The following is a 57,671-nucleotide window of genomic DNA, read 5'->3' on the forward strand; positions in this document are numbered from 1 at the left end:
GTGGCACGTACGCGCCGCCGGCCTTAAAATCGCGAGCAGTTCCCACCACCATCGCCGGTGAGCGCTCACACACAAATGGCACGCGTGCATCGGGCTGGACGCCCAACTCGATCAACTGATGGGCGAGACGATTGGCTCGCGCATTCAGCTCGGCGTAACTGACTGCCTGATCTTCAGAGACCAACGCCGTCGCCTCAGGCGTGCGCTGCGCCTGCGCTTCGAACAACTGGTGCACGCATAGGTGCGCCGGATAGGCTTGTGCTGTTGCATTCCACGTCTTGAGCAACAACGTACGCTCGGCCGGTGCCAGCAACTCAACGCGTGTCACAGGGTGCGCTGCGTCGGCCGCCATCGCCTGCAACATCGTCTGCACATACCCAACGTGCCGCTCGATCGTCGTGCGGTCAAACAACGCGCTCGCATAGCCCAATACGCCAATAATTTCGTTGCCCGACTCGTGTAGCTCCAACTCAGGTCGAACTTGACCGTATTGCCCTCAAGCTCGGTCGGAGTGAGCGTGAGATCCGGCAGGCACCAGTGCGCTGTCTGCGCCCCCTGCCACGCAAACATCACTTGAAACAGCGGTGTGTGATCGAGCCGGCGCGGCGGCTGCACGATCTCCACCACTTGCTCAAACGGCAACTCCTGATGCATTTGCGCTTCGAGCGTCGTGCGCCGCACGCGCTCCAGCAGCTGCGCCGTCGTCGGCTCACCGGACAGGTCCACACGCAGCGCCAGCGTATTGACAAAGAAGCCAATTAGCGGCTCGATCGCTGGGTGGCCGCGGTTCGCGCTGGGTGTACCAATGACCAGATCGTCTTGACCCGACAGGCGCGCCAGCACCGCGCTCCACGCCGCCAGCACCGTCATGAACAAGGTCGTGCCGTGCTCCCGGCTCAAGCGTTTGAGCGCGCTTGTCGTGTCGGCATCGATGCACACCGGCACCTGCGCGCCCGCCAATGATGGCTGCGCCGGACGCGGCCGGTCAGTGGGTAGCTCCAGCAGCACCGGTGCGTCGGCCAGCGTCGTGCGCCAATACTCGCTTTGCGCTTGCAGCCGCTCGCCCGATAACCATTGCCGCTGCCACGCTGCATAGTCCGGGTACTGAACCGCCAAGAGCGGCAACGGATCCGGCTGGCCCCGACAGGCGGCCGTGTACAGCGCGCTGAGTTCGCGCACCAGCACCTCGATCGACCAACCGTCCGACACGATATGGTGCTGCGTCAGTAGCAACACGTGCTCGTCGTCCGACAACTGAATCCCGCACGCGCGCAGCAGCGGCCCACGGGCCAGGTCGAACGGCGCTTGGGCGGCCGCTTCGCTGAGCTGCGCTAACTGGGCTTGCCTATCGGGCACGCCGCGCAGGTCATGCCAAGTCATCGGCACGCCCGTCTCGGCGGGTAGCAACTGCACCTGCGGTTGACTATCAACGCTGACGAACACCGAGCGCAGCGCCTCATGGCGGGCAAACAGCGCATCCAGTGCGTGCTGCCACGCGGCCCGATTCAGCGGCCCGTGCACACGCCATGCGAGCGGCATGTGATAGGTGCGGCTCACGCCATCAAATTGTGCGAGAAACCACAGCCGCTGCTGTGCAAACGACAGCGGCAAATGGCCTTCGCGCGACACCGGCGCGATCTCAGGCAGCGTACCGGTGGCGTGATGACGTCGCGCCTCGATCGCCGCTGCGAACGCGGCCAGCGTCGGTGAGGCAAATAGCGTGGCCAGGGGCACATCGGCGCCCAGCCCAGCGATACGATTCAACAGCCGCACCGCGAGCAGCGAATGCCCGCCGAGCGCGAAGAAGCTATCATGCCGGCTGATGCGCTCGACACCAAGCAGCTCGGCCCAAATCGCCGCGAGGTCAGTTTCAAGCTCGCCTTGCGGCGCCTCATACGCTTGATGCGCGAATGCCTCGGCGCCGGGTGCCGGCAGTGCACGCCGGTCCAGCTTGCCGTTCGGCGTCAGGGGAAACGCATCGAGCCGCACGAACGCACTGGGTACCATATAGTCAGGCAATGCGGCCGCCACATGCGCGCGCAAGGTACCCGCTAACGCGTCATCGGGCTTGGCCACCACATACGCGACCAGGCGCTTAGTTTGCCCTTCGCCCATGACCAACACCACCGCGTCGTGCACCTGCGGGTGTTGCGTCAGGCACGCCTCGATCTCGCCCGGCTCAATGCGAAAGCCCCGGATCTTGACTTGATGGTCGTTGCGGCCTAGGAATTCTAAATTGCCATCGGGCAAATAGCGCGCCAAATCCCCCGTCTTATACATGCGGGCATCGGGCTCGTCTGTGAACGGATCGCGCACAAAGCGCTCGGCCGTGAGATCAGGCCGGTTCAGGTAGCCACGCGCGACACCCGCTCCGCCAATATAGAGCTCCCCCACCGCACCCAGCGGCACCGGCTGCTTGTGTGCATCGAGCAGGTAAAGTCGCGTATTGGCAATCGGGCGACCAATCGTGCGCCAGTCACCCTCAACGTGAGTGATCTCATGGAACGTGGCACTCACTGTCGTTTCAGTCGGACCGTAACTATTTAACAAGCGTGGCCGATAACCACGGCCTGTAAACCAAGCATTCCACGCTGACACGCTCACTGCATCGCCACTGATCATGACGGCGCGCACACTGTCTGCAATGGGAACACTTTCCTGGGCCAATTGCGCCCAAAATTGTGCAGGTAACCCCACTACGCTTATGCGATGGGCTTGGCACAACGCCCAAAATTTCCTGGCTTCCACTAGCCAAGCATTCGTGCGTAGGACCAGTGCCGCGCCCACGGTCAACGTAGAAAAAATTTCTTCTACTGACGTATCAAAGGCTGGCGAAGCAAATTGCAACCGTCGGTCCTGTACACCCAACTCCAGTTGTTGAGGGAGCGCCGTAATCTGGTTGATCACACCACTGTGCCGAATTAAGACCCCTTTGGGCATACCGGTGGAACCGGACGTATAAATCACATACGCTAGGTGATGGGATGTCAGAGCCGGCACGAATGGATTCGTCTCCGCCCGATCCGGCAAGGTGTTCGGGTCCAGCACCGTGCGATCGGCCAACGCCGCCTCACCCAGTGCGGCCCGGCCTGCCGCATCCGCGAGCACAATCTGCGGCGTCGCATCCGCAAGAATATGCGCGAGCCGCTCACCCGGATACGCTGGATCGAGCGGCACATACGCGCCACCTGCCTTCAGGATCGCCAGCAGCCCCACCACCATCGCGGGCGAGCGCTCCACACAAATGGCCACCCGTGCATCGGGCTGGACGCCCAACTCGATTAACTGATGCGCTAAGCGATTCGCTTGCGCATTCAACTGAGCATAGCTCAGCGTCTGGTCCTCATAGACTAGCGCCGTGGTCTTGGGCGTGCGCTCGACTTGCGCTTCAAACAACTGGTGAATGCACAACTGCGACGGATAATCGCATTCTGTTGCGTTCCACGTCTTGAGCAACAACGTACGCTCGGCCGGTGCGAGCAACTCAACGCGTGTCACAGGGTGCGCTGCGTCAGCCGCCATCGCCTGCAACATCATCTGCAAATATCCAACGTGCCGCTCGATCGTCGCGCGGTCAAACAACGCACTCGCATAGCCCAATGCACCAACAATCGCGTCGCCCGACTCCTGTAGCTCCAGCTCCAGGTCGAACTTGACTGTGTTGCCCTCAAGCTCGGTCGGGGTGACCGCTAAATCCGGCAAGTGCCACCGCTCCGGCTGCGTGTTCTGCCACGCAAACATCACTTGAAACAGCGGCGTGTGATTGAGCCGGCGCGGCGGCTGCACGATCTCCACCACTTGCTCAAACGGCAGATCCTGATGTGCCTGCGCTTCGAGCGTCGTGCGCCGCACGCGCTCCAGCAACTGCGTCGTCGTCGGCTCACCGGACAGATCTACACGCAGCGCCAGCGTATTGACAAAGAAACCAATTAGCGACTCGATCGCTGGGTGCCCGCGGTTCGCGCTGGGCACGCCGATGACCAGATCGTCCTGGCCAGACAGGCGCGCGAGCACCGCGCTCCACGCCGCCAGCACCGTCATAAACAAGGTCGTGCCGCGCTCTTGGCTTAAGCGCTTCAGTGCCTGCGTGGTCGAGGCATCAATACGCACCGGCACCTGCGCACCCGCCAATGATGGCTGCGCCGGGCGCGGCCGATCGGTCGGCAGCGCCAGCAGCACCGGTGCGTCGGCCAGCGTCGTGCGCCAATACTCGCTTTGCGCTTGCAGCCGCTCGCCCGACAGCCACTGCCGCTGCCACGCCGCATAGTCCGGGTACTGAACCGCCAAGGGCGGCAACGGATCCGGCTGCCCCTGACAGGCAGCCGTGTACAGCGCGTTCAATTCACGCACCGACACTTCCATGGACCAGCCATCCGATACGATATGGTGCTGGGTCAGTACCAACACATGCTCGTCATCGGCCAACTGAATGCCGCACGCGCGCAGCAGCGGCCCATGCGCCAGATCAAATGGTGCGTGCACTGCCTCGTCGCTTAAGCGTGCCCATTGCACGTCGGCGTCAGGCACGCCGCGCACGTCATGCCAGGTCATCGGCACACCTGTGCCCGCCGGTAGCAATTGCACTTGCGGTTGACCCTCGACGGCGACAAACGTCGAGCGCAGCGCGTCATGACGCGCAAACAGCGCATCGAGCGCCTGTTGCCACGCGGCCCGATTCAGCGGCCCGCGCACGCGCAGTGCACGCGACATATGATAGGTGCGACTTACGCCATCCAGTTGCGCGAGAAACCATAGCCGCTGCTGTGCAAACGACAGCGGCAAAGCGCCTTCGCGCGGCACCGGCGCGATCTCAGGCAGCGTCTCGGTGTCGTGATGCCCTTGCGCCTCCACTGCAGCAGCGAATGCCGCCAGCGTGGGCGACGCAAATAGCGTAGCCAGGGGCACGTCGGCACCCAGCCCAGCGAGACGATTCAACAGCCGCACCGCGAGCAGCGAATGCCCGCCGAGCGCAAAGAAGCTATCGTGCCGACCGACGCGCTCAACACCGAGCAATTCGGCCCAAATCTCGGCCAGCGTGGTCTCGATCTCACCTTGCGGCGCTTCATACGCTTGACGGACCAATGCTTCGTCATCCGGCTCCGGCAGCGCCCGCCGATCGAGTTTGCCGTTGGGCGTCAGCGGGAAGGCATTGAGCCGCACAAACGCGGCCGGCACCATATAATCGGGCAAGCGCGCGGCCACATGCGCATGCAGCGTGCTCGCGAGTGGCATCCCGGATTCAGGCGTGCTGGCCAGCGGCGCATCGGCTTCAGCAATGACATACGCGATGAGCCGCATGTTCTCGCCGTCGCCGCGCGCCAGCACCACCGCGTCGCGCACCTGCGGGTGCTGGGCCAAGCATGCCTCAATCTCGCCCGGCTCGATTCGTTGACCGCGCAGCTTAATCTGATCGTCGATGCGGCCCACGTAGTCGAGCCGACCGTCCACTCGCCATTTGCCCAAGTCGCCCGTTCGGTACAGCCGCTCGCCGTGCCCGAACGGGTTGGCGACAAAGCGCTCAGCGCTTAACGCCGGCTGATTGAAGTAACCGCGTGCCAAGCCCGCACCCGCGATGTATAACTCGCCCGTCACGCCCGGTGGCAACGGCTTGAACTGTTGATCCAATACATACACGCGCACGTTGGACAACGGCTCGCCGATTGGCACCGTCCCCTGTACGTCAGGCACGGCCGCAAACCAGGTCGAGGTCATCGTGCATTCGGTCGGGCCGTACTGATTGAACACCTGCACCTGCGCGCCGAGCGTTTGCTGCACGCGCGCCACAAGCTGCGCGTCCAGCGCTTCGCCACTCACCAAGATCAAGCGCAGGGCGTCACACACGCCTCGGTGTTCAGCCGCCTGACACACGCTACGCAGCAAGCTCGGCGTTATACTGAGCAATGCCGTGACACGCTGCTCATGGAGCACACCCACATAGCGGTGCGGCTCCTTGGCGTGCGCGGTCGGAATGAGCACCACGCGGGCGCCTGCAATCAGCGGGCCGATTAGATCACGCACCGACGCATCAAAGGCCAGGCTCGCGACATTGAGCACCACCTCCTTGTCGCTGACACGATAATGGCGAACTAAGAAGTTCAGGTAATGGGCTGCGCCACCATGCCGGGTCATCACCCCTTTAGGCTGGCCGGTTGAGCCCGACGTATAGGTCACGTACGCGAGATGCGCAGGCAACACACCGCTGGGCGGGCGCGTGTCGGGCTCCGCCGCGATCTGCACCCAGTCGGTATCCAGGCACACGCATGATGCAGCCGTGCGCGGCAACGCCTGCTGCAGGGACGACTGCGTAACCAGCACCGGCACGCGCGCCTGTTGCATCATGTACGTGAGGCGCTCGTGCGGGTAGCTCGGATCCAGCGGTAAATACGCACCCCCGGCCTTCAAGATGCCCAGTACGCCGACCACCATCTCGATTGAGCGCGTCACGCCTAGCCCCACCACGACGTCAGGTCCAACGCCCAGCGTGCGCAAATGCCACGCCAGTTGGTTGGCCCGGCGCTCTAAGTCAGCGTACGTGATGGACTGCTCGCCCAGCACGACCGCCACCGCCTGCGGCGTGCGCTCGACCTGCGCCTCGAACAGCTGATGCACGCACAGGTGCGACAGACAGTCCTGCTGCGTCGCATTGCAGTCGGTTTGGGACGTATTAAGCGGAACTGGCATACTGTAAACAGACATTTATAACCTTCGATCAGATAAAGTCAAACCGTTTTAGCAGCACTAACCCACTGAACGATTGCCATTACCTTAACAATCGGCCAGGCAGCAAAAAAATAAAGCTTTACGTTGGCGAGCACCGATTACATGGCGCTTCGTATGCATCTCGCCTGCCACTGGTACAGCCTTTTTAGGCCATTGCTTTGAAAAACAGCGGGGAGCTTTCGATACCTCCACGTCACAACGAGGCGGCCATATGGCTAGCGCGGCATAACGTCGCGTGTGATATGAGCGTGGTCCGCTTCGACCTTAGTCGAACCGCATCAAGACAAACGCTGTGTTAATGACGCCGCCGGGCCATCATGCTCGCGTGCCACGAGCATGGTGAGCACGCGTCAACGCGACAACAACGTGGCGAATAGAGATACCGAGCGAAGGCGGGAGGATTGTGCGGCGGAAAAGTTGGATGCACCACGCCTATACAGCGTCACCGGGTGCAAGCTGGGGTACTTCTGCATTGTATTCCCTCCAGACATCACTTTTAGCCAGCAAAACGGCGACTGCCATGCGCCCGTTCGCTGACAAATCACCTCATTGTACGACTGCCCGCTCACGCGACGCGCCTAAGCAGGAGGCCAAGTTGTCGTGCGCCGCTTCACAGATAAGGCAACTGCGACTATAAGGCGTCTGTTGTGACAAACACAAGCTTGTTACCCTCACTTAAACCGACAAATACTATATAGGAAAAGCGATGAAGCACTCACGGCGACAAACGGCAGCAGTCGACTTGCTGCCACGCAGGGTATGGCGCTCATGAAAACGCTCGATTGCATATTCAAACGCCGCTCCCCAACCCGTCTAGCTTCTTAGTAGCATGAATCATGCCGCGTGACTATTGGCAAGGAAGCGTGCAACTACATCATGCAGGCCAGATCTGGAAATGCTCGGATCACCACAGGCCGAATAGATAAACGCGAGTCGCTAGCCGCCACCAGTCTGCGCTTGCGGTTTGCGGGTGGACCATAGAGCAATCCATGCTCCAGATTCCGTTGATCGCAATCACGAGCTGCTTGGGCTGCCTCAGCTGCGCCGCCTTGTTGCGCCGCAGCCTCTTATGCCGCAATGACAGCCTCTGCTCGCGATAGAGCCGATAACTCTTTCATGGTTGTCTCGCCAGCCTTGCCGACACAGCATCACATGCACCCGGCGATAGCCATAGTGCACGCGTGTTGGCGTGATCTGCTTGATGCGCAAGGCGATCGCGTTCGAATCTCATGCGATTGACTGATAGCTGTACACCGAACGCGACAGCTTCAGTACCCTGCAGGCCTGGCGCTGGCTTGCGCCGAAGCGTTGCATCAGATCTTGAGTGAGTTCACGCAGCCGGGAAGGCTTCAGCGCTTTTTTGATAGCCCATCCTGTAACATGGCTTTGTCCAGCGATAGCTCCGCCACCAGCCGTCTAAGCTTCGCGCTCTCCCCTTCGAGTTGCTTCAGCCGGCGTAGCTCCGACGGGCCCAGGCCCCATACTTCTGCCGCCAGTTGTAAAACGTCGCATCGCTGATGCCCATCTTGCGCATACCTCAGCCACCGGCATGCCCAGCCCTGCTTGCTTCAACGCGAACGCAATCTGTTCTTCAGTGTACTGGCTCTTCTTCATGACATGGCCTTCTGCTTGTCAAGGTTGCATCACGCCGAATTTTTCTTCTTCTGCACGGCCCATTTTTTTGGGTCAGCCTCACAGGTTTTCTCCGGTAAAGCGACCGGCAGCCGGAGCACTGGGATGGGGGATAATCGTGGCGCACTCGCCGATTTAGCTCAGAAGTGTCCAGTGCCGAATAACAGGTTATCCATGCGCCAACGAGCAATACCAGGATTTTTATAAGGGTTTGTAAACGGCTGGGGCAAACAGCGACAATCCGAGCTTGGGCATCTTCTTAAAGGTGATTACGGCACTCGCCTTCAGTCGCGCAAATTGGCAACACTAGCAGGTAATTTTTTCCTTTCTGCGCCGCGCCGCCGGCGAAAACCGTAAGTCACTTATTTTTAAACTAGTGGTTGGCTCAGCTGTCGGCGCGTTAAGGTATAATAGATGTTCTAGTGGGGCCGTTGGCCGTCGTAAAGAACTAGCTGGCATTGTTTATGCGCACACGCAGGGTAGGAAGGCAAAAAGCTAAGTAATATTTGATCATCGAAAGTGAGGACGATCCCGGCCCCCAGTGGTTAGTCTGCAATCAAGCTTGCGCGTTGGGGCTATACGGGGAAGTGCTAGCGTAGATGATGTCGCAACGAGCGAAAGGATATTTTCGGCAAGCGCATGAGCATGGTCAGGCATGGCGGCCTTAAGATACCGGGTAATAGAAGAAGGGTATTTTTAAATAGAGGCCATGCCACCAAGCACTTCGTCAATCTGAGGCGTCAGCATAGGCGTGCAAGCGAGTTGGCCCAGTCCGCCTCCGTCCAGGGTATTTTTAACTTAACATAGGGAATGAACATGGCGACATATCAAGAGTTGCGCGCACAAATTGAACAGCTTGAAGCGGAGGCAGAAGCCTTACGGGCGCAGGAATTGGAAACGGTGATCGCACAGATGCGTGAGAAGATCACCGAATTGGGGATCACGGCCGAAGATTTATTTGGACGTAAACGCCAAGTTCGCGGCGCTGCACGTACGAAGCAGCCAGAGCCGAAATACCAGAATCCCAAAACGGGTGAGACCTGGAGCGGTAGAGGTCGGGCGCCGTCATGGATTGGAAAGAATCGCGAGCGCTTTCTAATCTCAAAATAAGGTGAAGCGGCATGCTGGTGAAGGAGCCGAATGTGTCACGTTAATTTTTTCCGCACCCGCAAAGCTAGTGGAAAAAAAGCGCGTTGTAGCATCGGCTTAACCCGGTGCACTGCTGTTGACGACGGCAATGAGTACAAGACCTGACTGCTGCTGTGATAACGAACGGCTTGCGGGTTTGACCTGCTAGCAAACGCAAGCAGTAGGTGACGACCTCGCCAAAAGTGCGGGAAGTTGCGCCTATATTTGCTTGCCGCACGCCGTTTCGAATCACATCACTGGCTCAGGCTCTTGTGCTCGATACGCATTGGTGGATGGCTCGAGCTATGTCACGCCGCCGGCATCGCCCAACTCCTGTCTGGACCACTCGGTGCCATACCATTGCCGTAATTCAGTACGGGCAAGCGGCCTCGATGCGCTCGCGCAGTTAGTCTTTGTACGGATCGAGCTTCGCCGTTTGCGCTTCGTGAGCGCTGTATCGCCGTGCCTCGGCCTCACGCAGATACCATCGCACGAGGCGGCGCGAGCAGCCCAACTGCTTGATTATCTCCCGAGTCCCTACGCCCCGACGCACCAATACCTGGATTTCCACTGCTTGCTCCTGGGCCAACATCGTCGGTAAGCAAAAGTCACCCTCCTCGCCCGGCGTGCATTTTTACTCCGCCGCCGTGCGTCAGCATGACTCCGGCGCTCACGGATAGGCACTCATGTTAGATATTAAGCTTATGCTGACCTTTCCCCTCTGAAGTATCCCACTGTAAAGTTAGTGGCAAGGCCGCAGGAGAAACCTTGACATGAAGAAATTGCGGTTCAATGAAGAGCAGATCATCGGGGTGTTAAAAGAAGCCGAGGCAGGCTTGAAGCCGGCAGAGCTATGCCGCAAGCACGGCATCTCGGAAGCGCCCTACTACAACTGGAAGCCGGAGTTTGGCGGGATGACGGTCTGTGAAGCGCAGCGCCTGAAGGAGCTGCTATCCCGAAAGTAGCAAGCCCGCAGGCCAAGCGCGAAGCGGTATCAGCAGCACGTTGAAAATGGCTCTTCCCCACTTTGTGTGAAGTTTCACGTCACAAATCAGCACCGATTCAGCACGCGAATACGAAGCAGTTGGAAGCCGGCGCGGCCATACATTTGGCGCTTGAGAGACTTGAGCCGATTGACATGGCCTTCGACGATGCCGTTACTGTAGGGTATGAGTCATGCAGCGTGTACGGCATCGTAGTCGTGGCCAATGCCTGCTGCAAACCGCTGCATTTCTGGTACACCGCTGGCCTGCGCTTGACGCAGCCAGCCTGCCAACGCTTCATGTGCGCGGCGCTTGACCATGTCAATGAACGCGAGCGACAACCGCCGAATTGTTGCTATCTGGGGATTCTGCTTGGCGAGTCGTTGAACAAAGCGCTGGACGTGCCGCTTATCGTCGTTGGTGAGCACGGCCGTGCCCCGACACATTAACCAGCAGTCTACGCGGCGAGTGGAAGGCACTGCTCGTGGCACATAAGTGCGTCGCTGCTGCATGGGCGCACAGGTTTGCCGCCAAGGCTGAAGGGGTTGGCGTACGATACTGCAACCGCCGTTGAATCCCTGAGCCGCGATCTCCGAATATAACCTGGCCGCGTTTGGCAGCCTTCACGCCAGCGCTGGGCAAGATACGCTCGATAGGGATTCAACTTGCTGGCGGCTGGCAGCCGTTGCGCCCGCTCAGGGAACCCACCGGCGTTGATCCAGTGCCGCACCGTACGCCGCTCCAATGCCGTGATCCGCACAATCGCCCGGATTGCCATCCCGCTTTGATGATGGTGCATGACCGATTCATAGCATGCGAGCCACGCTTCACGCCGCTGCGCTTGTTGCGCTTTCACGCGCGATGTGGTTGCCACGCCGGGCGCATTCGATTTAATCGCTGGCAATGCGAGACAAGCGTCCTCGTGATCGAGCGAGTGTGCAACTTCGCGGATAGGCCGCTGGCAGCGGCTCAGCGCGCGTTCAGTGGCGTCGCCAAGCTTGTTCAATAGATGCCATCGGTCGGCCACTTGTATGGATTGTGGCGCACCACGTGTGATGCCTTCGGCGTCAACACCAGCGCGATCGCGCGACCGATTCGGATTGCGCGGTTTTCTGTGAACCAGTTCGCCACCGATGTCGCGTCACGATTGGGCAACCGATCCAATGGGCGCCGTTGCTTGAACTCGACCAGTAGGGTGCCATAGCGATAAGCGCGTTTGAATGCCCAATCATCAACGCCAATAATGGTCGGGGCGATGTCATCGCGACGTACTTCTTGCCATTGCGTTTAAGCAAACGAAGAATCGCTTCGCCGCTGATCGGATTGCCCAGCCGCTGCGCCAAGCGCGCACCCGCGGCGCCACTGAGCGCCAAGCCCACATGACGTCATCGCCGGTGCAACTGTATCCACTGCCTGACAAACACTGATTTTATTCTGACAGTAAAAACCCGAAATGAATAACAGCGTCCCGTGTTTCCCTCTGGATGAAGGTCACGAGATCGATAGTGCGGGTCGGCACCGGTTGCAGCGTCGTCTGGTCCATAAGTCAAAACTCCAACATGTTTTCGTGGAACGTATAGACCCGGTACCGCCCGCTGGAGAGGGGCAGGATTGCTTCGTTGCGCCATTGATCATCGAATCAGGCCATCCGTTTTTCTTCGAGCATGAAATCGACCATGTGCCGGGCCTGATGCTTGTCGAAGCAACACGGCAAGTTGGCACCGCAATATCTCACCTGTTCTACGGGGTCCCTTTTGGGGTGGCCTTCGTGCTCGACGAATTTAACGTGAGCTATGCGCGTTTTGCTGAACTGTCCGCGCCGCTTGCCGTGCACTTCACGGTGGTTGAAAAATACTATCGCAAGCGGTCTCTGTCGGGCTTACAGGCACACACCGAATGGCACCAGGCCGGGCTGCGAGTTGGCACGATGGATGTGCGCTGGAGCTTCGTGCCATCGGCCATATTGGCACGCCTGCGGCGCACCGGCGCAACAAGCATCGGCATCACGGTGTAATGGCGGCAGCTACTGAACAAATCGTCGTGCAGGTGACGACAATTCCAAAGCGTGCGATTGCGTAGATCACCAAGCGGCTCGGATTGAATGTGGGTGAACTTGTGCAGCAAGCTGCGCGGGACTTTACGCCGTCTGAGAACGAAGAGGAAATTATCGCGTTGCTCGGGCGCGTGAATGCGTCCATAAAGGAGGCAAACGATACGCTCGATGATGCACTGTCTTTCGTTGTAGAGCCGCACAAAAACATCACGGCGATAACAAAAGGTAAGCGGTAATGGGATAACCGACCAGGCATGGGACGCACTCCCGTACCATTAGCATGGGAACAGATCCGAGCGCGGTATTCGTTGCGCGATGTGTTTCGATTTTAGTGGCCAAGCGTGGTGCGAACTTAGCAGGAGCCAACTTCTTGCACATCCACAGCAACATCCCGTGCAGTGGATAAGGCAAGCGCTTCAGTCCCCTTGGCAATGCCAGTGGCAGCCTGTCTTCAGTTTCGGCATAGTTGCCGCTGAGCTTCGGTAACTTGCAAGACTTGCCCGATCGCCAACCGCGCTTTCAATCACGAGACAGGAGGGGTCAATGGCGTGACACTTGAAAGGTTGAAAGTCAATATCGATCACTCGATGACGGGCCACTTCCCGTATCAAGACAGTAGCTTACTCAACGCTCGCTTCAACTCGTCGCTTCCTTGGGCCTTTGGAATCTCCCTTTTCACACGAATTTTATAACCAGGTTTTATTTCCTTGTCGTTTAAAAATTTTTTCAATAATTTATCAGAGTGACCCCGATAATCAGGATTTGCAATGATTTGCGCCAAACCCGCCGGCTCCGGTTGGCCTCTTTCCCAAATGGAAAATTGCTTAAAATCCCTAACAACTAAATCACTAAATGAATGTTGTTTAATAACATTGATTGCTAGTTTATCGTCCGCATGTAACTGCGCATCCAAGCTTCGGCGTGTTTTAATTTTTAATCCTGCCCGAAGATTTTTTATTGCGCCATTGATGATTTTTTTATACGATTTATTGGCGCTTAGCTTGTAACATTCAGTGATTAAGTCTATCATATCTGACTTTGCATATTTTTCCATGCAATCAAGTTTATCCTTTTGATTGTAGGTGGTGGAAAACCACCGTGCCAATGATCTTAAGGCAGATTTTTCTTTAGCTGTCAAATGCGGAGCCTGTTGAAGTACCTTTGCGTCGTTTCGCGTCGAAGATTGCCTCGCCAACCAGAACGCAATCATTTCGCGTTTGATCTGAGTATCTATCGCTGCGGGAACAGGGACTGTGGCAACCCCCGGCAAAACGATGCCGTCCAACGCACGCTCGCACTCCCATGCCTGCAACTTTTGTAGCCACCGGACTGAGGTGCCGATGGCCGAAGCGTCATGTTGGACGCCGCACCCGCCTACCGGCTTGGCTTGATAGCGCGTGAGTAATTGCTGTCGGTCGAGTTCTGACAGCTGACCGTCTTCAAGCCGTGCCAGCACGTTGGTCAGACTTTGCTCAGGCTGTTCCATCAGCCATTCCGATAGCCCTTTCAGGTTACGCACGTACTGATATATAGTAATTTTTTTCAATGATTTATCCCCATCCTGTGAGTCGCAATAGGCAGCCAAGCGCGCGGACAGATCTTGGAGAAGCGCGGCGTCTTGAGGATTGGGACGAAACAGGTAACCTCTAGCGCGGGTAGCTTTGACCAAGCCGGCTGGCGTGGTGCGGGCCACGTCTGGCGGCGAGCCCTCGGAAGGCCATTCGGCTCGCCGCGCCGGCGTTGACGCCATAGGCGATGTGGGACGCCGGGCCGATCCGACCTGGACCGTCTGGTGCCACGTCATGCCATACGCGTGGTGGCTCTCCGGCAGCGTATGCAGTCCGCGCCGATCGCTGGAGGACCAACTCAGGATCGGTAGCGCGTGCCCGCTCATCGAACGCGGAGTCGGTCGCTGGACGGGTTGCGGTGCCGGCGCTTCGGCCCTATTATCCATCTCGGTTCGAGGCAAGCTCGGATCCGATGCGTGAGGAGCAAATAAGTAACGAGTATCCATGATCGGCTTGTCAGCCGCACGGCGGCTGCCTGCTGTGAAAAAAAGGTGAGCCTATTGTTGCGGCACGCGCCGCGCGACGCTGACAGGCAGCCGAAGCCAGGGCATGCCATGCGAGCATTCTGGCGGCAAACGATAAGGTAGGGCAGGCTCCAAAGTGGTCAACCCGTGCTTTCCTTCCGCCGGTCTCATTCCGGTTCTGCGCTGCCTCTCCTCATAGTCTTTCACAGTCAGCACCGATTCAACGCCAGCGCGCAGAAATAAGCGTCTAGCACAGAGCAATCTGAGCGTGCAGGCGATGCCCACTGAATTTTCAGCAGATACCTTAATGACAGAGCAACGCTCAAAAGCGTTGTGTTAAAGGTCGTCACCGTAGGCATAGGCAGCAAGCGCTGTTTGATCGGCGGACCAAACAGCGGCTAATCGAGGCTTGCCTTGAACCGAGCGCATCGGTAGCGGGGCTCACACTCAGACACGGCGTCAATGCGAACCTTTTATGCAAATGGAGCAAGTTGCACTAGCAACGGCTAGCTAATGCTTCAACACAGCAGCCGACCGCAGAGTCGGCATTCGTGCCGGTCGCGGTTAGCGGCGAACAGGCGCTTGCCGAGCACAATCCGTCATGTCGTCTTCGATGGCAGCGACGGGGGAGTTCGTCCACTGGGAGACTTGGATAACGGAAGCCGTATAACGCGAAGGTGTCACGTACGGTTTTGCGAGAACCTCGGGGTGAGATTCCCCCGGGCTAGTCACCCGCGGATGAGCGACACGGGTCCTGCCATTCGGTTGTTCAGTTACAGCTCGACGCGCAGCGCAGCATACGCCGCGGCGCGCTAGGCTAGCATCAAACCCGGCGTAACAGGGATGACTGACGGCGATAAGCTGTACAATGATGTCGCCGACACCAATCAACTGGTGCAGGTGGACTGCTGAACGCACACGCGTCGCTACAGGATCGAGGCGAAAGAGAGCCTGCCGAATGCGCAGCGTGGTCGCAATCATCTCGTTAGCGGATTCATTCGACTGATCGAGCAGCTGTTTGGGATCGAATCGCGCTGCGAAGGCATGTCGCCGGAGAATCGGTTGCTCACAAGACAACGCGAGAGTCGTGTGGCCCTCGGGCAAATCGAAGCACTGCTTCTGCGTCAGTCGCACGCCGTATTGCCGCAACGTGCCTACTACCGACGATTACCAGGCCCTGTTGCCATGGCGGGGCGTCGCCTCAACACACTGACGCATGGCAGACCGTCCCGCGCAAACCACATCGTCTACTAAACGCTTACATTTGTCGGGTTTCACCGGTACACCTACGGGCGTATGCATGAACACCAGCCGTTGATTAACCGCCAGCGGGACGGGTGCGAGTTGCATTCTATGTTATTTATGGGTGGAACAAAGAACTGTCAGGTAGCGATAGTGACGACATAGCTTCCCAAAGCGCCATTTATGCGTGTGATCGCTGTCCGGTCAGGCTGAGTCTGCTATCCTCGCGGAAGCAAGGATCCGATAGACTGTCGCTTTGCCCAGCCCACGCTGACGAGCAATGCTGCTCGCAACCCGACGCCAGGAGCTTTTGAGATACGGCGGCACGCCTCATTGCCGTGCCGTCACTACGCTTGGCAAGCGTGGCAACGGCAATTGCCAAGCTTTGAGATGATTGAGGCGAACTCATTCAGCCATATGACGTTGTTGACCAAACCCGAGGTGTTTGACATGATCGCAGAATTTTGCGTGTCGCTGTATGGGCAAGATTGGATCAAGGGTAAGCGCGTTGTCAGGACTGTCTTGACATAGGAGGTTACTTTTGAATGGAAACCAGGACCGCCGGCGATATCAAGTACAACTCGGTCGTCGGCAGTATCGTTATCGTAATAGGGTCGCGAAAAAATAAAGCTGCCTGTTTTTTGTAGTCAATAATTGTCCGCTTGTTAGCATAACCGACCGGCTTTTTTCATGTTTTAAGGCATGTGGTGCATCCCTAGCCGGTCATGATCGACGGAGACAACATGACATCTAGTCTAAGTGCAGGCGCCGCCGAGCAAGTCGCGGCTGTGCCGTTCCTCTCCAAGGAGCGCATTGTAGCGAGGCCAGGCTTCAACCGCTGGCTGGTCCCTCCGGCCGCCTTGGCGATTCACTTGTGCATAGGCATGGCTTACGGCTTCTCGGTCTTTTGGCTACCCTTGTCGCAGGCCATCGGCATCACCCATCCTATGGCCTGCGGTCCCGAAGTCGGCTTTTTGCAAGAGTTGTTCGTGACTCACTGCGACTGGAAGATTTCCACGCTGGGATGGATGTATACATTGTTTTTTGTGCTACTTGGCAGTTCTGCCGCTATTTGGGGAGGCTGGCTGGAGCGAGCCGGGCCGCGCAAGGCTGGCGTGGTCAGCGCACTATGCTGGTGCAGTGGTATGCTGCTTTCCGCACTCGGCATCCACCTACATCAGTTCTGGCTGATGCTGCTGGGCTCCGGCGTGATTGGCGGTATTGGTCTGGGTCTCGGGTATATCTCGCCAGTCAGTACACTGATCAAATGGTTTCCAGATCGGCGGGGCATGGCCACCGGCATGGCCATCATGGGGTTTGGTGGCGGCGCGATGATTGGCTCGCCGCTAGCCACGGAACTCATGGCGTCCTTTGCTGCGTACGAAGGCGGGGGCGTGACGCAGACTTTTGTCGCGATGGCCGCAATGTACTTTGTGTTTATGATGAGTGGCGCACTGGCCTATCGCGTACCGCCGCCCGGATGGGCACCCGCTGGCTGGAAGCCCGCTAACGATCGGGTAAATGGCGCCATGGTGACGCAGCACCATGTTCATGTGAAGAAAGTGTGGGGCATCCCGCAGTTCTGGCTGGTGTGGATGGTGCTTTGCATGAATGTCTCGGCCGGAATCGGTGTGATCGGCATGGCCAGTCCGATGCTGCAAGAAGTCTTCGGTGGACACTTGATTGGCCAAGCCGTGCAATTCTCTGCACTCGATAAAACGCAATTGACGTCAATAGCCTCTGTGGCAGCCGGTTTTACCGCGCTGCTGAGTTTATTCAACATCGGTGGCCGGTTTGTCTGGGCCAGTCTTTCCGATAAGCTCGGACGCAAGCAAACTTACACCATTTTCTTCGTGCTAGGTGTGCTTCTATACGCCAGCATTCCGTCGAGTATCACCGCCGGGTACTTAATACTCTTTGTTGCTGCTGTCTGCGTCATCGTCAGTCTGTATGGTGGAGGGTTTTCCACGGTGCCGGCTTACTTGGCCGACCTGTTTGGCACCCAGTTTGTCGGTGCCATCCATGGCCGGCTGCTCACAGCTTGGGCCACCGCCGGCATTCTTGGGCCGGTCGTAGTGAACTACATGCGTGACTACCAGCTAGGTCTGGGTCTGCCGCGTGAGCAAGTGTACAACCAGTCGATGTATATCTTAGTTGGCATGCTGTTAGTAGGCCTAGTTTGCAACCTTCTGATAAAGCCAGTGCACCCGAAACATTTCATGAGCGAGCAAGAGCTGGCGGAGGAAAAACGCGTGGCGCACCCTGCGCCACCCGTGTGCGAGCTGCCTGCCGAAGCACCCGCCATGCGGGCGTTCGGCAGCGGTGTGCTGGTTGTGCTTGCTTGGACCGCGGTTGGATTGCCACTCGTGTGGGGCATCTATCGCACGATGCTCAGTGTTGTGGCGCTCTTACACGGCTAGTGCCTGTCAGATTCAACCCGCCATGAAGCGCCACCGCTACAATCGATAGCTGTGATGGCACCGCAACCGCCCTTGAACCCCTGCGCTGCAATTTGCGAGTGCAGCATCACAGCGTCCTGGCAGCGCTCGCGCTGCCAGATAAATCAGGAAGGGATCCAACTTGCTGGCTACTGGTGGCCAGTGTGCCCGCTCAGGGGACCCACCGGCGCTGATCCAATGCTGCACCGTACGCCGGTCCAATGCCATGATGCGTACAATCGCCCAAATTGCCCTCCCGATTCGATGGTGATGCATGGCCGATTCATAGCGCGCGAGCCGCACTTCACGCCGCTGTGCAAGCCGTGCAGTAAGCAACAAGGACTTTATGTTTCAGTGCAACGATGAGCCGATTACCGATTATCTCCCGCTCTACAATACACATACTGAGCGCGGGGGCAACCAAGCGGCACATCGAGCGCTTTGCTCAACGACTCGGCGAGCGAAATCCACAGATTGTGGCAATCCGGCGGCTATCTCTCGAGTTCGCCGACAGAGCTAAGCGCCACGCCCATGAAGCGTTGGCAAGCTAGCTGCGCCAGACGCAGGCTAGCGGTATATGGCCAATGCGGCAATTCGCGGCAAGTATCGGCCACGACTACGGCGCAGTACACACAGCACTGTTGAGCTTATTGGCGTGTCTGGGCAAAATGCTGATTCTTATGTCAAAGAAGCTGCCTTATTGTCAGTTGACCGACATTCCTGCAGCGCATTTAATTTCCGGCGTAGGATGCGGCCGATGTGCGCAGTCGGTTCCGGTAACTCCATATCCTCATGCTTGCAAGCAATGTCATGCACCTCAATATCCCCTAGCACGTAAGGCTGCCATGCACCCGGTGAGAGGGGCGCAATAGTGCCATCCAGTGCCACCGTCGCTCGGAAAAACAGCATGTCACCGCTATAAATGCGTGGAGAAAAGCTTGGTGCAATGCGTTCATTATTCTGGATAACCGCACGGGTTTTCTCCCACAAATATTGGCCGGCCTCCGACAGATTTTCCGCTTCGTGACGCGCATACAGGTTGATATAAAGCTTTGCTTTTTCGCTGGCTTCCAGCTTGTCATCCCCTTGCGCGGTCTTTGGCGTGGCATCGAGCACCACCAGCAGCGCGACTGTCTCGCCCTGTTGCTCGAGTTGCGTCGCTATGCTGTGCACGACTTTTCCGCCAAACGACCAACCCAGCAGATAGTAAGGCCCATGCGGCTGAATACGGCGGATTTGCTGGATATAGTCCGCAGCCATGGCTTCAATCGTAGGCGCAAGCGACGAGATACCGTCGAGTCCATGCGCTTGTAAGCCATAGACGGGTTGATCCTCCTCCAAATGGCTCGCCAAGCTTCGATAGTGCCAACTGATGCCGCTGATAGGATGAACGCAGAAAAGCGCAGGTCGAGCACCGTGCGGTTGAATTGGCAGCACAACAGCAAAGGACTCATCCTGCACATTGTCTTGTGACGATACACGCTGCGCTAGCGCAGCAAGGGTCGGCGCTTCGAACAGGGTGCGCATTGGAATAGACAAACCCAAGGCGGTGCGGCTACGACTGATCATTTGTACCGCGAGCAGCGAATGGCCACCGAGTGCAAAGAAGCTGTCGTGTCGGCCTACCCGCTCCACACCGAGCAACTCGCTCCAGATCGCGGCTAGCGTGGTCTCAAACTCGCCTTGCGGCGCCTCGTACACTTGGTGCGCGAACGCCTGCGCGTCTGGTGCCGGCAGCGCTCGGCGATCGAGCTTGCCGTTCGGCGTCAATGGCAATGCATCGAGCCGCACGAACGCATTAGGCACCATGTACTCGGGCAGCGCGGCTGCCACGTACGTACGCAAGGTACCCGCTAACGCGTTATCGGGCTCGGCCACCACATACGCGACCAGGCGTTTATCTTGGCCCTCGCCCACTGCCAGCACCACTGCCTCACGCACCTGCGCATGCTGGACCAAGCATGCCTCAATCTCGCCCAACTCAATGCGAAAGCCACGAATCTTGACTTGCTGGTCATTGCGGCCCAGAAACGCCAAGTTCCCATCCGGTAAATACCGCGCTAAATCCCCCGTCCGATACATTCGCGCATCGGGCTCAGCCGAGAACGGATCGCACACAAAACGCTCAGCGGTCAGCTCCCGACGGTTCAGGTAACCCCGCGCCACGCCCGCGCCACCGATATACAGCTCACCGACCGCGCCTAATGGCACCGGCTGGCCGTAGCTATCGAGCAAATAAATCCGCGTGTTCGCAATCGGTCGTCCAATATGCGGTACATCGCCCTCTGCGCCCAATCGGCCAGACGTCGCCACGACCGTCGTTTCAGTGGGCCCATACTGATTCATCAAAGCCAGCCCAGCGGGCAGGGAGCGGACTAAGGGCGGAAAGCGATCCCCGCCGGTGAGCAAATAACGCAATCCAGCAGGCGTTTGCTGACCAGACAAGGCCATCGCAGCCAACGGCGTCACCAAGAAAGCCGTATCCAATGGCTGTTGTTGCCACCAACTTAGCAGCGCAGGGACATCATCGTGGAGAGCGCCAGGAGGAATAAACAATGTGCCGCCGCCAACCAAATTGGCCCAAACCTCCCACGCGCAGGCGTCAAATGCCACGCCCGCGGTCAAGGCGCTACGGCAACCATGCTGTCCATCAAACGTCTCGTTATGCCAGGTACACAGGTTGACCACGCTGTGGTGCTCGACCATCACGCCCTTGGGCATCCCAGTGGAGCCCGACGTATAGATCACATACGCAAGATGGCGGGACGTCAACGCCGGCACCGACGGGTTCGCCTCCGACTGCTCCGGCAGCCTGCTCGGATCGAGCACCGTGCGATCGGCCAAGACTGCGTCACCCAGTGCCGCCCGGCCCGCCGCATCGGCCAGTACCATGTCCGGTGCCGCATCCTTTAAAATATGCATAAGCCGCTCGCCCGGATACGCCGGATCGAGCGGCACATACGCACCACCCGCCTTTAGGATCGCCAGCAACCCCACCACCATCGCGGGCGAGCGCTCCACACAAATGGCCACGCGCGCATCGGGCTTCACGCCCCATTCAATCAACTGATACGCCAAGCGATTCGCCCGCGCATTCAACTCAGCGTAGCTTAGCGTCTGCTCTTCAAACACCAATGCCGTGGCCTCGGGCGTGCGCTGCGCCTGCGCTTCGAACAACTGGTGGATGCACCGATGCGCCGGATAGTCTTGTGCTGTCGCGTTCCACGTCTGCAGCAGCAGTTCCCGCTCTTCATTGGGCAATATCTCTAATTGCCCAACCGGCCACTCAGGCGCTGTCTCGAGCGCCTCAGTCAGGCTCTCCAACGCCTGCTGCATATACCCGCACACCCGATCCGGCTCCAACGACGCCACCGCCTGCGCGGTCAGTCCCAGCGCTTGACCACAGTCCTCGACCGACAGCGTCAACGGGTAATTGGTACGCTCCTGCGCACTGAGCAGCTCAACGCCGGGCAGCATGCTGCGCTCAGTTGGGTGGGTCGTATTGTGCCGATAGTTCAGCAGCGCACTGAATAGGGGCGTGCCGGCCGCCACGCCACTGCAACGCTGCGCTAGCGCCAGCGGCGCATGCTCGTGCTCGAGCAGTGCCGCCAGCCGCGCATGCATGGCGCGCACAGCGGACTGCACACTACCGGCCAGGTCCACGCGCAGCGGCAGCGTATTGATAAACAGCCCCATCGCACTGTCGGCGCCATCACCCGCTTGCATCCGCCCAAACAGCACCGTGCCAAACACCACGCGTTGTTGGCCACTGGCGCGGGCCAGCACCTGTGCCCACGCTAGATGGCATAGGCTCGCCAGACTCACATTCAGCCGCCTAGCGTGTGCACGCAGCCGATCGTTCAACGCTTGCGGCAACATCCGATGCGCTTGCCTGATCTGCGCACCATCGCAATGCACCTGCGCCAGACCAAACGGCAGTGTTGGCTCCTCAATGTCCGCAAGCTGCTCGGTAAAGAAACGTTCATGCTCAGCCTGACTCACGCCCAGACGCGCCTGCGCAATCAAATTGCGGAACGGCTGTGGCGCTGGCAGCGATCGGGCTTCACGCCCCATTCAATCAACTGATGCGCCAAGCGGTTCGCCCGCGCATTCAACTCAGCGTAGTTCAGCGTCTGCTCTTCAAACACCAGTGCTGTGGCCTCGGGCGTGCGCTCCACCTGCGCTTCGAACAACTGGTGAATGCAGTGATGTGCCGGATAGTCACGCTGCGTCGCGTTCCATTCGACCAACAGCCGATGCCGCTCAGAAGCATCGAGCAGATCAATGCCACCAATCGGTTGCGTAGCATCCGCAGCCAACGCTGCTAGAAACCGGGTAAACCGGCGCTGATGCGCCTCGAGCGCCTCCACCGTATAGCATGTAGGATTCGCGTTAAAGTCAATCCGTAGTGGATCGCTAGCTGACGTCCAATAGACGCCAAGCATTAGATCGTCAACTGGACCATTGAGCAAATTATGGTTTGTTGACGAATGCCCATCGAACGATAGTTCGTAGTCGAACGGCATCACGTTGACTGTGGCACCGAATAGCGCTTGCCCTGGAGGCAGTCCCAATCGGCGCCGCAACGCTTCGCTCGAGTAGCGTTGGTACCGCAAACCGCGCTGGATCTGCTGTGCAGCCTGATGCAACAATGACGACAGGTTCATCCCCGCCTCGAACGTGAACCGCAGCGGAATATCGTGCGCCAGTGTACCGGGGATATGCCGGTCCCCACCCAAGCGAGCCGTCACGGGAAAGCCCAGCACCACGTCCTGCGCGCCAGTTATCCGATGCAGATACGCGGCCAGCGCGGCTGTGAGAAGCTGAGCCAGCCGGCCCGCATCCGACGCGTAAGCTCCCAGCGCTTGGGGCGCCAGGCACGCTGTCTGACGCAGCCGGTGCTGTAAGGCCGGTGCGGCACCGCTCGCTAATGTCGTGGGCTCAGGCCAATCAGCACAGAACTTCAGCCAATACGCCTCATCCCGCTCTCGCTGGACGGAGGTCTGGTACTGTGCATCACTGTCCAACAGCTGTAAGATTGAGCCCAACACACACGGCTCGGGCTCCCTTCCTACACGCATTGCGCTGTACACCTGCGCGACGCGTTGCGCAATCAGAAAAAAGGCATACCCATCCATGAGGATATGGTGAGTACGCTGATACCAAATCCATTGTTCGGGCGCGACTTTCAGTAACGCATAGCAAAAGAGCGGCCCTTGCAACAGATTTACTGGCTGCTCGTAATCGGCGCACATCCACGCTTGCGCGCTTGTGTAAGGATCAGCCTCTGCACTGACATCCAGCACCGGCATCGACCACGCAGGTGAGCCTATCGCCTGTCGCAACCCCTCGCGACTGTCGACAAATTGCAAGCGCAGACTGTCCGCCTCGCCGATGACTTGGCGCAATGCCACTTCAAACACGGCCGGATCAATCGCGCCTTCAATCACCGTGTATTGCGCGATGTTATAGACCGGGCTGTCTGGATGAAGCTGCTGCGCGAGCCAGATTTCTGTTTGCGCCGAAGAAAGCGGATACATCGCAAGGGGTGTCGCGCTAGCAGCCATCAATCCCTCCCATTCAGATCAATGATTTATTCGATTTTGGATACGTGGTTTCCACGCATTGAACATAACCGCCCTCCTTCAACCCGGAGACGACACATGCGTATTCGTGCGGGTAGCGTGATAGGATTAATCACGCAATTCGACTGCTTGGGCAACATCAGCTGACATATTTCTTCATTTTCGTAATCCCAAGCGTTTGCAGCATTGCTATGCGATAACAGGTCCACAGCCATTCAGACCGCTGCGTCTCAATTTATCAGTGTTACTATCTATCTGTGGGTCAGTCATTGGCTACCGAAAACCGCCATTGACGCGCCCATTTCTCGTGTCCCTAAGATCTAAGCAGGCCGATCCTGCTAGCGGGCGAATCCTTAAAACACCGCGCATGCGGGTTGACTAACTTGTGCTGGCAAACCAGCCGCGCTGCGAACAGACGCTGCGCTAACGACAACAACGAAAACCAGCTTGCTCGCGTACCGTGAGCGTACTGGACACGCTTCACCGCGGCAACAACGTGGCGGATAGGCTATACCGGGCGAAGACGGTTTAAGAATTGTACGGCGGGAAAATTGGACGCGCCACGCTTGTGCAACGTCACTGGGTGCAAGCTGGGGTACGTCCGCATTGTATTCCCTCCAGACATCACTTTTAACCAGCAAAACAGCGACTGCCATGCACCCGTTCGCTGACACCTCACCTCATTGTGTGACTGCCCGCTCACGCGACGCGCCCAAGCATGATGCCAAGTTGCGGTGCGCCGCTTCGTCAAATAGATCACTGTGACTATAGAGCCCGCGTTGTGACAAACACAAGCTTGTTATCGTCGCTTAAACCGACAAATGCTGTATAGGAAAAGCGAAGCACTCACGGCGACAAACGGCAGCAGTTGATTCGCTGCCGTTCACGACCGCATCAATATCGCTGAGGCTTTGCACTAGCATGAGTTGAGCCATTTTGCAGGGAGATAGCACCTTGATCGTATAGGATCATTAAAATCTGCTCGAGTCGACGTAGTGAATGCTGCACTGTGTCGCCACATCATGCGATACCCCAGGTGTGCGATTCACAGACATCTCATTCAAAAAGTGAAACAATGTCCGTGAATCGCACACCTGCTGCGTCGCATGCCACGTCTGGAACAACAACGTGCGCTCAGCCAACGGCAGCAACTCGACGCGGATGACCGAATACTGGCCGTCAGCCGCCATCGCCTGCAACATCATCTGCAAATACTCAACGTGTATTAGCCGGGACTTCAACGTGTCGCTCAATCGTCGCGCGATCGAACAATGCCATCGTATAGCCCAGCCCACCAACAATTTCTTCACCCGACTCGTACAAGTGCAGCCCCAGATCGAACGTGGCCACCTCGTCAGGCAAATTCGCTGGCGTGACTTCCAGATCCGGCGGCTGCCACGCTCCGGTCTCGTTGCTTTGACACTCGAACGTCACCTGAAATAGTGGCACATGCTTGAGCCAGCGCGGTAGTGGCACGATCCACGCTGCTCTCCCACACTCGGTCGCCCTCATGCAGCTGCGCTTCACTTCATTCGTTGTAACCAGCTTATGGTGGAACTGGCGCCCACAGGAGTGTGCCCATGCTGGGCGCACCCCAAAAAAAGCACGGCGCGCAGCCGTGCGTCTATTCGCGACCCGGAATCGTCTTGCGCGCTCCGTAGCCCGCGTCTCTCAGGTTCCAACTCCACCCTCTTATCGGGATAGCTGTTTGCCGCGAAAATCCAATGTATCAGTGGTTTGGCGCACTGTAAAGAACTGATTTCTGTGTCTCAACTTCGCGGCCTCTTGCTCGATGCAGTTTCGTCGTCACGGATTCCGCACGACACTAGCACGGCGGGAACCGATCCGTCGTCGAGGGAGTCGCCGCGCAGCGGAGGCCATCGTCAGCACACCATGATCGATTCAGTTCCAGCGAATACAATTGACCCGTCTTCCTTCGCGCTCGACGGGTACATCGCCTTGCAGCGTCAGTGCAAGCAGATCGGACGGTCACGCCGGCTCAGCGCTGGAAACCGTAGACGGACCCGAGATTAAGCCACTGTGTCAGCTCATCGCGCGCGGTGCGGCATTGCACGAGCAGTTGCGGGTCGCCGAGGCCGTCAGCGGCCAGACGGTCGCGATAGGGCTCCTTGACCCACATGTTCAGTTGCGCATACAACTTGTTGTCCATCCACAGCAATGGACTCACTTCATCAATCTCCCGCTCGTTTAACGCTACCCGCAGTCGCAGGCATGCCGGTCCCCCCCATGCTTCATGCTCTTGCGCGGATCGAAGGCGAGCACGTTGGCGATTGGACCGCCACGCTCGGTCCACGCGGAGCACGTAAGGCGGTGGCTCACGAAACATCTTTCGCCTACGCGATCCGTTTTATCGGGTTTCCGTGGACGGTCCGGCACGCCACTTCGCCGGCAGCCCGCCGGGTTCGCGGTAAGTGCGTCATGCTCATGGCGTCGGCGTCAGAATCCCGGGTATCGACATTGCACACCAGCGAGGATCCGGAATGCCTGACAGATTTTCAGTCCGCCATTGCGGAGCAAAACCGCCGATCGTGGCCGACTCCGCCGACGCGAAACCGCGAACGGATCAACGCAAGGCAACTGGCATTGCCAAGCGTGCGCCCAGCAATGGCCGATTGTCCGGGCTAGGCACGAAACCTGCCTACCGACCCGATGCAGCCCGCCCCCCCGAGGCAACCAGCCGCAACCGCGCCGCCCCCCGGGCAACGGCGAGACGCATGCCTGTCAACGGCACGCGAACGCCGGGCGAGCCACGCTTCAGTTTCGACATTCAAGACAATCCTTTCTGGCAAGCCAGCGAGAAGAACCCGAAATGATGGCGTACGGTCCACCCGCTACGTCACACCGTTTTCCGTCGATACCCGGGCCGTCGCATTGACAAATACGCGCCGCTTCTCACGCGGCGTCACGTCGAGCCTCCCGCGATACGCGTTGGAGAAAATGAGCAGCCGAAGAGCATCCGCACGCCAGGTTAATCTGCGGGCCAGGCTGATCTGCGGGCCTGATTAGCTGGCGCGCTGCAACGGATCTTTGCCTTCGCCAGTCCCTTGAGCCCGTCATCTTAGAGAAAGCCCGCAGCGGCAGCGAGCGGGGCGCAAGCAAGCGAGATACTGCCATTCAGCGGCACAAAACGCCGCGACCAAGGCAAACGATACGATGCAATAGATCAGAGCGGCCGTCCCGAAGGCGTTAAACGATCGATACGTCGCCGAATTCACCTCACGGGTGACCTTAGGCACCGGTACAGATCAATAACAGTTTTACGTATAGCGACGTGCCGCGAGTCACGTACGTGAACACGCCCACCAAGACCGAGAGCCAGCGATGCCAACACGTGCGTCACCGGCAGCGGCCCGGGCAACGTGAAACCCATAGCCAGCAACGCAACGAGCCACTGCACGGTCACCGTCAGGCCGAACAGCTGATGCCCGTCGCGATGCAGGTCGGCGGCGTGTCCTGTGCGCGCCTGTGCAAGCGGACGAAACCGCGCATTGTCCTCCACGCGCGACACCCGTGCAGCGATAATAGTTAGTTTTTAAGAACGCAAGCAACAGGATGACCCTATCACTGCGGACCCGCCTGCGCGCATTGGCCATGCGCGTCACGATCGGGCAGAAGGACGTGTCACGGCATAGCCGCATTGACTGCCAAGCACTCGCCGTGGCGCTCGCGGCAGCGCTGGCGTTGCACGCCTCGGCATCGTGCGCCGGGGCACTCGCGTGCGCGCCGCCCGACTGTGCGCACGGCCGCGCGGCGATCGGCCTGGTGCTCTCTGGCGGTGGTGCGCGTGGCTATGCGCACCTGGGCGTGCTTAAGGTGCTGGAGGAAAACCACATCCCCGTGGATTACATCGCCGGCACCAGCATGGGCGCCGTGGTGGGCGGCTTGTACGCGAGCGGCATGAGTGCGACAGACATGCAGGGCCGGCTGGCGGGCGTGAACCTGGCGGACATCGCATTCGACGTGCATCAACGCGCCGAGCTGCCGCAGTCGCAACGCGAAGACGAACAATCATATGTCAGCAGCCTGACGATGGGCGTCAGCAGCGACGGGCTGAAGTTGCCACGCGGCCTAGTGCAAGGCAACCGGCTGCAAGCACTGTTGTCGGATTGGACCTCGACGCTGCCCGGTGACCTGTCGTTCGATAAGCTACCGATCCCGTATCGGGCGGTCGCGACCGATTTGCGCAGTGGCCAGATGATCGTGCTGGATCATGGCTCGCTGCCGCAGGCGATCCGCGCCAGCATGGCGATGCCCGGGTTGTTTGCGCCGGCCGACGTCGACGGGCGCACGCTGGTCGACGGGGGCTTGGTCAGCAACCTACCGGTGGACACGGTACGCGCGATGGGCGCAGACATCGTGATCGCCGTGGACATCGGCTCACCGCTGCGCCCGCTCGACGCACTGGCAACGCCTGCGGACGTGATGCAGCAGATGATCGGCATCCTGATCCGGCAAAATGTCGCGCAACAACGGTCGCGGCTGGCCGCCGGTGACGTGCTGATCCAACCCGACCTCGGCTCCCTAACCTTTACCGATTTTGCGAACGCGGCACAGGCGATCGAGGCCGGCGAGGCGGCGGCCCGCGCGGCCCTGCCGCAACTGCGGCGTCTGGCGCTGGCGCCCGCCAACTACGCTGCTTACCGCCGCGCACACGCTGCCCCACCACCGTGCCCGATACGCCTGACCCAGATCGATATCGAGTCGGTCGGCGTGGTGCCGGCCGCACGGATCCGCAACTATCTGCATGTGCGGCCGGGCAACCTTTACGATCCACACCAGTTGAACAAGGATCTGCTGACCTTGTCGAATTCCGGTGACTTCGAGGACGTCACGCAGAAGCTGGTCAAACATGGCGACGAACACCGGCTCGTGATCACGGCGCGGCAGAAGTCATGGGGGCCAAACTTCCTGCTATTTGGCCTGGGCTTGTCGAGTAGTTCGACCGATGAGGGCGGATTTCGGCTGCATTTGGGCTATCGCCGACCGTGGCTGAGCCCGTCGGGACTCGAGGGACGCGTGGACACCACGCTCGGCAGCGACCTGATCAGTGTGCACGGCGAGCTGCGCCAGCCGTTATCCAGTGCATTCGGCTACTACGTGGCGCCGTATGTCGAGTACGTGAGCCGCTACGCGAACCTCTATAGCGACAACATCCGCATTACCCGGTTTCAGCTGCAGACCAAACGCGCCGGCATCGATTTCGGGCTGCCGCTCGCGCGACTCGGCGACTTGCGCATCGGGCTCGCGTATGCGCACGGCTTCGCATCACCGCTGTACAACCTGCCGCTGGACGAAAGTGGCACACAGTTGGCATTCCCGGACGCCTATGGCCGGCAGTTGAGCATGCGCGCACGGCTGGTCATCGACCAACTCGACGACTCGCAGTTCCCCCGCCGCGGCTACTATACGGAGATCGTGGCCGAGCGTTCACTCGCCAGCAGCGAGGACCGCATTACCGAACTGTACGGCAAGGCACTGGCCGCGGCCTCGTTCGGACGACACAGCATCAACTTCGGCATCGAGGGCGGCAAGGACATCGGTGGCACTAACGCGATCAACCCGCTCGGGTTCACGCTGGGCGGCTTCCGGCACTTGTCCGCATATGCAGCCGACCAATTGTCCGGCACGTCGATGGCCTATGCTCAACTCACGTACATGAACCAGTTGACTTCATTCAATGCCGGTCCGTTCCGCGGCTTGTTCGCAGGCGTCACGGCGGAAATGGGTAACGTCTGGAGCGGCTTCAACGACGCGCTGGACAGCGGGCCGATGAAGCGCAGCGTGTCACTGTTCACCGGGCTAACCAGTTCATTTGGGCCGATCTATTTTGGTGTCGCGCTCGCGCCAGAGGGACGTCGCAATGTATATTTTCAGTTCGGACACGTCTATTGAGCCGGCCAATTGGGCTCAAAGCGCGTGCCGCCGCGCGATTGGAAGATCGCCACGACGATACGGACACGGTGCCTTGCCTTTGATTGCCTTTGATTGCCTTTGGTTGACTTGGTTGACTTGGTTGACTTGGTTGACTTGGTTGACTTGGTTGACTTGGTTGACTTGGTTGACTTGGTTGACTTGGTTGACTTGGTTGACTTGGTTGACTTGGTTGACTTGGTTGACTTGGTTGACTTGGTTGTCTTGGTTGTCTTGGTTGTCTTGGTTGTCTTGGTTGTCTTGGTTGTCTTGGTTGTCTTGGTTGTCTTGGTTGTCTTGGTTGTCTTGGTTGTCTTGGTTGTCTTGGTTGTCTTGGTTGTCTTGCATGCAAAATTGTCGAATTTTGTCGAATTAATCCCATGCCAGCTTGCTGAATTGATATCCCCTGCCACGCACGGTCTTGATCCGCTGCGGGTTGGCTGCGTCGTCGTGCAGCTTGCGCCGCAGCTTGGAAATACAGCCGTCAACCGTGCGATCCACGCCGTCAAAGCCGATGCCGCGCAACTGACGCATCAAGTCGTCGCGACTCACGACCTCGCCTGCGCAACGCACCAGCGCCCATAGCAAGTCGAATTCGGCTGAGGTGAGATCGGGCACGCTACCATCTGGCAAGCGAATGCTGCGCGTGGCGCGGCTGATCTCGAATTTGCCTAAGACGAAGCGCTCCGGCTCAACGTTCGTCTCGCCGCCGCGCTGCAGTCCGCGGCGCAGTAGCGCCTTGATCCGCGCAAGCAGCACGCGTGGCTCCACCGGCTTATGCACGTAGTCATCGGCACCCAGCTCCAGTCCCAGCACCTCGTCGAAATGCTCATCCCGAGCCGTCACCATGATGATTAGCCCATCGAACTGCTTGCGCGCCTCGCGGCATATCTGGAAGCCATCCTTGCCGGGCAGGTTTACATCGAGGATCACCAAGTCGGGCCGACGCGCGAGAATCGCGTCTAATGCGTCGTTGCCGTGCAGCACGATATGCACGTCATAGTCGTGCTTGCACAAGTAGCTGGCCACCAGTGTAGCCAGCCGACTGTCGTCTTCGATCAGCAGGATGCGTGAAACCATGATGGAGCCGCTCAATGGCATGGATGTTTCGCGCGCATTCTACGACACAACTCGATATTTCTCTGCGCATTTCGAAAGGAATGCCAGCCACTCGCGGCTACAATCGATGCATCTTCACCGTTTCGCCTCCACCGTTTCATTACCGCACCATGTCCGATCGAGCTTTCGCGTCAGCGCTGCTCGGTGGGCGCGGCCTCGTGCTAAACGAGGCCCGTGCATAACGTCCGCCTTGTCAGAATGGCTGGCGGCGCCATCGCGCTGCCTAGATGACATAGCCTGTTCCATCGCGCTGATCCGGCGCGCCGCGCACACTGCCTATTCCGGGCAGTGCGCCGTACATCGGTGGCGCTACCTCGGGTTCTACATGCGCTCTTGTATGGTGGAAGGAGATGACGCAGTGGCTCGTGCAATGCTTCGCTTGTCTAACCATTATGCTGGTGCGTCACTGTCCAGCGATGCTGGAACACATGCCCCAGCCTTCCCTGCACTACCGCTTTGGCGTACGAGATGACTCGCGGTCGGCCCCACGCACCACGCGATCGAACAACGCCGCGCACCCTGGCTGGTGCGCCATATCGCCATGCATGGCCACGCACCGATTGCCCGCTAGTCGGCCGCCAGCGCCCAGCAGTGGCAGGTGTCACTCGAATCGCTCGGTCAATGCCAAAAGGCGACTAGAAGCTATGTCTGCGCGATGACGCACATCGCCGCATCGTGGCATCGTGTTGTGTACGTTCAGCGCTGGCTATGCGTGCATCGGCGGGCCTGGCCCGCGGCTGTACATCGACGCGATTTAGGAACTTGACCCGTCGCTGAACGCCCGCGCGCTGTTTCGTACACCGACGCTGACGATACCCAACCGCGTGCATATATACGCATACGCGCCGCGCACTCAATGGTCCTATGCGAGCACTTTCAACCTGGCCTCACCGACCTCCTGAACAGCGCTTTGCGTGACAAACGCCTCGTTTGACACCAGCGAGGGCCACACTTTGCGCGCTGCGCAGTCCACCAGCGCAATGACCCAAACGTGACCGGCCAGCCGCTGCGCAGTCTGCACAGACGTTTGCCAAGCGTGAGTGCGATGCGCTTTTATTACCGTCTCTACCCAGTAGATCCTATCGCACTGGGCCACCAACGCAGACCGCACGCTTAATGGCACGCTGAACCCAGCGTACGCTGAGCTTACAACGCCCGCATGCGTGCCAGCGCAGGCATGGCCCGCGACCGTGCCTAACGTACAATTCGCCAGATCGGCCTTGAACGCCCTCAGTGGCCGCCCATTGCTGCGCGGATCGCTTAAGCCGATCCAATTGGGCCAGCTCCATGCACCACGCGGGGTGCCATTGTTGCACGGCATGTTACCTGCCCATCGGTCCGCCCGTCGTTGTTGTGTCCGCTACGGCCATCATCGGGTAGCCGCTGAAGCGGCACGCATGGACACAGCCATGCGCCCGTTGTAGGAGCCGGACGAGCTGCTATTCAGCCGTGGAACGGTGAACGTCTATATCGTTCCGGAAAACAATTGATTAAAACGATCTGCGTAGTCCGTATCGACCGCACCTTGCTGTACCGCCGTGGGCACCACTTCGGCAGCCAGTCGCTCAAGTGCCTCAACCACGCGAAAGGTGGTCTTCGCCACTTCATGCAACTGTGCACTCGTAGGTTCTAGAATACTACGCATCCTCGGGACGATCTCGTAGACGGCCAGTGCGTGCAGCGCCCGCTCTAGCTGTTCGAGCCGGTCTTGCCGATCGATGTCACGGGCCGCCGCCGCCCGGACAAATGCATCAAGTTCGCCCGGCCGGGCGCCGCGCTCGCCCAAAGCGACCAGGTCCAGGCGCAGGTCGAACATGCGGAGCATCCATTGCACAACCATGCGATGCTGGCGTTCGCGAAGCACTTCGCACGGAAACAGGATGGCCGCCACTGACCAAGCGAGTCGATCGTCGTCGTTCGCACCCTCGGCGTCGATGACGCGCAGCGCGACCCACAGTTTATCGCGTTGATTGAGCTGATCGAATGCATCGGGCGTCACAGGCACCGCCTGCTTTGCACTCACCCGGCGTTCAAGCGCCTCGCGCACGTCTGCCTGCTCCTTGTACTGTCTCATCCGTGCATCGACATCGAACAGCGTGGTCCACGGCTGCGGCGATCCTCGATGAGGACAAGGCATGGTACGGCAGTCGGCAAAATCGGCATGGGCCTCCCGCATCCACGTCCTGAGCCGGGCACTCAACGGTGCCGCCGGCCGCTCCTCCAAAGTGGCCACTGTGTCGCCCTGCGTGGAGCAGAACGCCTCAAGCGGATTGAAATTTGTATCGTGAAAGAAATGGGGCAATACATTCAATACGCCAGCATCTTGCTCGCTAGACGATCGTTTGGTCGGACTAATAGGCAAGCTGGCCCGGGCGCGGCGGTGCGCGTGTCCCGGGACGTCTATTGACGGCACAGCGTGGAAGATGGTACTTATGTCAGGATAAGAATTCCCCCTCGTGTTGTCGGGGCGGGGCCCATGGAAGACTGATAGCGACGACGCCCTGCTCAGCGACCTGCGCTTGTATTCTTCAGATGGGCGCTTCACCGGCGTGGCGGGCAGACCTGTTTTTAAATGAGCAGCGTCTGTCCAGTCATGCAACACCTCGGTATCATCTCGTCCCTGCAATTTTGTGGTGTCCGTGTGCGACAGCTTGCGCAAATTGGCATCGCCAGACACAGCCGGCATAGCACGCACCAGCATGGCGTCGCCATTAAGCTCTGGTCCGTCTGACCTGTCGCGCTCGTCAATCCCATCGTGTTCTTCGCGCTCATACCGCGGGGAAGCGACGACGCGCGGTGCGGTGATCGGCGCCTCTCCTGTACGATACTCGGCCGACGCGCTTGTGGTGTCCGTGTGCGACAGCTTGTGCAAATTGCCATCGCCAGACACAGCCGGCATAGCACGCACCAGCATGGCGTCGCCATTAAGCTCTGGTCCGTCTGACCTGTCGCGCTCGTCAATCCCATCGTGTTCTTCGCGCTCATACCGCGGGGAAGCGACGACGCGCGGTGCGGTGATCGGCGCCTCCCCTGTACGATGCTCGGCCGACGCGCTCATGTCGCTGCTCGTCGTGCCGCCGCACCCCGCGGTTACTGCCAAAACCATGCCGGCGCCCAACTTCAAAAGCAATCGACTTGTCTGTCGTGTCATTGTGTCCTCGCCATAAAAAATGCAGCTTATGCACCGGGCTGCGAGCCTGGCACAATCGGAGAAGAACAGACCGTATAGCGTCTGATAAGCGATCTAAAAAGACCGATGCTCCAGTGCGACGAGTGAGCGCGGCAGCGCCACCACACACAAGCGCGCAATGATCGCCAGGTAGTGTTCCAGATCAGGTATAGGCAGGCAGGCCACTTTGGCCCGGTCTTTCCAGCGCCGCAATTGCAATGCATTGGCGGCGAGCGGGTTCAGTTGCGCAAAGCGCTCGCCAAGGCCGAAGCAGGGCAACATCAGCAGCTTGTAACAAATAGGGACACGCGGCAGCGGCATCATATGGCCCGCGTCGGACAACTGGACGAGCTTGAGCGCATCGGCCACGCACCGCGCGATTTTGGCGTTCAATACGCCGCGCCCTCAAGCCGAACGCGACATTCTCAAACACCGTTAGGCATGCAGAAAGCGCATAGCTCTGGAACAACATTCCCAGGCCACCCTAGTGCGGTGGCACGCCGGTCAGGTCGCGGCCCAGTGCTATCAACAACTCGCCACGCTGGATCGTCAGCGACAAATCGTCGAGCACGGTACGCTCGCCAAGCGCACGGCCAGCGCGTCGGCCTACACCCTTGCGCCGGCGCCGACGCGTCGGTGCGCGTATCGGCACACACCGACGCGCCAATGTGCCCGTTGTTCCGTCGCACGCAACGCCGACAGCCGTACCCAAACCCCGTAGAATCGGTCAGGAGGCGTATCGGCCCGTCGCCGATGCCACGCACGGTTGCCGTTATACCACACTGCTTTGTCAGCGAGATGAAAACGTTCATATCCGAAGGTCCGGCCAAACGCCGCAACGGTGTCGATACGACCGGGCCAACGCACACGCCGACCGAGCTAGGTGACGCGCAGACGAGCCTGCGCGCACTGGCCGGCTTTGTGCTGGCACATCCTCGCCTATTCGTGCTAACGGGCGCCGGCATCAGTACCGCGTCGGGCATTCCCGACTATCGCGATGCGAATGGCGAGCGCAAGGGCCGTGCGCCTATTCTGCTGCAAGAGTTCCTTCGCTCGCCGACGGCACGCCGCCGCTACTGGGCCCGCAGCGCGCTCGGCTGGAAAGTGCTAGCTCAGGCTGAGCCAAACGCCGCGCACCATGCGCTAGCGCGGCTTGAGGCGCTGGGTCGCGTCGAGCGGCTCGTCACGCAGAACGTCGATGGCCTGCATCGTCGCACCGGGCAAGCTGGCACGATCGAGCTTCACGGCAACATTGGCCGCGCCGTCTGCGTGAGCTGCAGCCGTGTGCATGCGCGTGCGGCCCTCCAGCAGCGGCTTGAAGCGGACAATCCGATACTGCAAACGCTGTCGGCCAACGCAGCGCCCGATGGCGACGCCGATCTCGAGTCGATCGACTTCGATACGATCCGGGTGCCGGTGTGTGATCATTGCCAAGGCATGCTGAAGCCGGATGTGGTGTTTTTTGGCGAAGGCGTGCCGCGCGAGCGTGTCGACGCGGCTCAGGCCGCGCTCGCGCGCGCCGATGCAGTGCTCGTCGTGGGCTCGTCGCTGATGGTCTACTCGGGCTATCGCTTCTGCGTGCAAGCGGTGCGGGCCGGCAAGCCGATTGCCGCGCTCAACCTCGGGCGCACGCGCGCCGATCCGCTGCTCGCGCTGAAGGTCACGCTGCCATGCGACCAGGCGCTGCTGTCATTGCTGGACGCCCTGCCGTCTGCCAACCTGCGCGAACCCACGTAATCCGCCAATCTTTTGCCGCGTACGCGACATCTCGTCCATCCGATGACCCCGCACGCGTGCGCTCGATAGGCATAGCGGTGCGACGCGGATAAACTGTATTTTCATGGACCGGGGCGAGCGCCGCACGCGCCTGGGTAACGGTCACGGGTGCCTCAATCCGCGCAACGATCAATCGCCCAGCGGCTTGGCCATCGCGACGCGCAGATGCATTGGAAATCCCAGCGCCTGCTCATGCGCGAGCACCGCGCGCATCTGCTCGCCTTGCAGCGCGATCGGCAATTCGGCGAAACCCTCACTGCGGTAGAAGGGCGCATTCCAGCGCACGTCCCGCAATGTCGTCAGCAGGGCTTGCCGGTAACCCCCGGCGCGCCCGGCGGTGCATGCATGCCGCAGCAATGCTCGGCCATGGCCCCGACGGCCGTAGGCAGGGTCGACGTCCATTTGCCGGATATGGAACCCACCATCGAGTTCCCCGCCGAGCAAGTAGCCGATCACGGCCTGCTGCTCGTCGTGCTCCACTACCCATAGCCTGCGTTGCCGCACCCCGTCGGCAAGCTCATCCTGAGTTAATCCATGCGCGGCAAATACCGGGAACGCGGCATGCCCACGCAGCCGCTCGCCGGCGCGACGCTCTATCGACAACAGCACGGGAAAATCCGCTGGAACGGCAAGACGAATCATCAACGAGCGCCTGAATAAACTTCCACAACAGCTTCATATAGCGGCCCATCGGCCCGCCTCCGCTCCGCGGCCGACGACCGACGACCGACGGACAAGCGTGTTCAAGCACGCGAACGACACATGTCGATCCGAGGCTAGCTCACGTTTGCGCAGACGGCACCTTATCGCGTGGCATTGAGCTTGCGCCACAGTGTCGTCTTGCTGATACCCAACGCCTGGCATGCTGCATTGCGATCACCACCATGGGCCTTTAACGCGGCACGAATCTCGTCCGCCTCGATGTGGCGGCTACGTTCGCGCAGCGTCGAGGCGGGCACGACGGAGCCAGCCGGCGTGTCGAACAACTCGGGCGCGATCGTGCGGAGCATAGCCACGTTCAGCGAGACCTCATCACCGACCTCGGTATCAGCCAATTCGACCGCGATCCGCTCGATGACGTTCTGCAACTCGCGCACGTTGCCGGGCCACCAGTACGCGCACAGCGGCGCGGCCACCGGCGCCAGTATCCGGGTTGCCACGCTGGTATCTGGCACGCGCGCGGCCAGGCGGGGCTCGCGCCGCGCCGCCTGCAGCAGCCATTCCACCGCGAGCAGCATCACATCACCAGGACGCTCACGCAACGATGGTAGCGCAATGCTCAAGATATTCAGTCGATAATACAGATCGGCGCGGAATGTGCCCGACTTGATGCCGTTGGTCAACGCGCGGTGCGTGGCGGCGATCACGCGGATATCGACGCGCACCGGCTCGGTCGAGCCCAGACGCACCACTTCGCGCTCCTGGAGCACCCGCAGCAAACGGCTTTGCAGCGGCAACGGCATCTCGCCGATCTCGTCTAAGAATAAAGTGCCACGATGCGCGGCTTCGATCAGGCCCACCTTGCCCTTCTTGCGCGCGCCGGTGAAGGCGCCCTCTTCGTAGCCGAACAACTCGCTTTCGAGCAGCGCCTCCGGAAAGGCACCGCAGTTGATAGCCACGAACGCGAAATCGCGCCGTGCACTCAGGCGGTGGATGCTTTGGGCGACCATTTCCTTGCCGGTGCCACTTTCGCCGAGCACGAGCACGGTCGCGTCCGAGCGTGCATAACGACGCACCAGCGTACGCACGCGCTCGATGGGCGCGCATTCGCCGACCAGGTCATCCAGATCGTAACGGGCGGTAAATTGCCGCGCACGCGGCCGTGACCGCAACGTGCGATCCAGCCGTTCTACCGCGCGCGACTCTTGGAACGTCAACACGGTGCCGCCCTGCTCGCCGCCGGGGCCGGCGAGCGGGCCGCGATGCACGATATAGCTCACCCCGCGAATCACGCTGAGCGTATCGCCGTCGGCGTCGGGCAACGAGTCGGCCAAGTACGGCGCCAGATCCAGCAGCGGGCGCCCCGCCGCCTGCGAGGCGCCGATACCGAGGGCGTCAGACAGCCGTTGGTTCATCGCCTCGACGCGCCCTTCGGCATCGAGCGCCACCACCCCATCGCGCAGGTGCTGCAGCAGGTTGTCCAGCCGAGCGCGGCGCAGTGCCTCGGCACGCGTGGCCTGTGCGACTTCCAGCGCGGTATCGAAAGCGGCACGCACGCAGGCGCGAGAGTACAGAAATACCGCATGCATGCCGGCGCGAGTGGCAAGATCCGCGACCAGACCGGGTCCGACCACCGCGCCGATGCCACGCTCACGCAAATCCTGCACGCAGGCCTGCGCATCCTGCACCGACCGATACGAGCCGAGGACCACATCGGCGCCGTAGGCGTGCGTGAACTGCCGAACCTCGTCAGGAATATCGCCGTGCATGACCAGCGCGACCCATGCCGCGTCGCGTCGTGCCTGCGCCAGCGCATGCATCACGTCGAAACCGGTGGGATGGATCAGCACGACCGGCACGTTCACGCGCCCTTTCAGATACGCACCGTTCGATCCGCCGGCCACCACCACGTCCGGACGCATCGCCGTGCCGGCCACATTGATCTCATGCACCGCGTCTTCGAAACCGCGCGAGACTACGCGCAGTTGCGCACGCCCGTCATATTCGCGGGCAATGTCCAGGAACAAGTCACGCAATCGGCTTATTCCGATGGCCCACATTCGTGGGCGGGCAACCGCGTCTGGTTGTACGATGCTCAACGCCTATTACCCCTATTGTTGATACCACAAATGGGTGATATTGCATGATGTGAGTCTAATTTCAAAGATGAAATATTTAATTTCAATATTGAAACCAGAGTCACGACCGTCGAGCCCACGCAGTCCAAGAAATCAAGGCATCGATGCTTTCAACAGCCACTGGCTCGGAACTTGCTTAAACCCCGCTGTTTACTTGGAGCGACAATGACCCCCTCCCAATCCCCGCCCGCCAGCGCGGGTGCCAAGTTCCGCGCCGCCGTTGCTCAAGCCCAGCCACTGCAAGTCGTCGGCGCAATCACCGCCTATGCGGCGAAGATGGCCGAGGCTGTCGGCTTCAAGGCCGTCTATCTGTCCGGCGGCGGCGTCGCGGCGAACTCACTCGGCTTGCCAGACCTGGGCATCAGCACGATGGAAGACGTGCTGATCGATGCGCGTCGCATCACCGATGCCACCTCGCTGCCGCTGCTGGTCGACATCGATACCGGCTGGGGCGGCGCGTTCAACATTGCGCGCACCATCCGCTCATTCATCAAGGCGGGAGTGGCGGCCGTGCACCTCGAGGACCAGGTCGGTCAGAAACGCTGCGGTCACCGGCCAGGCAAGGAATGTGTGCCGACCAGCGAAATGGTCGACCGCGTGAAAGCGGCGGTCGACGCGCGCACCGACGAGCAGTTCGTCATCATGGCGCGTACCGATGCCGCCGCTGTCGAGGGCCTGGACGCCGCGATCGAACGAGCACTCGCCTATGTCGAAGCCGGCGCCGATATGATCTTTCCCGAGGCCATGCGCACGCTAGACGACTACCGTCGCTTCAAGGCCGCGGTCAAGGTGCCGATTCTGGCTAACCTGACCGAGTTTGGCTCGACCCCGCTGTTCACCGTTGACGAACTGCACGAAGCCAACGTGGATATCGCGCTGTACTGCTGCGGCGCCTATCGAGCAATGAACGCAGCGGCGTTGAACTTCTATCAGACCGTGCTGCGCGATGGCACGCAGAAGGCCGCTGTGCAAACCATGCAGACGCGCGCCGATCTGTATCACTACCTGAGCTATCACGCATACGAGCAGAAGCTCGACGCGCTGTTCGCTGCCAATAAGTAACGCTTGAGTGCGGAGACGAAGCCATGAGCGAAACAGACCACCATACGCCGGCAACGGGTGCTTTCAAGCCGAAGAAATCGGTCGCGCTGTCCGGTGTGGCCGCCGGCCATACCGCGCTGTGCACGGTCGGGCGCACCGGTAATGACTTGCACTATCGGGGCTACGATATCCTGGAGTTGGCCGGCGCATGCGAGTTCGAGGAAGTCGCCTACCTGCTGGTGCACGGCAAGCTGCCGACCGTGTCCGAGCTGACCGCCTACAAGGCCAAGCTCAACACAATGCGAGGGCTGCCGGCAAACGTCAAGGCAGTGCTCGAATCCATCCCGGCGTCGGCTCATCCAATGGACGTGATGCGCTCGGGTGTCTCCATGCTCGGTACCGTGCTGCCCGAAAAAGACGATCACAATTTGCCCGGCGCGCGACACATCGCGGACCGGCTAATGGCCTCGCTAGGTTCGATCCTGTTGTACTGGTACCACTACTCGCACAACGGCAAGCGCATCGACGTCGAAACGGATGACGACTCGATCGGCGGTCATTTCCTGCACCTACTGCACGGCAAGGTGCCAACGCGCTCCTGGGTCGACGCGATGCACGTGTCGCTGAACCTATACGCCGAGCACGAGTTCAACGCTTCAACGTTTACCAGCCGCGTGATCGCCGGCACGGGCTCGGACATTTACTCGGCGATCACCGGGGCAATCGGCGCGCTGCGTGGCCCGAAACACGGCGGCGCAAACGAAGTCGCGTTCGAGATCCAATCGCGCTACGCCACCCCCGACGAGGCTGAAGCGGACATCCGCCACCGCGTCGAGAACAAGGAAGTGGTGATCGGCTTTGGCCACCCCGTCTACACGATCTCCGATCCGCGCAATAAGGTGATCAAAGAAGTCGCCAGGAAGCTATCGAAGGAGGCGTCCAACACCAAGCTGTTCGACATTGCCGAGCGCTTGGAGACCGTGATGTGGGACATCAAGAAGATGTTTCCGAACCTGGACTGGTTCAGCGCGGTGTCGTATCACCTCATGGGCGTGCCCACCGCGATGTTCACGCCGCTGTTCGTGATCGCCCGCACCTCTGGCTGGGCCGCGCACATCATCGAGCAGCGGGTGGACAATAAGATCATCCGCCCGAGCGCCAACTATACCGGCCCGGAAAACCTGCCGTTCGTGCCGCTCGAGAAGCGGGTCTGATGCCGATGCATACCGCTTACAGAACACCCCTGCCAGGCACCGGCCTAGACTTCTTCGACGCGCGCGCCGCCGTCGATGCGCTAGCGCCGGGCGCCTACGACAGCCTGCCGTACACATCGCGGGTAATGGCCGAGAACCTGGTGCGCCGGTGCGATCCGGCCACGCTTGACGCGTCCCTATTGCAGCTCATCGAGCGTAAGCGCGAACTGGATTTCCCTTGGTATCCGGCGCGTGTCATCTGCCATGACATCCTGGGCCAGACCGCGTTCGTCGATCTGGCCGGGCTGCGCGACGCGATCGCGGCGCGTGGCGGCGATCCGTCACGGGTCAATCCGGTCGTGCCGACCCAGCTAGTGGTCGACCATTCCCTGGCAGTCGAATGCGGCGGCGATGACAAAGACGCGTTCGAGAAGAATCGCGCGATCGAGAATCGCCGCAACGAAGACCGCTTCGACTTTATCAACTGGACCAAGAAGGCATTTCGCAATGTCGCCGTGATCCCGCCCGGCAACGGGATCCTGCACCAAATCAACCTGGAGCGCATGAGCCCGGTCGTGCAGGTCAACAATGGCGTCGCCTTCCCGGACACGCTCGTCGGGACCGATTCGCATACGCCGATGGTTAATGCGCTGGGCGTCATCGCCGTTGGGGTCGGCGGGCTGGAGGCGGAAAGCGTGATGCTGGGACGCGCGTCGTGGATGCGTTTGCCGGATATCGTCGGCGTGAAGCTGCGCGGCAAGCCCCGAGCCGGCATCACCGCCACCGACATCGTGCTGGCTCTCACCGCGTTCCTGCGTCAAAAAAAGGTCGTGTCGGCCTACCTCGAGTTCTATGGCGAGGGCGCGGTCAGCCTAACACTCGGTGACCGCGCAACGATCTCGAACATGGCGCCCGAGTTCGGCGCCACCGCGGCCATGTTCTATATCGACGAGCAAACGATTAAGTACCTACGGTTGACCGGTCGCAGCGACGAACTGATTGCGCTGGTTGAGCAATATGCGAAGCGCGCCGGTCTTTGGGCTGACACGCTGACACACGTGCAATATGAACGTGTGCTCGAGTTCGACCTATCGACCGTGGTACGCAATCTCGCCGGTCCGTCTAATCCGCACAAGTGCGTGCCCACCTCAGAACTAGCCGCACGCGGCATCAGCGGCATCAGCGGCAAGGTCGAGCATACGCCCGACCGCATGCCTGACGGCGCGGTGATTATCGCGGCCATCACCAGTTGCACCAATACCAGCAACCCGCGCAACATGATTGCCGCGGGTCTGCTGGCACGCAACGCGAATCGGCGAGGGCTGACCCGCAAGCCGTGGGTGAAAGGCTCACTGGCTCCCGGCTCAAAGGCCGTCACGCTATACCTGCAGGACGCGCAGCTGCTGCCGGAACTGGAGCAATTGGGTTTTGGTATCGTCGCCTATGCCTGTACATCGTGCAACGGCATGTCCGGCGCGCTCGACCCGATTATCCAAAAGGAAATCGTCGAGCGCAACTTGTATGCAACTGCAGTGTTGTCCGGCAATCGGAACTTCGACGGGCGGATCCACCCGCATGCGAAGCAAGCGTTCCTTGCCTCGCCGCCGCTGGTGGTGGCGTACGCGATCGCCGGCACGATCCGTTTCGATATTGAGCGCGACGTACTCGGCCTCGACGGCGATGGTCACCCGGTCACACTGCATGACATCTGGCCCAGCGATGACGAGATCGACGCGCTGGTTGCAGCTAGTGTCAAACCGGAGCACTTTCTCAAGGTGTACAAACCGATGTTCGCGCTCAGCGTTGACGCGGGTCCGCAGGCCAGCCCGCTGTACGACTGGCGTGAGCGCAGCACCTACATTCGCCGTCCGCCGTACTGGGAGGGTGCGCTCGCCGGGGAGCGCACGTTGCGCGGCATGCGCCCGCTCGCGGTGCTCGGCGACAACATCACCACCGATCACCTCTCGCCCTCCAACGCGATCCTGGCTGATAGCGCCGCCGGCGAGTATCTCGCCAAGATGGGCCTACCGGAAGAAGACTTCAACTCGTACGCAACCCACCGCGGCGACCACCTGACCGCCCAACGCGCGACGTTCGCGAACCCAATGCTGAAAAACGAGATGGCCTTGGAAAACGGCGCGGTCAAGACGGGTTCGCTCGCGCGCGTCGAGCCAGAGGGTAAAGTCATGCGCATGTGGGAGGCCATTGAAATCTACATGGCGCGCAAGCAACCGCTGATCGTCATTGCTGGCGCGGACTACGGGCAAGGCTCGTCGCGCGACTGGGCCGCCAAGGGCGTGCGGCTGGCCGGCGTCGAGGCCATCGTCGCGGAAGGCTTCGAGCGCATCCACCGCACCAACCTGATCGGCATGGGCGTGCTGCCGCTGGAGTTCAAGTCCGGCGTCAACCGCATCACGCTGGGCATCGACGGTACTGAGACCTTCGATGTGATCGGCGCGCGCAAGCCGGGTGCCGATCTCACGCTGGTAATCCATCGCCGTGACAGCGGGCGCGTCGATGTCCCGGTCACCTGCCGGCTCGACACGGCCGAGGAGGTCTCGATCTACGAAGCAGGTGGCATGCTGCAGCGTTTTGCGCAGGACTTTCTCGAATCGGCGAAAACGGCCGCGTGACGGAGCAACACGCTGATGATTCACTCATCCCAAATCAAGGTCCCCGCCACCTACATGCGCGGTGGGACCAGCAAGGGCGTGTTCTTCCGGCTGCAGGACCTGCCCGGCGCCGCGCAGCAACCCGGTGCGGTGCGCGACGCGCTGCTGCTGCGCGTGATCGGCAGTCCCGACCCGTACGGCAAGCAGATCGACGGCATGGGCGGGGCCACGTCGAGCACCAGCAAGACCGTGATTTTGTCCCGCAGTGAGCGCCCCGACCATGACGTGGACTATTTGTTCGGGCAGGTCGCGATCGACCGCCCGTTCATCGACTGGAGCGGCAACTGCGGCAACTTGTCGGCGGCCGTGGGACCGTTTGCGATCAGCCACGGCCTGGTCGAAGCGTCGCGCATCCCGCGCGACGGTATCGCCACCGTACGGATCTGGCAGGCGAATATCGGTAAGACCATCATCGCGCATGTGCCCATCACGGACGGCGCGGTGCAGGAGACCGGTGACTTTGAACTCGATGGCGTAACCTTCCCGGCCGCGGAAGTGCCACTCGAGTTCATGGACCCATCCGCCGGCGACGAAGGCGGCGGCTCGATGTTCCCGACCGGCAACCTCGTGGACGAACTGGACATTCCGGGTATCGGCGTGCTGCAAGCGACGATGATTCATGCCGGTATCCCGACGATCTTTGTCGAGGCCGAGGCGCTCGGCTACAACGGCACGGAGTTGCAAGACGCGATCAACGACGACGCAGGCGCGTTGGCTAGGCTTGAGACCGTCCGCGCCCATGGCGCATTGCGCATGGGACTCATCTCGTCCATTGATGAAATCGCGATGCGGCAGCACACGCCGAAGCTGGCGTTCGTGGCGCGGCCAGCCGACTACGTCGCCTCCAATGGCAAGCGGGTCGCCGCGTCCGACATCGACCTGCTGGTGCGTGCGATGTCGATGGGCAAGCTACATCACGCGATGATGGGCACGGCCGCCGTCGCGATCGGTGCGGCGGCGGCTGTGTCCGGCACGCTGGTCAACTACGCGGCAGGCGGCGGCGAGCGCCACGCAGTGCGTTTTGGGCACCCGTCCGGCACGCTGCGCGTCGGCGCCGAGGCGAGCCGCGTCAACGGCGAATGGATCGTGACCAAGGCGTTGATGAGCCGCAGCGCACGCGTGCTCATGGAAGGCTCGGTGCGCGTGCCGGCCGATACGCTGCTGCTGCGCTAGTGCGGCGCAGGCCTGTCCGGATTATGCGCCAGCGGGCTGCCGGGCGGCACGGGTTCCGGATCGCTCTGCGGCAGTAGCGAAGGCTGCGAATCGGCGTCCGGGAACGGAACGTCGGGGCCTACCTCAGGTACCGAATCTGTCAGTACGTGGCACGCAGCACGTGACACGTGCCACGCGAATTGCGGACTGCGACACGCTGCCTGAAACATGGGCCGTGCTGTCTACCACAGCAACGTGCAGCACGGCGCCCGTGCGCCGGCCGCACCCAAATAATCGGATTGACGACACTAGCCATGCCGCTCGCGTTGGCAGCGACGGTATCGCGCCGCGCCGGCGTGCGCTGAACGCCAGCCCGGACGCCGGACTGCCAGCAACTCGCGATGCGTCAGCGCTGCGCGTCGCAGAAGATCGCCGTCACGAGTGGGCCGACATGATGGACAATCGCCGGACTGCCAGCATGTTCGGCGCGGGCCTTGACCCGCTGGGTAGTGCCCATTACCACGACGCCATAGGCCGAGTCGCCGATGGGCTTGCCCCGACCTTGCCGGAACAAGGGATCGTCCTTCTGGTAGCCGACGACCGCAATCACCGAAAATCCGAAGGCGCGCAAGTCCGCGCCGCGTACCGGAAAGAACGCATTGACCGAGTTGTCTTCGACGCGTGATGCCTTCGGGCCGATCAAGCCCTCGTCCACCAGCGGCGCAATGAAATCATGGGCACGCAACTGGCACGCCAGCGCAGCATCGAGCGAGCGGCTGGCCATGCGTGTGCCGTCGGCCATGTCCGCGCAAGCCTGACCGCATAGCGTGGCGAAGGCCACGCCGGCGAATAGGATGCGGTAGGCAAGTAAGCGCATGGTTTTGATCAGTAAATAGTGCGCATGCCACGCATTTATAAAGGTGTGCAGTTTACTCGAACCGATACCTTACCGCATCCCGCCCGCCGGTATTACGGCTGACGGTCAAGTTATCGCGCCGGCTCTGCGCAAGCGCAGCGTGGGCGCACGCTACATCGGTGGGCACCGCGCCCCACGCGAACGAATGAGGCGCCGCCGCGCATGCCGAGCCTGCGGGGCCAGCAGCGCCACTGCGTAAGCAGCAGGACGGGGACCATGCGGCGCGAGCCCATGCGAACGGGGCACACCCCTCGCGCAAATGCCGCGTCGTCAGTGCGCCAGCCCACGAAACCGCCCACCACGCGGGGCAGTCCAATCGGTCGGCATGACGGAGGAATTCATGAAAAAAGCAATCATCGTCGCACTATCGGTCGCGGCCGCAGGCTGTTCATCCCAGAATCAGGTCAGCTCGCAGACGATGGCGCAAGCCGTCGCGCCGCTCAGCTGCACGCGCAAGGTGCAGTGCGATGCGTGGTGGCAGCGTGCCCAGGTCTGGATATCCGAGCATAGCGCATATCGAATCGCGACCATCACCGACTCGGTCATCCAGACAGAGGGTCCGTCGGTCACGCGTCGCGATCTCGCCTATGTGATCACGAAAACGCCGAACAACGATGGCTCGGCGACTATCGGTTTTTCCGCGCAGTGCAGCAATATGCTGGGATGCCTGCCGAATCCGTGGGAGGCTGGCGCAAATTTTAAGCAGTTCATACGGTACGGACGCGCGATGCAGCCAGCGACGCACAGTGACACACCTGGCGCCAGCGCGGCGGCGCCGATCCGCACCGCCCCTGCCACGCCGGTGTTGCCACCTCCGCCCATGCCCGCTGCGCCACCAGCCGCATGGGGCGCACCCGATGCCGGGTTGCCGACGCGCACCATCCAGTAACGGCAGCCTGTCCCGGCGCCACCCAGCGCCCGTAGCGCCGCACACGCGTGCCCGCCGATACCGTGTTCTATACTTGTGGGTAACAGACATTTCTTGTGGTTAACACGCATCTTGTTGGCGCCCCACGATCCACGCGGGCGGCGCATTCAATCCCGCCGCGGGCCCGCACCGCGCCGGCGCAAGGAGGGCACCTGATGGCTACCGTTGCACAAATCCTGAAGAGCAAGCCGGACACGACCGTGCACACGATCGACGCGTCCGCACTGGTCTACGATGCAATGAAGCGCATGGCCGAGAAGCAGATCGGCGCGCTGGTCGTGACCGAGAACGGCAAGATTGTCGGCATCGTCACCGAGCGCGACTACGCACGCAAGATCGTGTTGATGGACCGCTCGTCAAAAGCCACGCCGGTGCGTGACATCATGACTCGCGACGTCCGTTACGTGCGGCCGGAGGACAATGCGCAAAGCTGCATGGCGCTGGTTACCGAGCGGCGCATGCGGCACCTGCCTGTCATTGACGAGGGGCGGCTCGTCGGCATGATCTCGATCGGCGATCTGGTCAAGCACATCATCTCAGACCAGGCGTTCACGATCCAGCAGTTGGAGTTCTACATCCGCGGCGAGCACGCGTAGACTCACGCGCGCCGTCCGGCTTGCGACAGTGCCCATCGCGCGACCGCGTATCGGTGCGCCCGTGCGCCGCAGCAGTGTGCGCGTCCGCACATAAAACACTGACGCTCCTCTCTAAGATCGGCTAATTCACGCACTGTCACAACCGAGACCATGAGCGCCAGATCAAAAACGCCCCATGGCGTGGCGCTGGGCTTCACCAGACGGGGAGCGGCGCGCAGCGGCAAGCATGTGCGCAATACACGCAGGATCGAGCCCCGGCTGGGGCCGGCCAAGACCCGCGCCGCCAATCCCCGCTCGCTTGCCGACTCGCCGGCAAGCGACGAGGATGCCTGCCACGCACGACAGCACGCGGCCGAACCCGTGTACGCCACGGCACGCTCGTTCGATACCGCGCCGCCATCGTTCGTTACACCACCGTGGACTGGCTTGCAGCGTGCTCCGCTCGCGCGACGTCACACGGCCGCACTCGCCGCCTTGCTGGCGCTAGGCGCCGGCGCTTTGGGGGTGACGCTCAGCCAGCTCTACCAGGACAGGGCGCCGTCCGAGCCGCGCCGGTATGCCGAGGCCATGAGTCGCGAGGCGCCGACGCAATCCGACGCGAGCGCTAGCACCGTGCCATTGTTTGATGTCACTGCGCTCGCCAGCCATACCGAGCACTTGAGCGCGCAAGCGCCGCAGCACGCCATCATGCCACCGCTGAGCCTACCGCCGTCGCCGCAAGCGCGCGCGCCAGCATCCAATACCGCGTCGCTCGCGAGCATACAGCCAGCGCGTGGCGACAACCCGGCGAGCATGGGTGCGGGCACCGTGCAGCGCGGCCTGCCGAGCACCTTCCATGCGAGGACACGCAAGGCCATTGCTTCAACCGCGCAAGACACCGACGGGCACACCGCATTGGTCACTGCGCACGCCGGCCTCCAGGCAACCGAGCCGCTTTCCATCCCACACGAGGTGGCACATCCCGCGCAACATGCGGTGGCCACCGCTGCGCCGGCCGAACCGAGGCAGCCGGGAGCCGACACGCCGGGCGTATCTCGTGCCGACGCACGCGCGGCAACCGACGCTTTGACGCAGGACGCGGTCACGCCACTGCCGCCGGAAGCCGCTCGCGTCGACCCGACTCAGCCGCCGGTCGTCTATGGTGGGCACACCGCCCCCTCGGCCGCCGCGGCCGTGCCCCGCCCGACGACGACCACCGTGCCGTATGCCGCCGAGGCAACCAGTCCGCATGTCCCGCCCTCCGCCGCCGAGGCCACCGCGGCATTGACGGCCAAGGCCATCGCGCTGCCGCAAGCGGTCCGGCTCGCCGCCACGGCAACTCGTCCGGCGCTCGCGCAGCCACCTGCCGACACTGGCGCTCCGGCTTCAATTGATGATGAACCAGCGGCGCCAATCGACGATCAATAGCTACGGCCTGCTACACGGGCAGCCGCTCGCGCTGCACCCCAAAGCCGCGCGGCATCGGTGTATCGGCACATCACCGCGCGCCGCCCCCAGGATACCGGCAGCGTTCGGCAATCCACGATAAAGTAGCGTCAAACGCATCGGTGCACATGCGCCTGCCGGTACATCCGCAATGTGCGCTGATACGCCGCTCACGAAATCGCACGGCTGCTCGAACACGTCAGGACAACAGCCGGTGCGCTCGGCCGATTGCGTCGGCGACCATGACATCTATTACCGTACCGCTCATGCCGAGTGCCGTACTGGCGCCAACACACCTTCACCATTCGCGGCGCTGACGATTGCCACGCGCAGCGCATCCGCCTGCGGCAGCACGTGATGGGCAAAGCAATGCGCAGTCGCGATCTTCGCGTCGCAGAAAGCCGGATCCTGTGCCCGTGTAGCATGCGCCGCAAGCATCGCGCGCGCGAGCTGCCACCCGCACAGCACGATGCCGCATAGCTTCAGGTACGGCACACTGCCGGCATAGACCGCATTCGGATCCGTCTTCGCGTGACGCAGCACAAATTCGATCGACTCGGCCAGCGCGGCGCGCGCCGCCGCCAGGCGCTCGCGCATCGCGGCGAATACCGGCGCCTCGTGATGGACCAGCTCACGCTCGGTGAGCACAATCTGCTCGCACAGCCCACGAGCAACCGCGCCGCCATCGTACACGGTCTTGCGGCCCACCAGATCGTTCGCCTGAATAGCGGTCGTGCCTTCGTAAATCGGCAGAATGCGCGCATCACGGTAATGCTGCGCGGCGCCGGTTTCTTCGATGAAGCCCATGCCGCCGTGGACCTGCACGCCCATGCTGGCAACCTCAACCGACAACTCCGTGCTCCAGCCTTTGACGATCGGCACCAGGAACTCATAGCGCCGAGCGTATTGCTGTCGCACCGAAGCGTCCGGATGCCGATGCGCGATATCGCAGGCGGACGCGGCAAAGTAGTTCAGCGAGCGGGCGCCCTCGGTCAATGCGCGCATCGTCATCAGCATCCGCTTGACATCCGGATGCTGGTCGATCGGCACCGCCTGCTTGGCCGAGCCATCGACCGGGCGGCTCTGCACACGCTCGGCCGCATACGCAGCGGCCTGTTGATAGGCGCGCTCAGCAATCGCCACGCCCTGCATGCCGGCCGAGAACCGTGCCGAGTTCATCATGATGAACATGTATTCCAGGCCACGGTTTTCCTCGCCGACCAACTCGCCAATCGCCCCGCCGTGGTCGCCGAACTGCAGCACCGCGGTCGGGCTCGCCTTGATACCGAGCTTGTGCTCGATCGACACGCAATCCACGTCGTTGCGCGTGCCTGACGCGCCGTCACTGTCAAGCAGGAACTTCGGCACGATGAACAGCGAAATGCCCTTGACGCCCGGCGGCGCCTCAGGTGTGCGGGCCAGCACGAGATGGACGATGTTGTCCGCCATGTCATGCTCGCCGTAGGTGATGAAGATCTTCGTGCCAAACAGCTTATAGGTGCCGTCCGCCTGGCGTTCCGCGCGCGTGCGCACCAGCGACAGGTCCGAGCCGGCCTGCGGCTCGGTCAAGTTCATCGTGCCGGTCCATTCGCCGGCGATCAACTTGGGCAGGTAACGCGCCTTCTGCCCGTCGCTGCCGGCGGTCAGCAACGCCTCGATCGCGCCATCGGTCAACAACGGGCAAAGCGCCCACGACAAGTTCGCCGCATTGATCATCTCGTTGCATGCGGTCGCAATGAGCTTGGGCAAGCCCTGTCCGCCAAACTCAGGCGGATGCACGACGGCCTGCCAGCCACCTTGCGTAAATTGGCGATAGGCCTGTTTGAACCCCGGCGGCGTCGTGACCGTCCTGTCGGCCCATGTGGACGGCTGGGTATCCCCGGTACGGTTCAGCGGCGCAAGCACCTGCTCGGCGAATTTCGCGGCTTCCTCGAGCACGGCTTGTGCGGTTTCGAGCGTCGCATCCTCATAGCCGGGTAGGCGGCTAACCGCATCAATGTCCGCCAACGCGTTCATCGTGAACAACATATCTTTGACCGGTGCACGATAGCTCATCGCTTAGCTCCTCAAACGTCGCAGCGTTATTCACCGAAAACGCACGGCCTGCCGCTACTTTGCCACTGTACGCGCCGATACGCGCGCGGCACCCGGCTTCGCGAGCAGCGCACGCGGGATACCCGAGCACTCGGCAAGCCGGGCGACAGCGTGCGGATCCGCGCCGGCAAGAAAGCCGTTTACCAGCGAGATCGGCACGGTGGCAACCAGCGGATTCGCGGCATCGAACATGTGACGGGCCGGAATCAGCACGGCGACAACGGCATGCCGGATCGATATTGTGTCACAAGCATCATGACGGAGTGCCCCCTCGCCTAACCCCTGCGATAATGCCAGTTTCCCCCCGATATTGTTTCCAGGAGAAACGAAGTGACCGACCAGTCATCTCTTTCATCGAGCGGGACGCCACGGCGCGTTGCGTTTCTTGGGCTCGGCGTGATGGGCTACCCGATGGCCGGCCATCTCGCCAAGGCCGGGCTGGACGTGACGGTGTACAACCGCACGGCGGTCAAAGCGCAGCAATGGGTGGCTAAATACGGTGGCCGGTCGGCGACCACGCCCCGCGAGGCCGCACACGGCGCTGACATTGTGCTCGCCTGCGTGGGCAACGACGGTGACTTACGCAGCGTGACGCTGGGCAGACAAGGTGCGTTCGCCGGCATGCTGCGCGACGCGGTATTCGTTGACCATACCACCGCTTCGGCCAATGTCGCCAGGGCGCTGTTCTCAATCGCCCGCGAGCAAGGCCTGCATTTCATCGACGCGCCGGTATCGGGCGGACAAGCTGGCGCTCAGAACGGCAAGCTGACGATCATGTGCGGCGGCGACGCCACAGTGTTCGAGCGCGTCGCGCCCACGTTGCGGCACTATGGCGTCGCGGTTACGCTGCTCGGTGAATCGGGCGCAGGCCAGTTGACCAAAATGGTCAACCAGATCGCAATTGCCGGCATCGTACAGGGGCTGTCAGAGGCCATTCACTTCGGGCAACGCGCCGGGCTGGACATGCCGCGCGTGCTCGAAGTCATCGGCAAAGGCGCGGCCGCGAGTTGGCAAATGGACAACCGCGGCAGCACGATGATCGAAGGCCGCTTCGATTTTGGCTTCGCGGTCGACTGGATGCGCAAGGATCTGGCGATCTGCCTGGATGAGGCCAAACGCAATGGCACATCGCTGCCCGTTACCGCGCTGGTTGATCAGTTCTACGGCGATGTTCAGGCGCTCGGCGGGCGACGCTACGACACGTCGAGCCTGATCGTGCGATTGCGCAAGCTCAGCGCGTAACGCTTGATACGCGCGAGCGCCGCGACCAGGTCGGCATTGCCGACCATGGCGCCAATGCGCTAGCTCGCCATGTTGTAGCTTTTGGACAACGTGAACAACTCGACCGCGATGTCCTTCGCACCGGGCACCTACATGATTGATGGCGCCTTCCAACCGTCGAACACACGATCTACGTAGGCCCGGTCACCACGCTGTTATTTATCGATTATGTCCCGATGGTTCCCGGCGGAACGCGTCAACGGCCGCCCCCTCCCGCGCCCGTTTGAATACCGCCTCTACGTCGAGCGAGAATTTCGGCGTCGCAACCGGCGGCAATTGAAGCGTCACCGGGCCGAGCGCCTGCTGCAGCATCGTCCCCCATGCGCCAAGTTTTTCTTGTCGTTTCCGGGCCTCAATCATCTGACTGACCTGCCACTTCACCCATACTGAGACGCCCGCAAGCCGACTCTAGCCTGGCCTGTCCTTCCTTCTGCACTTCTGCGTCTGCAATCTTGAGCTTGGAAAGCGACGGAATCCATTTATCATCGAACACATCGAGAAACGACTCGAACACGCCACAGGCGTCGTGACGAGCATGGCCGTCCTGGTTGCCGAGCGCATGCGCTGAGCCTGCGTTGGAATCCAGCAGATCTATCATTTGTTGCAGCCGGTCGAGCATCTGCTGCAGCCGCCCCCAAGCGGGTTCACCACGCTGAGCCAGGACATTCTGCATTGCGGCCGTCCGGATCATGAACTGCCGCAGTGCGGGCGTCACCTCGCGATTGATACCCTGTCGTCTCACATAACGCTCAATGTCATCGCATAAATCATACAGCGTGGTCAGCTCTTTGGGCGGCGACGATGCGGAATCGACACGACCACCATTGGCCGGTGCGGCGGACTGCTGTACGGGGCACATAAACATCAACGTAAGCAATATGGCATCCTGATTTCCTGTCATTTCCTTCGCATACGCCGACGGGCCGTGGCGACGACGCCCCGGTGTGATCCGGGATATGTTAGATAACGTTCCTAGCGCTGGGTGTGCGCTGTGCACCCGTGGTGCGGCTTTGTCAACAGCCTGCGGCTCCTTGCGCGCCGCCGACGCACCAGATGGCTTTTTCCCGGTGCGCAACGGCCAGCAACAGATGGATGAAAACACATTTAGCATCAGGCGCTTCCTCACGGCAATTCTTTAGTACACAGCGTACCGCACCTTCATGCCGGGGGACTGGCAATCACGAGCGCCCGGCCTGCAGAAGCGAAGTGTGGGCTAGTCCTTCACGGCAAGCGACAGCAGTTCGCGCTTGTTTTCGCGCCGTATCCAGGAATGTGATGCCGGCATCGACGGCGGCATTCAGTATGCGTGCGAGATGTTTTCATCGGTCTGCAGGCCGAACGTCCTTGTTCTCGTCCACAGGCGCAAGGCCGTCAGTCCGGTGTGACCAAGCTTTATGTATTGCGCCGAACGCTGCTGTGCATGCCGGCGTTGGAACCCAACATGATGATGACAACATTCGTTTGCCGCTGGCGTACTCTGGTCGCCAGCTGGCGTACCGCTGTGCGGCAAGCCACAGACAGCGCGATGACACAACGCCGACAATCGGCCGTTCCATTGGTTGCCGGGACAACGACACGGATAACACCGTGATCCAATAGGCGTGGCCAGCGACAACAAGGCCGACATGCAATAGGGCCGACGTGCGACGGGACCAGCGCGTCATAAATCATGCTATCGCAGCGTGGCCAACGCGTCGTCCAGTTCCTCAGCACAGGTCGGGCGCACAACACGCGCCCTTTCCTGTCCATCACGCAGAAAAATCAACGTCGGCCACAGTTTTACACGAAACGACCGGCCCAGCGGCCGTCCCGGCCCATCCTCGATCTTTAGGTGGCGCATCGCCGGATAACGCCCAAGCGCCTCGGCGATCACCGGCTGCGCGCGTTGGCAGTAACCGCACCAGTTCGTGCCGAATTCGATAACCGTCACGCCGGCGAGCACGTCCAACTGCTCGCGGGCCGGCGCATCGGGTGTGTAGGGACATTGCTCCACCATTCCACGCTCCCCCCATACATTGCATGCGCTACAGCATAGCCGCATTTAGTAAAACCTACAGTGGGAGGTCAGCCGGCTGAGTGGCGGGCCGGCGCGAGGACAGTCAACTGGATAGCCGGCCGGGCAGCGGGCCAGCGCAAGGGCAGTCAACTAGGCGGCCCGCTGGGCAGCAGGCCAGCACGCAGACTGCCGACCAGGCGGCGGGCCGGTAGGAGGACATTCCCTATGCCGCAAGCCACACGCGCCGACAAGGGCACAGTGCTTGCTCGGCCGCATTCGGGTTGCGGAGTCCGTGCACGATGCACGCGGCGCGACTACAATCCGCGGCTTGAACGGTTCAGTGACGTTTACACGACAGGAGGGATGCACGATGCATGGAGTCGATCTCGATACCAGGGTTGAAACGTACACTGTCAAGATTCGCGGGACAGTGCAAGGAGTCGGATTCCGGCATGCCGCGGTGCGCCGCGCGCATGCGCTGCAGGTACGGGGCTGGATCGCGAATCACGACGACGGATCGGTCGAGGCGATCGTCCAGGGACCGGCGAACCAGGTAGACCTAATGCTGGAATTCCTGCGGCGCGGGCCGCCACGGGCCAAGGTGTCCGAGTTCATCGCAAACGAGGACTACTCGGAGCGCCGGTACGATCGCTTCGAGCAGCACTGAGCGCGGTGCCGGATCAAACGCTTGCCTCTTGACCGAACATCACTGTGCGGTCTTAGCCTGGCCGCTTTGCGGCATGCAATGCGGCATCGGCCTCGTTGAGTGACACTTTGTGGCTGCGCATGCCGAGACGGGCTGCAGCCACGTCTACGCGAGCGCTAACGCGGATCGCGACGTCCTGTGCGTGCTGCGCATGAGCCCATTACGCGGTCGGTCCGGAAACGATTCGAACAGCACCTTGCCTAGCACCTTAGCCCTCGTCTTGCCGCTGTGGTCATGCATCAATCGGTTCCACATCTGCGCATTTGTCTGCCGATCGACGACGAATAGGCCGAAGCCGAGGTGCTCAACTACCAGTTCACCCTGCGATGGCGATGCGGCTTCCATCCAACCACCGGAACATTCATAGGATCGACAACAATTCGTCCAGTGCGTCGCCCATTCACCCGTCCGCGCATTCGATTCTTCGCGCCAAATTCCTATCGGCTATTGCCACACCTGTTCAAAGACGATTAAAACACTATGGATATGCAGCGTGATCGGACGGACAATTGCAGGTTTCCGACACGTTGCCAATTATGAGCCGGACCGCCCGCCTGACGCCTTTGCTGTTGCTGTGCTTGCTGATCACCTATATCGTCTGGGGCACCACATACTTCGCGATCTCAGTCGCCTTACGGGCGATGCCGCCATTCATGCTGATGGCATCGCGCTTCGCCGTCGCGGGCTTGTGCCTTGGCATCTTCGTGCTCATGCGAGGCCGCGCCCGGGCGAGCTGGCGGCAAGTGCGCAACGGCTCGATGCTTGGCGCGCTGATGCTGCTAGGTGGCATGGGTGGCATTGCGGTAGCCGAGCAGACCATTTCATCGGGCGCGACCACCGTGATGATCGCCGCCATGCCGATCGCCGCGATCGTCTGGCAACGACTGTTCGGCATTCGCCCGCGCGGCCACGAATTGGCCGCAATCGCCATCGGCGTGGTGGGCGTGCTGGTGCTGACGTCGGGCGCCGAGTTCCGCGCCAGCGCTATGGGTGCCGGCGCACTGCTGTTGGCGATCAGTTGCTGGTCGCTGGGCACCCAGTTGTCGCGCTCGTTGGACTTGCCGCCGCCGGCGCTGGCCGTGACAATCGAAATGCTCGCCGGCAGTGTGATGCTGGCGATGGCGTCGGCGCTCAGCGGCGAGTCACTTGCGGCCGTGCCAAGCGGCGCGCCGCTCGCGGCGTGGCTGTACCTGGTAACGATGGGCTCGCTGCTGGCATTCTCCGCCTATATGTACTTGGCCAGTCGCGCCGCGCCGGTGCTGGCGACCAGCTACGTCTATGCCAATCCGCCGATTGCGCTACTGGTCGGCGCGGCGCTGGGCGGCGAGCAGATTGCCCCGCAGACGCTGATGGCTATCGCGCTGATTCTGGGCGCGCTGGCTGTGCTTGGCTGGGGAACGTGGCGTCAGCCAGCCGACACCGCAAAAGACACATGAGTTTTTGGCATGAAACAGTGCCATTTTTTCAAATTGAAAGGCGAAGCGAAAGGGAGCAACGGGTAAAATTCCTCTTCGTCGCCGTGCTGGCGATGCTCGCGCTAATCGGCGCGTTCGGCGAAATGGGTTGAGCCGTCGGACAAGGCCCGTTAAGGACACGACAAGGCTGATTGATACAATCAGTTGAGCATTTGAGCAGGCGGGTTGACCCGTTCGACAAGATTAGTGAACGCACGGCAGGCGGCTACGCCGCGCGGCCAGACTGTGTCAACTGCTAGGACTGACTCGGCCAGTCTGTTATCGGCGAAGCCGGACTAGGCTTTCGAGCAAGTCGGCTTAGCCGCTACCGAGTTCAATCGAAGTTCAGTGCTAGCGCGCGCGAGGCCATCGCCATATGGGCGACTTCGATGATGGCGCGGGCACGTTCGACATTGTCACGAATGATCTCGACAAGCCGTGCACCGATCGGGGCAAGCCGGTCGCGCAGTGCTTCCTCACTCAAATCGGCCGGCAAATTGAAAATGATGAATTGCATCTCGGTCTCCGCTGAAACATGACGTGAAAGCCATGATGCAACGCAATGCACATGCCCGGTGTAGCGATGAGGTGCGGTTGCGTAAGCGGATGTGACGGGCGGAACGCGGCGGCGCGTCACTCCGACCGTCAATAGGCCGCCGCCGGACGCTTGCACGCGATCAGCATCGACAGCGTGCCGTCCGAGCGATTGCGCTGCAGCGTGTCATAGCCGGCGTCGCCGCATTGGGCCTGCGCACGGGCATCGCAGGACGACCACCCTTCGGCAGACGCGCATTGAATGAATTGCGTCGGTCGGCCATCGCTGGTAAACAGCGGCGGTGACGATCCGCAGCCGGATAACAGCAGTAGCACCCCGATCCATCGTGCTGCCTTCATCTCACCTCACTCAGTGTCGTGCGTCTTGTTCCGGCCACGCGCGTCGATTCAGTAAAGGCTGAAATCGGCACGGGTCGTGGCCCCCCTGATCTTTGATCTTGATGGCGAGGCTGGGGACAACGGGTGCTGCAACGATGCGACTACATCCGGAACAGCGGTGGCGACGGCAGCTCACGGCAGCATGGTACCCGTTCGCGCCAGCCGCAGGTGGAACGAGAACGCCTGCGCTAGGTCGTGCGGCGTGTGTCCCTGCCCCTTGAGCGCATCGCGATAGTAATCGCGCAGCAGAGCGCGGTACTGCGGATGCGCACATCGCTCGATGATCAGACCGGCCCGCTCGCGCGGCGCCAGACCACGCAGGTCGGCCAAGCCCTGCTCGGTGACCACGATGTCCACGTCATGTTCATTGTGATCGCAATGCGGCACCATCGGCACAATGCTCGAGATCCGGCCGTCCTTAGCCACCGACTTAGTCGCGAATATCGCGCAGCCTGCGTTACGCGCAAAATCGCCTGAGCCGCCGATGCCGTTCATCATGTGGGTACCGCCAATATGCGTGGAGTTCACGTTCCCGTACAAGTCCACTTCAAGCGCGGTATTGACCGCGATCACACCCAGCCGACGCAAGATCTCTGGATGATTACTGATTTCTTGCGGACGCAACACCAGGCGATCGCGATAACGCGCGAGTTCACGCAACACCTGGCGCTGCCGCGC

At 60.9% G+C, this 57,671-nt stretch carries 39 protein-coding genes and 8 pseudogenes (1 of these 47 running past the window's edge); 19 read left to right on the forward strand and 28 right to left on the reverse strand.

What is annotated here, in order from left to right; genetic code table 11:
* A pseudogene (locus IHE30_RS09135) lies at positions 1-6,645 on the reverse strand (amino acid adenylation domain-containing protein); the annotation flags it as partial.
* 1,060 nt (positions 6,646-7,705) lie between these two features.
* Positions 7,706-8,334 (reverse strand): annotated as a pseudogene (locus IHE30_RS09140) (transposase); the annotation flags it as partial.
* A gap of 834 nt (positions 8,335-9,168) precedes the next feature.
* On the opposite strand from IHE30_RS09140, the gene IHE30_RS09145 reads away from it, so the two are divergent.
* The 3 genes and pseudogenes from IHE30_RS09145 to IHE30_RS09155 all read left to right on the forward strand — a co-directional run bounded on the left by IHE30_RS09145 (position 9,169) and on the right by IHE30_RS09155 (position 10,912).
* The gene (locus IHE30_RS09145; RefSeq protein ID WP_337690040.1) at positions 9,169-9,462 is read left to right on the forward strand and encodes an H-NS histone family protein; all 294 of its coding nucleotides are present in this window, start codon (positions 9,169-9,171) and stop codon (positions 9,460-9,462) included.
* A 791-nt stretch (positions 9,463-10,253) separates the two neighbouring features.
* Positions 10,254-10,430 (forward strand): annotated as a pseudogene (locus IHE30_RS09150) (transposase); the annotation flags it as partial.
* A gap of 188 nt (positions 10,431-10,618) precedes the next feature.
* Positions 10,619-10,912: a hypothetical protein gene (locus IHE30_RS09155; RefSeq protein ID WP_337690041.1), complete on the forward strand. Its 294-nt coding sequence runs from the start codon at positions 10,619-10,621 to the stop codon at positions 10,910-10,912.
* Positions 10,913-11,465: 553 nt separating this feature from the next.
* Here IHE30_RS09155 and IHE30_RS09160 read toward each other — a convergent pair.
* On the reverse strand, positions 11,466-11,627 hold the full coding sequence (locus IHE30_RS09160) for a hypothetical protein (RefSeq protein WP_337690042.1): 162 nt from the start codon (positions 11,625-11,627) through the stop codon (positions 11,466-11,468).
* 358 nt (positions 11,628-11,985) lie between these two features.
* Between IHE30_RS09160 and IHE30_RS09165 the strand changes: the two genes are divergently transcribed.
* Together IHE30_RS09165 and IHE30_RS09170 are read left to right on the forward strand one after the other, a co-directional pair.
* Complete coding sequence (locus IHE30_RS09165) at positions 11,986-12,477, forward strand: AfsA-related hotdog domain-containing protein (protein WP_337690043.1); 492 nt, start codon at positions 11,986-11,988, stop codon at positions 12,475-12,477.
* Between the two features lie 89 nt (positions 12,478-12,566).
* On the forward strand, positions 12,567-12,752 hold the full coding sequence (locus IHE30_RS09170; RefSeq protein WP_337690044.1) for a hypothetical protein: 186 nt from the start codon (positions 12,567-12,569) through the stop codon (positions 12,750-12,752).
* Positions 12,753-13,123: 371 nt separating this feature from the next.
* Here the strand turns inward: IHE30_RS09170 and IHE30_RS09175 are convergent, their stop codons facing one another.
* Positions 13,124-14,209, reverse strand: coding sequence for a hypothetical protein (locus IHE30_RS09175; protein ID WP_337690045.1), 1,086 nt, complete (start codon positions 14,207-14,209; stop codon positions 13,124-13,126).
* Positions 14,210-15,499: 1,290 nt separating this feature from the next.
* Here IHE30_RS09175 and IHE30_RS09180 point away from each other — a divergent pair.
* Together IHE30_RS09180 and IHE30_RS09185 are read left to right on the forward strand one after the other, a co-directional pair.
* The gene (locus IHE30_RS09180) at positions 15,500-15,802 is read left to right on the forward strand and encodes an IS66 family transposase (RefSeq protein ID WP_337690283.1); all 303 of its coding nucleotides are present in this window, start codon (positions 15,500-15,502) and stop codon (positions 15,800-15,802) included.
* Positions 15,803-16,533: 731 nt separating this feature from the next.
* Positions 16,534-18,210, forward strand: a complete 1,677-nt coding sequence (locus tag IHE30_RS09185) for an OFA family MFS transporter (protein WP_337690284.1) — start codon at positions 16,534-16,536, stop codon at positions 18,208-18,210.
* A 696-nt stretch (positions 18,211-18,906) separates the two neighbouring features.
* On the opposite strand, the gene IHE30_RS09190 is transcribed toward IHE30_RS09185, so the two are convergent.
* The 7 genes and pseudogenes from IHE30_RS09190 to IHE30_RS09220 all read right to left on the reverse strand — a co-directional run bounded on the left by IHE30_RS09190 (position 18,907) and on the right by IHE30_RS09220 (position 27,273).
* Positions 18,907-22,302, reverse strand: coding sequence for a non-ribosomal peptide synthetase (locus IHE30_RS09190; RefSeq protein WP_337690046.1), 3,396 nt, complete (start codon positions 22,300-22,302; stop codon positions 18,907-18,909).
* A complete protein-coding gene (locus IHE30_RS09195; protein WP_337690048.1) occupies positions 22,251-23,795 on the reverse strand; it encodes a condensation domain-containing protein in 1,545 nt (514 codons plus the stop codon). Before IHE30_RS09195 ends, IHE30_RS09190 begins: the two co-directional genes overlap by 52 nt.
* A gap of 989 nt (positions 23,796-24,784) precedes the next feature.
* Positions 24,785-25,024 (reverse strand): hypothetical protein, encoded by a 240-nt coding sequence (locus IHE30_RS09200; RefSeq protein WP_337690050.1) that lies wholly within the window; start codon positions 25,022-25,024, stop codon positions 24,785-24,787.
* A gap of 4 nt (positions 25,025-25,028) precedes the next feature.
* Positions 25,029-25,289 carry a hypothetical protein gene (locus IHE30_RS09205; protein ID WP_337690052.1) on the reverse strand — a complete coding sequence of 87 codons (261 nt, stop codon included), beginning with the start codon at positions 25,287-25,289 and terminating at the stop codon, positions 25,029-25,031.
* Between the two features lie 523 nt (positions 25,290-25,812).
* Positions 25,813-26,108 (reverse strand): annotated as a pseudogene (locus IHE30_RS15160) (N-succinylarginine dihydrolase); the annotation flags it as partial.
* 364 nt (positions 26,109-26,472) lie between these two features.
* Positions 26,473-26,601 carry a hypothetical protein gene (locus tag IHE30_RS09215; protein ID WP_337690056.1) on the reverse strand — a complete coding sequence of 43 codons (129 nt, stop codon included), beginning with the start codon at positions 26,599-26,601 and terminating at the stop codon, positions 26,473-26,475.
* A gap of 286 nt (positions 26,602-26,887) precedes the next feature.
* Positions 26,888-27,273: pseudogene (locus IHE30_RS09220) on the reverse strand (hypothetical protein).
* 113 nt (positions 27,274-27,386) lie between these two features.
* Here IHE30_RS09220 and IHE30_RS09225 point away from each other — a divergent pair.
* A complete protein-coding gene (locus IHE30_RS09225; protein WP_337690059.1) occupies positions 27,387-29,726 on the forward strand; it encodes a patatin-like phospholipase family protein in 2,340 nt (779 codons plus the stop codon).
* Between the two features lie 15 nt (positions 29,727-29,741).
* Here the strand turns inward: IHE30_RS09225 and IHE30_RS09230 are convergent, their stop codons facing one another.
* From IHE30_RS09230 to IHE30_RS09245, 4 genes and pseudogenes are all read right to left on the reverse strand, one after another.
* On the reverse strand, positions 29,742-30,092 hold the full coding sequence (locus tag IHE30_RS09230; RefSeq protein ID WP_337690061.1) for a hypothetical protein: 351 nt from the start codon (positions 30,090-30,092) through the stop codon (positions 29,742-29,744).
* A gap of 24 nt (positions 30,093-30,116) precedes the next feature.
* Positions 30,117-30,824, reverse strand: coding sequence for a response regulator (locus tag IHE30_RS09235; RefSeq protein WP_337690063.1), 708 nt, complete (start codon positions 30,822-30,824; stop codon positions 30,117-30,119).
* Positions 30,825-32,328: 1,504 nt separating this feature from the next.
* Positions 32,329-33,921, reverse strand: coding sequence for a hypothetical protein (locus tag IHE30_RS09240; protein ID WP_337690065.1), 1,593 nt, complete (start codon positions 33,919-33,921; stop codon positions 32,329-32,331).
* Between the two features lie 426 nt (positions 33,922-34,347).
* Positions 34,348-34,603, reverse strand: a pseudogene (locus tag IHE30_RS09245) (2-aminoethylphosphonate ABC transport system ATP-binding subunit PhnT); the annotation flags it as partial.
* A gap of 227 nt (positions 34,604-34,830) precedes the next feature.
* Here IHE30_RS09245 and IHE30_RS09250 point away from each other — a divergent pair.
* A complete protein-coding gene (locus IHE30_RS09250; protein ID WP_337690066.1) occupies positions 34,831-35,769 on the forward strand; it encodes an NAD-dependent protein deacetylase in 939 nt (312 codons plus the stop codon).
* Positions 35,770-35,937: 168 nt separating this feature from the next.
* Here IHE30_RS09250 and IHE30_RS09255 read toward each other — a convergent pair whose 3' ends face one another.
* Both IHE30_RS09255 and prpR read right to left on the reverse strand, forming a co-directional pair.
* A complete protein-coding gene (locus IHE30_RS09255; protein ID WP_337690068.1) occupies positions 35,938-36,450 on the reverse strand; it encodes a GNAT family N-acetyltransferase in 513 nt (170 codons plus the stop codon).
* A 161-nt stretch (positions 36,451-36,611) separates the two neighbouring features.
* Entirely contained in the window at positions 36,612-38,528 is a 1,917-nt protein-coding gene (gene prpR / locus IHE30_RS09260; RefSeq protein ID WP_337690286.1) for a propionate catabolism operon regulatory protein PrpR, read from the reverse strand.
* A gap of 243 nt (positions 38,529-38,771) precedes the next feature.
* Between prpR and prpB the strand changes: the two genes are divergently transcribed.
* Genes prpB through prpF form a run of 4 tightly spaced genes read left to right on the forward strand, consistent with a single transcriptional unit; the run spans position 38,772 to position 44,685 of the window.
* Positions 38,772-39,668: a methylisocitrate lyase gene (gene prpB, locus IHE30_RS09265; RefSeq protein ID WP_337690071.1), complete on the forward strand. Its 897-nt coding sequence runs from the start codon at positions 38,772-38,774 to the stop codon at positions 39,666-39,668.
* A gap of 23 nt (positions 39,669-39,691) precedes the next feature.
* The gene (prpC, locus tag IHE30_RS09270) at positions 39,692-40,861 is read left to right on the forward strand and encodes a bifunctional 2-methylcitrate synthase/citrate synthase (protein ID WP_337690073.1); all 1,170 of its coding nucleotides are present in this window, start codon (positions 39,692-39,694) and stop codon (positions 40,859-40,861) included.
* A gap of 5 nt (positions 40,862-40,866) precedes the next feature.
* Positions 40,867-43,473, forward strand: a complete 2,607-nt coding sequence (acnD, locus tag IHE30_RS09275) for a Fe/S-dependent 2-methylisocitrate dehydratase AcnD (RefSeq protein ID WP_337690074.1) — start codon at positions 40,867-40,869, stop codon at positions 43,471-43,473.
* 15 nt (positions 43,474-43,488) lie between these two features.
* Entirely contained in the window at positions 43,489-44,685 is a 1,197-nt protein-coding gene (prpF, locus tag IHE30_RS09280; RefSeq protein WP_337690077.1) for a 2-methylaconitate cis-trans isomerase PrpF, read from the forward strand.
* Positions 44,686-45,070: 385 nt separating this feature from the next.
* Here prpF and IHE30_RS09285 read toward each other — a convergent pair whose 3' ends face one another.
* The gene (locus IHE30_RS09285; RefSeq protein ID WP_443193634.1) at positions 45,071-45,541 is read right to left on the reverse strand and encodes a hypothetical protein; all 471 of its coding nucleotides are present in this window, start codon (positions 45,539-45,541) and stop codon (positions 45,071-45,073) included.
* A gap of 379 nt (positions 45,542-45,920) precedes the next feature.
* Here IHE30_RS09285 and IHE30_RS09290 point away from each other — a divergent pair, with 379 nt between their 5' ends.
* The 3 genes from IHE30_RS09290 (at position 45,921) to IHE30_RS09300 (ending at position 48,511) form a co-directional block, all read left to right on the forward strand.
* Positions 45,921-46,469, forward strand: a complete 549-nt coding sequence (locus IHE30_RS09290) for a hypothetical protein (protein ID WP_337690078.1) — start codon at positions 45,921-45,923, stop codon at positions 46,467-46,469.
* A 194-nt stretch (positions 46,470-46,663) separates the two neighbouring features.
* Positions 46,664-47,104, forward strand: coding sequence for a CBS domain-containing protein (locus IHE30_RS09295; protein ID WP_337690079.1), 441 nt, complete (start codon positions 46,664-46,666; stop codon positions 47,102-47,104).
* A gap of 150 nt (positions 47,105-47,254) precedes the next feature.
* Positions 47,255-48,511: a hypothetical protein gene (locus IHE30_RS09300; RefSeq protein WP_337690080.1), complete on the forward strand. Its 1,257-nt coding sequence runs from the start codon at positions 47,255-47,257 to the stop codon at positions 48,509-48,511.
* Between the two features lie 282 nt (positions 48,512-48,793).
* Here the strand turns inward: IHE30_RS09300 and IHE30_RS09305 are convergent, their stop codons facing one another.
* Both IHE30_RS09305 and IHE30_RS09310 read right to left on the reverse strand, forming a co-directional pair.
* Complete coding sequence (locus tag IHE30_RS09305) at positions 48,794-50,584, reverse strand: acyl-CoA dehydrogenase (RefSeq protein ID WP_337690082.1); 1,791 nt, start codon at positions 50,582-50,584, stop codon at positions 48,794-48,796.
* 87 nt (positions 50,585-50,671) lie between these two features.
* Positions 50,672-50,815, reverse strand: a pseudogene (locus IHE30_RS09310) (AraC family transcriptional regulator); the annotation flags it as partial.
* A 138-nt stretch (positions 50,816-50,953) separates the two neighbouring features.
* Here IHE30_RS09310 and IHE30_RS09315 point away from each other — a divergent pair.
* Positions 50,954-51,865 carry an NAD(P)-dependent oxidoreductase gene (locus IHE30_RS09315; protein ID WP_337690086.1) on the forward strand — a complete coding sequence of 304 codons (912 nt, stop codon included), beginning with the start codon at positions 50,954-50,956 and terminating at the stop codon, positions 51,863-51,865.
* On the opposite strand, the pseudogene IHE30_RS09320 reads toward IHE30_RS09315, so the two are convergent.
* The 4 genes and pseudogenes from IHE30_RS09320 to IHE30_RS09335 form a co-directional block, all read right to left on the reverse strand.
* Positions 51,862-52,050 (reverse strand): annotated as a pseudogene (locus IHE30_RS09320) (aminotransferase class I/II-fold pyridoxal phosphate-dependent enzyme); the annotation flags it as partial. The gene IHE30_RS09315 and the pseudogene IHE30_RS09320 sit on opposite strands and share 4 nt — an antisense overlap.
* A gap of 13 nt (positions 52,051-52,063) precedes the next feature.
* Complete coding sequence (locus IHE30_RS09325) at positions 52,064-52,264, reverse strand: hypothetical protein (protein WP_337690087.1); 201 nt, start codon at positions 52,262-52,264, stop codon at positions 52,064-52,066.
* Positions 52,257-52,805: a hypothetical protein gene (locus tag IHE30_RS09330; RefSeq protein ID WP_337690089.1), complete on the reverse strand. Its 549-nt coding sequence runs from the start codon at positions 52,803-52,805 to the stop codon at positions 52,257-52,259. The genes IHE30_RS09325 and IHE30_RS09330 overlap by 8 nt, the downstream gene beginning before the upstream one ends.
* A 771-nt stretch (positions 52,806-53,576) precedes the next feature.
* Positions 53,577-53,900 carry a thioredoxin family protein gene (locus IHE30_RS09335; protein ID WP_337690090.1) on the reverse strand — a complete coding sequence of 108 codons (324 nt, stop codon included), beginning with the start codon at positions 53,898-53,900 and terminating at the stop codon, positions 53,577-53,579.
* Positions 53,901-54,270: 370 nt separating this feature from the next.
* On the opposite strand from IHE30_RS09335, the gene IHE30_RS09340 reads away from it, so the two are divergent.
* Positions 54,271-54,567 carry an acylphosphatase gene (locus IHE30_RS09340; RefSeq protein ID WP_237577719.1) on the forward strand — a complete coding sequence of 99 codons (297 nt, stop codon included), beginning with the start codon at positions 54,271-54,273 and terminating at the stop codon, positions 54,565-54,567.
* A 144-nt stretch (positions 54,568-54,711) separates the two neighbouring features.
* Here IHE30_RS09340 and IHE30_RS09345 read toward each other — a convergent pair whose 3' ends face one another.
* Positions 54,712-54,951 carry a PAS domain-containing protein gene (locus IHE30_RS09345; RefSeq protein WP_337690095.1) on the reverse strand — a complete coding sequence of 80 codons (240 nt, stop codon included), beginning with the start codon at positions 54,949-54,951 and terminating at the stop codon, positions 54,712-54,714.
* A gap of 191 nt (positions 54,952-55,142) precedes the next feature.
* On the opposite strand from IHE30_RS09345, the gene IHE30_RS09350 reads away from it, so the two are divergent.
* Entirely contained in the window at positions 55,143-56,042 is a 900-nt protein-coding gene (locus tag IHE30_RS09350) for an EamA family transporter (protein WP_337690097.1), read from the forward strand.
* Between the two features lie 352 nt (positions 56,043-56,394).
* On the opposite strand, the gene IHE30_RS09355 is transcribed toward IHE30_RS09350, so the two are convergent.
* The 3 genes from IHE30_RS09355 to IHE30_RS09365 form a co-directional block, all read right to left on the reverse strand.
* A complete protein-coding gene (locus IHE30_RS09355) occupies positions 56,395-56,577 on the reverse strand; it encodes a hypothetical protein (protein WP_076787914.1) in 183 nt (60 codons plus the stop codon).
* Between the two features lie 128 nt (positions 56,578-56,705).
* On the reverse strand, positions 56,706-56,954 hold the full coding sequence (locus IHE30_RS09360) for a hypothetical protein (protein ID WP_337690101.1): 249 nt from the start codon (positions 56,952-56,954) through the stop codon (positions 56,706-56,708).
* 171 nt (positions 56,955-57,125) lie between these two features.
* Positions 57,126-57,671, reverse strand: the 3' portion of a protein-coding gene (locus tag IHE30_RS09365; protein WP_337690102.1) for a succinate CoA transferase. 951 nt of this gene lie beyond the right edge of the window; only the last 546 of its 1,497 coding nucleotides appear in the window; its start codon lies beyond the right edge, outside the window — the gene reads right to left on this strand; its stop codon occupies positions 57,126-57,128.

Origin of the sequence: Mycetohabitans sp. B46 (assembly GCF_037389205.1) — a bacterium.
GTDB lineage: Bacteria > Pseudomonadota > Gammaproteobacteria > Burkholderiales > Burkholderiaceae > Mycetohabitans.

What these genes read in the sequence shown, in the direction of transcription:
- IHE30_RS09145 (WP_337690040.1), top strand. Translation starts at nt 9,169, where the DNA reads ATGGCGACATATCAAGAGTTGCGCGCACAAATTGAACAGCTTGAAGCG.
- IHE30_RS09155 (WP_337690041.1), top strand. Translation starts at nt 10,619, where the DNA reads ATGGCCTTCGACGATGCCGTTACTGTAGGGTATGAGTCATGCAGCGTG.
- IHE30_RS09185 (WP_337690284.1), top strand. Translation starts at nt 16,534, where the DNA reads ATGACATCTAGTCTAAGTGCAGGCGCCGCCGAGCAAGTCGCGGCTGTG.
- IHE30_RS09190 (WP_337690046.1), bottom strand. Translation starts at nt 22,302, where the DNA reads ATGGGGCGTGAAGCCCGATCGCTGCCAGCGCCACAGCCGTTCCGCAAT.
- IHE30_RS09195 (WP_337690048.1), bottom strand. Translation starts at nt 23,795, where the DNA reads ATGGCTGCTAGCGCGACACCCCTTGCGATGTATCCGCTTTCTTCGGCG.
- IHE30_RS09215 (WP_337690056.1), bottom strand. Translation starts at nt 26,601, where the DNA reads ATGTCGAAACTGAAGCGTGGCTCGCCCGGCGTTCGCGTGCCGTTGACA.
- IHE30_RS09225 (WP_337690059.1), top strand. Translation starts at nt 27,387, where the DNA reads ATGACCCTATCACTGCGGACCCGCCTGCGCGCATTGGCCATGCGCGTC.
- IHE30_RS09230 (WP_337690061.1), bottom strand. Translation starts at nt 30,092, where the DNA reads ATGCAAGACAACCAAGACAACCAAGACAACCAAGACAACCAAGACAAC.
- IHE30_RS09235 (WP_337690063.1), bottom strand. Translation starts at nt 30,824, where the DNA reads ATGGTTTCACGCATCCTGCTGATCGAAGACGACAGTCGGCTGGCTACA.
- IHE30_RS09240 (WP_337690065.1), bottom strand. Translation starts at nt 33,921, where the DNA reads ATGAGCGCGTCGGCCGAGCATCGTACAGGGGAGGCGCCGATCACCGCA.
- IHE30_RS09250 (WP_337690066.1), top strand. Translation starts at nt 34,831, where the DNA reads ATGAAAACGTTCATATCCGAAGGTCCGGCCAAACGCCGCAACGGTGTC.
- IHE30_RS09255 (WP_337690068.1), bottom strand. Translation starts at nt 36,450, where the DNA reads ATGATTCGTCTTGCCGTTCCAGCGGATTTTCCCGTGCTGTTGTCGATA.
- prpR (WP_337690286.1), bottom strand. Translation starts at nt 38,528, where the DNA reads ATGTGGGCCATCGGAATAAGCCGATTGCGTGACTTGTTCCTGGACATT.
- prpB (WP_337690071.1), top strand. Translation starts at nt 38,772, where the DNA reads ATGACCCCCTCCCAATCCCCGCCCGCCAGCGCGGGTGCCAAGTTCCGC.
- prpC (WP_337690073.1), top strand. Translation starts at nt 39,692, where the DNA reads ATGAGCGAAACAGACCACCATACGCCGGCAACGGGTGCTTTCAAGCCG.
- acnD (WP_337690074.1), top strand. Translation starts at nt 40,867, where the DNA reads ATGCATACCGCTTACAGAACACCCCTGCCAGGCACCGGCCTAGACTTC.
- prpF (WP_337690077.1), top strand. Translation starts at nt 43,489, where the DNA reads ATGATTCACTCATCCCAAATCAAGGTCCCCGCCACCTACATGCGCGGT.
- IHE30_RS09285 (WP_443193634.1), bottom strand. Translation starts at nt 45,541, where the DNA reads ATGCGCTTACTTGCCTACCGCATCCTATTCGCCGGCGTGGCCTTCGCC.
- IHE30_RS09290 (WP_337690078.1), top strand. Translation starts at nt 45,921, where the DNA reads ATGAAAAAAGCAATCATCGTCGCACTATCGGTCGCGGCCGCAGGCTGT.
- IHE30_RS09295 (WP_337690079.1), top strand. Translation starts at nt 46,664, where the DNA reads ATGGCTACCGTTGCACAAATCCTGAAGAGCAAGCCGGACACGACCGTG.
- IHE30_RS09300 (WP_337690080.1), top strand. Translation starts at nt 47,255, where the DNA reads ATGAGCGCCAGATCAAAAACGCCCCATGGCGTGGCGCTGGGCTTCACC.
- IHE30_RS09305 (WP_337690082.1), bottom strand. Translation starts at nt 50,584, where the DNA reads ATGAGCTATCGTGCACCGGTCAAAGATATGTTGTTCACGATGAACGCG.
- IHE30_RS09325 (WP_337690087.1), bottom strand. Translation starts at nt 52,264, where the DNA reads ATGATTGAGGCCCGGAAACGACAAGAAAAACTTGGCGCATGGGGGACG.
- IHE30_RS09330 (WP_337690089.1), bottom strand. Translation starts at nt 52,805, where the DNA reads ATGACAGGAAATCAGGATGCCATATTGCTTACGTTGATGTTTATGTGC.
- IHE30_RS09335 (WP_337690090.1), bottom strand. Translation starts at nt 53,900, where the DNA reads ATGGTGGAGCAATGTCCCTACACACCCGATGCGCCGGCCCGCGAGCAG.
- IHE30_RS09340 (WP_237577719.1), top strand. Translation starts at nt 54,271, where the DNA reads ATGCATGGAGTCGATCTCGATACCAGGGTTGAAACGTACACTGTCAAG.
- IHE30_RS09345 (WP_337690095.1), bottom strand. Translation starts at nt 54,951, where the DNA reads ATGGAAGCCGCATCGCCATCGCAGGGTGAACTGGTAGTTGAGCACCTC.
- IHE30_RS09350 (WP_337690097.1), top strand. Translation starts at nt 55,143, where the DNA reads ATGAGCCGGACCGCCCGCCTGACGCCTTTGCTGTTGCTGTGCTTGCTG.
- IHE30_RS09355 (WP_076787914.1), bottom strand. Translation starts at nt 56,577, where the DNA reads ATGCAATTCATCATTTTCAATTTGCCGGCCGATTTGAGTGAGGAAGCA.
- IHE30_RS09360 (WP_337690101.1), bottom strand. Translation starts at nt 56,954, where the DNA reads ATGAAGGCAGCACGATGGATCGGGGTGCTACTGCTGTTATCCGGCTGC.